This is a genomic window from Amycolatopsis sp. NPDC043889 (assembly GCF_056435645.1).
Window position 1 is genome coordinate 1 of record NZ_JBWKEC010000004.1, and the last position, 57671, is coordinate 57671.

Sequence of the window (57671 nt, forward strand, 5' to 3'; positions counted from 1 at the left end):
CTGGCTACCGGAAACCCAGGGAGTGACTCTCTGGTTTGGGGGGGGTTTGGTTCGGTTTTTCGGGGCGTCTGGTTTTTTTCCCCCCCCCACCCCCCCCCCCACGACCACCCGGACAAGAGCGCGGACTGTCCCTAAATGGGGCGCAGCAGGTCGTCCGCGTCCACGATCCGGTACGCGTACCCCTGTTCCGCCAGGAACCGCTGCCGGTGCGCCGCGTACTCCGTGTCGACGGTGTCCCGCGAGACGACCGAGTAGAAATGTGCCTGCCGCCCGTCGCCCTTGGGCCGCAACAGCCGTCCGAGCCGCTGCGCCTCCTCCTGCCGCGAGCCGAACGTCCCGGAGATCTGGATGGCGACCGACGCCTCCGGCAGGTCGATCGAGAAGTTCGCGACCTTCGAAACGACCAGCGTCCTGATCTCGCCGCGACGGAAAGCGTCGAACAGTTCTTCGCGTTCCTTGTTCCGCGTCGCGCCCTGGATCACCGGCGCGTCGAGTTCGTCGCCGATCATCTCCAGCTGGTCGAGATAGGCCCCGATGACCAGGGTCGGCTCGCCGGGATGCCGGTCGACCAGCGATTTGATCACCTTGGTCTTGGTGTCCGCGGTCGCCGCCAGCTTGTACCGCTCCTCGGCTTCGGCCGTGGCGTACGCGAGCCTCTCGGCGTCGGTCAGCGTCACCCGGACCTCGGTGCATTCCGCCGGCGCGATCCAGCCCTGCGCCTCGATGTCGCGCCACGGGACGTCGTATCGCTTCGGGCCGATCAGGGAGAACACGTCACCCTCGCGCCCGTCCTCGCGCACCAGGGTCGCGGTGAGCCCCAGCCGCCGCCGCGACTGCAGGTCCGCGGTCATCCGGAACACCGGCGCGGGCAGCAGGTGGACCTCGTCGTAGACCACCAGGCCCCAGTCCCGCGAGTCGAACAGGTCCAGATGCTTGTACTCGCCCTTGGTCTTGCGCGTGACCACCTGGTATGTCGCGATGGTGACCGGCCGGATCTCCTTCTTCTCCCCGGAGTACTCGCCGATCTCCTCCTCGGTGAGCGAGGTCCGCGCGACCAGCTCCCGCTTCCACTGCCGTCCGGCGACGGTGTTCGTCACCAGGATCAGCGTGGTCGCCTTCGCGTGCGCCATGGCCGCGGCGCCGACCAGCGTCTTGCCCGCGCCGCACGGCAGCACGACGACGCCGGACCCACCCGCCCAGAACGCCTCGGCGGCCTTGCGCTGGTAGTCCCGCAGTTCCCAGTCGACCTCGGCTAGGTCGATCGGGTGCGCCTCGCCGTCGACATAGCCGGCGAGGTCTTCCGCGGGCCAGCCGACCTTCAGCAGCGCTTGCTTGAGCCGCCCGCGCTCGGAGGGGTGCACGACGACGGTGTCCTCGTCGATCCGCGCGCCCAGCATCGGGCTGATCTTCTTGTGCCGGAGGATCTCCTCCAGCACCGCGCGGTCGATGGTCGACATCACCAGGCCGTGCGCCGGATGGTTCGCGATCTGCAACCGCCCGAACCGCCCCATCGTGTCCACGATGTCGATGAGCAGCGGCTGGGGGACGGGGAAGCGCGAGTACGTCGTCAGCGCGTCGACGACCTGTTCGGCGTCGTGGCCCGCCGCGCGGGCGTTCCACAACGCCAGTGGCGTGATCCGGTAGGTGTGGACGTGCTCGGGCGCGCGTTCCAGTTCGGCGAACGGCGCGATGGCGATCCGCGCGTCGTCGGCCTGGCTGTTGTCGACCTCGAGGAGCACGGTCTTGTCGGACTGGACGATCAGCGGGCCATCGGTCACATCGTCCTTTATACGTTCCGGCCACACCGGCTCCCGCCGCGGCACCGCTGGTGGAAGGATATGCGGCAGGTGACTGGAGGGGACCTTGACGACTACACCGACCGGCGGGACACCCGAGTACGACCCGTTCAACGCGCCCGCGCCGCTGCCCCCGATGCCGGAGGCGGCACCGCCGACGCCGTTCCCCAAGCCGCCGCCACTGAGCGTGCTGGCCAAGGCCTCGATCGTGCTGGGCGTCGTCGCCGCGCTGGGCCTGGGGAGCCTGGTCGCCTTCGGGCTCTCGCAGTCGAGCAGGTTCACCAAGGTCGAGGCGGGCAAGTGCCTGTATCTGACCGACGAGGCGGGCGGAAACCAGAGCTACACGACGGCCAGCTGCTCGTCGAATCGTGCGACCTTCCGTATCGACGAGGTGCGGACGGGCTCGTCGGACTGCCGTAGTGCCGACTACATCCAGTTCGAGCTGTACGGGGGTTCGTCGAGCAAGAGGGCGGAAAAGACACTCTGCCTCGCGCTGAACGTCGAGAGCGGGGACTGCCTGCGCGACGTCGTGCACGAGACGCGGATCGCGAAGGTTCGTTGCAGCGACATCAGCGCGGAGGCGCGCGCGGTCGTCACGCGGGGATCGTCGGAGTACGCCTGTTCGTCGGAAGACACCGCCCTGCACTACACCGGGCCGCCCGAGCGCACGGTGTGCCTCAGGCCGACCGGCGAAAATATCTAGCAGTCAGGCGAAGCCTGTCCGTTGAGGGTGGCGGCGGGGCGGGGTCCGGGTTAGGGGTGCGCCACCATCGACTGCACGTCGAGCCGCGCGCCGAGCAGGCCGGAGTTGTGCATCAGGTCGGCGACGCGTTGCAGCCGGATGCCGTTGAGGGAGACCGGGTACGTCCCGAGCGAGATCAGCGACGCCGTGGTCCGGTCGATGTCGGAGAACGACGGCAGCGCGTCGCGGACGACGGCCGGGTCGGCCGCCCGCACCTGCGCTTCGCCGAGCACCTTCCGGAACGCCGCGAGCGTGCGGGCGTTGGCCTGGCCGAAGGCTCCCGTCGAAACGTAGGACGACATCGGGAAGTCCAGTGTCGCGCCGCGGGCGCCGTCGGCGAGGATGCTCGCCCCCAGCTCCTTCTCGGCCCTGGTGATGTACGGCTCGACCATCCACGCGGCATCGACCTCGCCCGCCTGCAACGCCTGGGGCATCCGGTCGAACGGGTGCTGCTTGAACTGGATCCGGTTCACGTCGACGCCCGCGGTCCCCAGTACCGAGCGGGCCGCCAGCACGCCGACGTCGTCGAGCATGTTCACCGCGATCTTCGGTGACTTCTTGAGCGTCGGCTCGGTGTATTCGGAGCCGGGGAGTGTGACGAGCGCCATGGTGTTGCGGCCGGCGGTGTACGCCTCGCCCTGCAACTGGAGCGCGGTCCCGGCCGCGGAGGCGCGGAAGATCGACACGTCGCTCGCGAACGCCAGGTCGATCTCGCCCGCGGCGAGCTTGCCGATCGCCTGATCGGCGGGAACTTCGACGAGGGTCACGGAAAGGCCGGCCGCGGTGAATTTCCCGTCCGCGACGGCGACCCGCAAGGGGGCCGTGTCGATGGGGTTCCCGACGCCGATGCGCAGTTCCGTCCGTTCGAGTGGCGCGTCGGTGCTTGCGTCACCACTGGAAAACACTCCGCAACCTGCGGTCGCCAGCAGCGCCGCTACCAGCGGAATCGCCAAGACGCGCATCTTCGTCACCGCTCACCTACCGAGAGAATGTGCTCCTGCTTCTGGATCGTATGGTCCGCGCCCCATACGATCGCCTGGGGGAGGCGCCCCGATGGCGCGGCTTTCGATCGTTCCCGAACCTTGTTACTCTACAGTAGGTTCGGGCTTTCGTCCCCGATGTCAGCCATGGGAAAGGGTCCCGTGGTGGGAAAAGGAAACCAGGTGGCCCGTCGCGACAAGCGTCCCCGTGGGGGCGACGCGGCGGAACGGCATCCTCGTGTCGGCGGACGCTGGCGGCTGCGGAACTGGCACCTGCGTACCAAACTCTTCGTGGTACTCCTGATTCCCGCCCTCGCGGTGGTCGCCCTCGTCGGGCTCCGGGTCAACTCCGACCTGCGGGACGCGAGGCAGCTGGCCGAGTTCGCCACCCGCGGCCGCGTCGACAGCACCGTCGCCGAGGCCGTGCACCAGCTCCAGCGCGAACGAGACCTCACCGTCCGGTTCGTCGCCGGCGATCGCAAGGGCGACCTTTCCGAACTGACCGAGCAGCGCAAGCGCGTCGACGAGGCCATCGGCACGTTCGACCGCACGCTCGGCGAGAGCAAGAGCAGGCTCGGCGGCAAGACCGCGACCAGCCTGCAGCAGACCAGCGACCGGCTGCGCGTGCTGACCGGGCTCCGCTTTTCCGCGGAACACTCCGCTTTTCCCGCCGACGCGGTGCTCCGCTCCTACAGCGACCTGATCTCCGGTCTGCTCGACATCAGCGATTCCACCGCCGCCGACGTGTCCGACCCGGATCTGGGGAAGCTCCGCCTCGCGGGTAACGCGCTCGCGCGGGTCAAGGACCAGATGTCGGTCAAACGCGCGATCATGGCGGCCGCGCTCGCGCAGGGCGGCCTCAACCGGGACAGGACCCGTGCGCTGCTCGGCGCGGAGGCCGAACTCGCCGCCGCCCGCAACGACTACCGCACGTTCGCGACCCCCGAACAGCAGCGGATGTACGACGACACGGTCATCGGCCTGATCGTCGACATCGGCAACGACATGGTCGAATCGGCGCTCATCCGCGCGGAGAACGATCAGGGGCTCGGCGGGCTGGATCCGAACCAGTGGGACACCTCGGCCACCTACACGGTGAATCTGGCCCACCAGGTGCAGCAGGCGCTGCTCGTCCAGCTTCAGGAACGCACCGACTCCCTCGCGGCGCAGGCGAGGACGTCCGCGATCTGGGACGGCGGCATCGTGCTCGCCGTGCTGGTCGTCGCCGGGGTGCTCTCGGTGATCATCGCGCGTTCGCTGCTGCGGCCACTGCGGATCCTGCGCCGCAGCGCGCTGCATGTCGCCGAACACCAGCTGCCGGCGGCCGTCGAAGGACTGCTGAGCGACCCCGAACCGCAGCCGGAGAACCTGCGGCGGCGGCTGGCCGTCGCTCCGGTGCCGGTGTTCAGCCGCGAGGAACTCGGCCAGGTGGCGCGCGCGTTCGACGCGGTGCACGGCGAGGCCGTCCGGCTCGCCGGGGAACAGGCCATGCTGCGGGAGAACATCAACGCGATGTTCGTGAACCTGTCGCAGCGGAGCCAGGATCTCGTCGAACGGCAGTTGTCCGTGCTGGACCGGATGGAAGCCGACGAACAGGATCCCGACACGCTCGCCGGGCTTTTCGAACTCGACCATCTCGCGACCCGGATGCGCCGCAACAGCGAGAACCTGCTGGTGCTGTCCGGAACCGACGTCGTCCGTGAGGACGGTGGCGCCGTCGTCGCCGACGAGATCATCGGCGCCGCGCTCTCGGAGGTCGAGCACTACCAGCGGATCGAACTCGGCCCGGCGCCGAGGATCGCGGTACGCGGCGAGGCCGTCAACGATCTCGTGCACGTGGTCTCCGAGTTGCTGGAGAACGCGGCCCGCTATTCGGATCAGAGCACGATGGTGCAGGTCGAGGGTCACGAGACCGACCGCGGGGAATGGCAGATCGAGATCACCGACCACGGCGCCGGGATGCCGCAGGCGGAGATCGACCGCACCAACGCGCGGCTGGCGAACCCGCCGGACGTCGACGTCGAAGTCTCCCGGCGGATGGGCCTGTTCGTGGTCGCGACGCTGGCGATCCGGCACCATATCGACGTCCGTCTCCGGTCCGCCGACGGCGGCGGGATCACCGCGGTGGTCGTCGTGCCCGCCGAGCTCATCGTCGAAGCGCCCCGGCCCGCCCCGATGCCGGAACCCGTGCCCGTCACCGTCGTCGTCCCGGAGCCGGAACCCGAGCCGCCGCTGGAAGTCCCGCCGCTGCCCGAGCCGGAGGAGAGCGCCGAGGAGTCGCGGTTCGCGCCCGTGCTGGACCCCGGCCCGCTGCGGCGCGCTCCCGTCGTCGAGCGCGAGACCCAGCCGGAATGGCCGTCTTCGGACGACGACGCCGTCAACCATCTCGAACTGGATTCGCCGACCGAGCGGATGCCCAAGTACCAGAGCGTGCTTTCGCAGTGGTTCGACCACGGCGGCCCGCGCGAAGGGCCTTCGCCCGCGGAACCCGGCCCGCCTTCCTTGCCTTCGTTCGAGCCGGTCAAGAACGCCGTGCCCGAGGAACCCGCGCAGGATCCGGACGAGCCGACCGAACCGACCCTGAAGCCGCTGGAGCCGAAGGAAAAGGAGCCGGAACCGGCTTGGCCGACGCCCGCCGAGCTGGAACAGGAAGACGGGGCGGAGGAGACCTGGCCGGTGCTGCCCGCCGTCGTTCCCGAGGCCCGGTCGCAGGACGACAGGCCGGAGAAGCCGCGAGGGGAGAGGCCGATACTCTCACTTTCCCCCGAAGCGGTCCGCGAACGGATGACCAGCCTGCAAGGCGGATTCCGGCGCGGTCGCCACGCCAGGGGTGACGACAACCCCTCGGATTGAGCGAATGTGCGGAGCTGCGATGTACCCGGAAGGCGACCCTGAGCTTGAACCCGCCTCCGCCGAAGGCTCCGCCATCGCGGCGGCAGGGCGCCCTGCCAAGCCACCGCGACGCACCCCTCGCGACCGCGCCGTGGCGACGCGATCGCGGCCGCGGGTTCACCGACAGACACTGAGCGAATTGGAAGGTCCATGACCCCGAAAACCGGCCTGCTGGAAGTGATCGCGCTGACCGCGGTGGACGCGGAGCGCGCGCAGGAGGGCGGGGCCGATCGCCTCGAACTGGTCAGCGACATGGCCAGCGACGGTCTCACCCCGTCGGTCGAGACGGTGCGCGACGTGCTCGGCGCCACCGATCTCCCGGTGCGGGTCATGCTGCGCGACAACATGTCCTTCGCCGCCGGTGACCTCGACGGGCTGCGTGCGGACGCGGTGCGCCTGATCGACGCGGGCGCGCGGGAGTTCGTCTTCGGTTTCCTGGACCTGGAAAGCGAAATCGACGTCGAAGCCTGCGAGGCGCTGGTCAAGGAGCTCGACGGGCTGCCGTGGACCTTCCACCGCGCCATCGACCGCGCGCGGGATCCGTTGCGCGCCTACGACCAGTTGACCGGCCTCGGCTGCGACACGGTGCTCGCGGCCGGGCATCCGCACGGCGTCGCGCACGGGCTTTCGGTGCTGCAGCGGCTCGCCCGGCGTGAGGACGGGCCTCGGTTGCTGGTCGGCGGCGGCCTGCGGGCGCAGCAGGTGCATCTGCTGCGGGCGGGCGGGGTCGGCGCGTTCCACGTCGGCGGCGCGGTCCGCCCGGGCGGCTGGGAGTCCGATGTGGACGCCGCCGCCGTTCGCGAGTGGGCGGCGCTGGTCAAGGAGTAGGCCCCGAACGCCGGTACCGCGCGGCGCGCCGTCTCGCTCCGCATGCCGTGAAGGCCTCCTTCCCTACCCTCAAGGTAGGCAAGGAGGCCTTCACTCCATTCGCGACCCCCGTACCGAAGCCGTGAACACGGGGTCAGGTCCAGACCACACACGGTGATACGAGGTTGCATCTTCAACTATCCGGTACCGACCAGATAGCGTGTGGCCATGGCTACCCGCACCGTACGTGACGCGACCAGGGAACTGCTGCGCGATCTGGGCCTGACCACCGTTTTCGGCAATCCCGGTACGACCGAGATCGCCTTCCTGACGGAATGGCCCGACGACTTCACCTACGTGCTCGCGCTCCACGAGGCGTCCGTCGTCGCGATGGCCGACGGGTACGCCCGCGCGAGCAGGCAGGCGGCGCTGGTGAACCTGCATTCCGCCGGCGGGGTCGGCCACGCGCTCGGGCATATCTTCACCGCGTACCGCAACAACGCCCCGCTGATCATCCTGGCGGGCCAGCAGACCAGGTCGCTGCTGCCGGACGATCCGTTCCTCGGCGCCGTCGAGGCGGCGAACTTCCCCAAGCCGTACGTGAAGTGGAGCTGCGAGCCCGCCAGGGCCGAGGACGTCCCGGCGGCGCTGGCGCGGGCGTACCACATCGCGACGCAGGCGCCCATGGGTCCGGTGTTCGTCTCGGTGCCGGTGGACGACTGGGACGTCGAGACCTCGAAGCCGGTCGTCTCCCGGCCGCGGATCCCCGGCTTCGCGCCCGATCCGTCCGCTTTGGACGAACTGGTGTCCGCCTTGGACGCCGCCGAACGCCCGGCGATCGTGGTCGGCCCCGGTATCGACGGGGAAGGCGCCGTGCCGGACGTCGTCGAACTGGCCGAGAAGGTGGGCGCCGGGGTCTGGGCGCCGCCGATGGGAGCGCGCTGCTCGTTCCCCGAGGACCACCCGCAGTTCTTCGGATTCCTGCAGCCGGAACGGAAAGCGCTCGCGAGCGCGCTGACCGAGCACGATCTCGTGGTCGTCATCGGCGCTCCGGCGTTCACCTACCACGTGTACCGGGGCGAGTCGGAAACCGCGCTGCCGCCGCTGTTCCTGGTCAGCGACGACGAGCAGATCCTCGCCAGGGCCGCGGAAGGCACCGGCATCCGCGCGACGCCGAAGCTCGCGATCCGCGCGCTGCTGGATCGCGCCGCGCCGCGGGAAGCGCCGAAACCCCGTACCAGGCTGGAAAAGCCCGCCGCGGTCACGCCGATCACCCCGGCCTACGCCTACTCCGTGATCGCGGAAGTCTTGCCGGACGACGCGATCGTCGTCGAAGAGACCCCGAGCCACCGCAACGAACTGCACGACCACCTGCCGATCAAGGCCACCGACACCGGTTTCCTCACCGTCGCCAGCGGCACCCTCGGCTACGGCCTCCCGGCCGCCGTCGGCGCCGCGCTGGCCCGCCCGGACCGCAAGGTCGTCGCGATCCTCGGCGACGGGTCGAGCATGTACTGCGTCCAGGCACTGTGGACGGCGGCGCAGCACAACCTGCCGGTGACGTTCGTGATCTTCGACAACTCGCAGTACGCCGCCGTGCGCATCCTCGGCGAGGCGGCTGGCGGCGAGAAGGTGCCGGGCGTCGACCTCGGCGGTATCGATTTCCCCGCGCTGGCGAAGAGCCTGGGGCTGCGGACGTCGGTCGTCGAGAAGGCCGAGGACCTCAAGCCGGCGCTGGAGGCCGCGCTGCCGGACGAGCGGCCGCATCTGGTGCACGTCCGCATCGACGCGAACCCGCGCACGCTGTACTGAACCACTGGGGCCGTCTTGCCCCATCCGCGCATGCGATGAAAGGTCCTTTCCTTGCGAAATTCGCAAGGAAAGGACCTTTCATCGCATGTGTCAGGAGCTTTTCGCGCGCGCCTCGGACTCGGCGGCGGCGTCGGCCGCCTCCTGCTGCGCCAGCTCGTACTCGGCCGCGTCCGAAGCCGCGGTGACGGCTTCGGGGGCACCGCCGTGCAGCAGCCGCGCCACCTCACCGCGCAGCGTCACGAACTCCGCCGACTCGCGCGTGGTGATCTGGTCCCGTTCCGCGGGCAGCCCCACCGGCAGGTCCGCGACGATCTTCGCGGGCGACTTCGACAGCACCAGCACCCGGTCCGAGAGGTAGACGCTCTCGTCGATGTCGTGCGTGACGACGAGGACCGTGCTCCCGTTCTCGCGCTGAACGCGCCGAGTCAGGTCTTCGAGCTCGAACCGCGTCTGCGCGTCGACCGACGCGAACGGCTCGTCCATCAGCAGCAGTGCGGGACGGCTGGCCAGCGCCCGCGCGATCGACACACGCTGCTGCATACCGCCCGAGAGCTGCCACGGGAACTTCGAGCCGACCCCGGACAGACCGACCGACTCCAGCGCCTCCTGCGCCCGCGTGCGGCGCTCCGAGCGGCTCAAGTTGCGCCACCGCAAGGGGAACTCGACGTTCTTCGCGACCGAGAGCCAGGGGAACAGCGAGCGGCTGTAGTCCTGGAACACGACGGCCAGATCCTCCGGCACCCCGGAGACGTCGTCGCCGTGCAGGCTGACGCGGCCGGACGTCGGCTTGATCAGCCCGGCGATGCAGCGCAGGAGCGTCGACTTGCCGCAGCCCGACGGGCCGACGATGCTCGCGAGCTGTCCCGCTTCGACGGTGAACGACAGGTCGTTGACCGCGACGTGCGCCTTTTCTCCCGCGCCGTACCGGTGGTTCAGCCCGGAGACTTCGAGCATGGTTGACATCTTGCTGACCCTTCGAAAGAACTAGAGACGGCCGTTGCGGGTGGGCTGCCAGCGAAGCACTCTCTGCTCCACCGCGAGGAAGGCCGCGTTGAACCCGAAGCCGAGGAGCCCGAGCAGGACCAGCCACGACCACATGAGCGGGAAGTCGAACGCCTGCTGGGCGTCCATCAGGGACCGGCCGATGCCGTTGTAGGAGCCGACCAGTTCCGAGATCACCATCAGCAGCAAGGAGATGGACAGGCTCAGCCGCAGGCCCGCGAAGATCTTCGGCCCGGCGGCGGGCAGCACGATCGAGCGGACCCAGTACGACCGGGGAGTCCGGAACGACTTCGCGGTGTCGATCTTCACCTGGTCCACCGACCGGACGCCGTCCACGGTGTTGAGCAGCACCGGCCAGATCGCGCCGAAGATGATCGATCCGGTCTGCATCCCCGGCCCGAGTCCGAAAAGGACGATGAACACCGGGATCAGCGCGGGCGGCGGCACCGAGCGGAAGAACGCGAACAGCGGCCCGACGTAGTCCATCCCGGTCTTGGACCGTCCCAAGAGGACACCCAGCGCGACGCCGAGGGCGCCGGCCAGCAGCCAGCCGCCGAGCGTCCGGCCGAGGCTCGGCAGGACGTTGTCGAACACGGTGTCGGTCAGGAACAGCTGGGAGGCCGGACCGGTGAACCACAGCTTCACCGAGGCGGACAGGATCTCGGTCGGTGGCGGGAAGAACGGGCTTTCCGAGAGCCGGGTCGCGAGCTCCCAAATCCCGAGCAGGGCGAAGAACAGCAGCCAGTTGCGGACCAGGATGCCGATACCCCGGCCAACGCGCCTGCCGACGCGGCTGGTCAGCGTGAGGGTCGTCACGAGACCGCCTCCCGGTCGACCGTGCTCCAGCGGAACGCCCGCCTGCCGATCATCTCGAGCCCGCCGTTGATGAGGAAGCCGAGCGCGCCGACCACCACGGTGCCGGCGAGCACGAGGTCGAACCTGGTGGACCCGGTGCTGGCCTGCATGATGAAGTTGCCGATGCCGAGTTTGGCGCCGGCGAGGAACTCGGTACTGACCACCGCGATCAGCGCGATGTTGGCGGACAGCCGCACCCCGGTGAACACGAACGGCGCGGTATGCGGCAGCGCCACCGACGTCAGCGTCCGGAACTTGCTGGTACCGCATGCCTTCGCGGTCTCCTGCAGCACGGGGTCGATCTCGCCGAGCGCGTAGATCGTGTTGAACATGATGGGCCACAACGACGCGTACACGGCCAGCGTGATCTTCGCTTCGGGGCCGCCGCCGATCAGCAGGAGCACCAGCGGGATCAGCGCGACGGCGGGGATCGGCCGCAGGAACTCGATGACCACCGCGGTCGCGGTGCGCAGGCCGGGGATGCTGCCCAGCAGCAGACCGGCGGGCACGGCGATGGCGACCGCGATCAGCAGGGCGATCGCCCATGCGAGGAACGTGGCGATCAGATCCCGGATGAACTGGGTCTCGCCGAACTGCTCGAAGATCGTCACGAGGACGACGGACGGCGGGGGGAGGAACTCTTTACGGACCAGGCCGGCCTGGACGATCACTTCCCAGACGAGGAAGAAACCGGCCAGACCGGCCAGGGCACGGAGAAGTCGTGGCACCTTGACCTTTATCCAGCTTGAGGGGCGAGCATCGGAGCGGCGTCGAGCTTGGCCGTGATCACACCGGTCTGCAGCAGCAGGTCCGGTACGCGCTGCAGGCGACGGGCGTCCAGTGTGGACCCGAACGTCGGCAGCGTGAGCAGTGAAGCGGTTTCGGCGTCGACCTTGGCGTACTTGACGATGAGGGGTTCGATCTTGGAGCGGTCGGCCGAGTCGCGCACGGCCTTGCCCAGTGCGCGCTGGAACGCGGCCAGCGTCTTGGGGTTCTTGTCCACGAAGGAGCCGAGCGCGCCGAAGCCCGCCAGAGGGAAGTCCTGGGTGGCGCCGGTCGAGATGTCGACGACCGGCGTCGCGCCGACGACCTTGGAGGCCTGGGTCAGGAACGGCTCGGGCAGGTAGCCCGCGTCGACCTGGCCCGAGGAGAGCGCCGCGGCGATGTTCGGCAGCTGCATGGGCACCCACTGGACCTTGCTGGTGTCCACGCCGTGGTCCTTCATCACCGAGACGGTGAGCAGGTGGGAGGCGGTGTTCTTGTCGGTGATCGCGATCTTCTTGCCCGCGAGGTCGTTGATCGTCTTGACCGGCGAGGTCGGCACGGTGACGACCGCGTTGCTCTTGGGGCTGGCCGAAACGGAGTCGGCGACGAGCCGGATGTCGGCCGCGCCCTTGCTCTTCGCGACGAAGAACGGCATGTAGGTGGAGAAGGCGATGTCGACCTCGCCACCGATCATCTTGGTCATCGCCTGCTGGCCACTGGGGGCGTCGACCGCTTCGACCTCGAGACCTTCGGCCTTGAAGTAGCCGCCTTCCTGCGCCAGCCGCAGCGGCGCGAGGTCGACGACGGGCAGCAGGGCCACCTTGATCTTCGGCTTCTCCAGCCCGCCTTCGCCACCCGACGCCTTCGACGTGTCCTCGCCGCCGAGTGCGCCGCAGGCGCCCAACGTGGCCAGCATGAGCGCGCTCAGGGCGACGCCGACGGCACCCCGTCCTCTACGTGCACCGTTCCTGCTCATGGCGTTTCGAAACAAAGCCAGCTCCTCGGAAACAATGAATCACCGTTGGGTTTTTTCATCCGTGTCGTGGCTTCATTCCGCCAGGCACGCGGTCACCTTAGAGATTTGCCCACCTGCTCACAATGGGTGTCGTGAGCGGGTGATCATTTTAGGCCATTCGCCCGATCGCTTGATCACCCGCTTGGACAACATTACTTTCAGTGATCGAATTCCGCGTGGATGGGCAATTCGGAGTAACCGCGAGTCATCAACTCGTGGTCTGCGTCGCGATCATCGGGCCGACGTCGATCTTGCTCTGGATCGCGCCCATCTGCAGCAGCAGGTCCGGGACCCGCTGGATGCGGCGGGGGTCCAGGGTGGACTGGAACGTCAGCAGCGTGGTCAGCGCGGCGGTGTCCTGGTCGATCTTGGCGTACTTGACCAGCAGCGGCTCGATCTTGGAGCGGTCCGCCGCGTCCCGGGTGGCCTTCTGCATGGCGCGCTGGAAGGCGGCCACGGTCTTCGGGTTCTCCGAGACGAACTTGCCGAGCGAGCCGTAACCCGCGGTGGGGAAGTCCTGGGTGGCGCCGGTGGCGGTGTCCACGACCGGGACGGTGCCCGCCTGCTTGGCGGTCTGGGTGATGAACGGCTCGGTCAGGAAGCCGGCGTCGATGTCGCCGTTCTTCAGCGCGGTCCCGACGTTCGGCAGCGGGATCGGCACCCACTGCACCTTGCTGGCGTCGACGCCGTGGTCCTTCATGACCGACTTGGACAGCGTGTCGGACACGGTGTTCGGCGCGGTGATGCCGATCTTCTTGCCCGCCAGGTCGCTGACGCTCTTCACCGTCGACGTCGGCAGGGTGACCAGCATCGTGCTCTTCGGACCGGCGGAGGAGGCGTCCGCGACCAGCTTGATGTCGGCGGTGCCCTTGCTCATCGCGATGAAGAACGGCGTGTAGCTCGCGTACGCGATGTCGACCTCGCCGCCGATCAGCTTGGTCAGCGAGACCTGACCGGTCGCGGCTTCCACCGCCTCGACGTCGAGGCCTTCGTTCTTGAAGTAGCCGCCGTCCTGGGCGAGGCGAAGCGGAGCCAGGTCGATGGTCGACATGACGGCGACCTTGATCTTCGACTTCTCGAGGTTGCCCGAGCCGCCGGAAGAGGATGAATCGTCTCCGCCGAGGAGGCCGCAGCCGCTTACCGATACCGAAACGATGGCCGCCATCGCGAATGCGAGGGCTCCACGCCGGCCCCGGCTGACGCTCAAGGCCTTCTTCGAGCTTGCAGAGCCAAGCAAGTGGTGCTCCTGATCGAGGGGGAGGACACGTGATGACGTGGCCTGATGTGGAATTCGGAAGTGACTCTTTGTCTCAAGTCAGGGCTCACTGTAGAGAAGACGCACTGTGCTCACAATGGGTGGTCATCCCATGATCCCAAGTGGTAACGATCACCCGAACAGGTTGTTTGTCAAAAGTGAACACAACTGGGCGTGTTCGCGCCGGGGACTTGTTGACAACTGAGCGCCCACGGGTCAAGACCCGTCCGGGGCTTTCTCGGAGGTCTTGACCGAAGGGTTACATCTGGGCCGCCCGTTCGCTACCCTCATGCACCGGTAGTGAGGTGTGGACCACTGATGTAGTGAAAGAGAGTGCCTTGGATGGCCGAACGCTCTGGACCTTTCCCGAGGTGCAAGGCACTCTGTGTTGAACACGGTGAACACGTCCGTGCTTCACTGGTGCGCGCCCGCGCACTGGCGGGTTAGGCCGAACAGACCAATGGCACCGAGCAGGGTTTCGGTCAAGTGCACTTGAGAGATCGCTTCAAAGAAGACTTCCTCATTCGGATGAGTGGATACTCACGCCGTGCGTGTCCCTCCCGGGTGACGGGAGCGTGCGGGTAGTGGTCTCCGACAACCGACCCAGACAGCAGCAGTACGGCCAGCTCGAGAACGGCATGTCCAAAATGGGCTTTCCCGGCCCGAATGAAGATGATGGTGGTGCGGCGGTGCCGAACGAAGACACCGCGGGGGTGGGAGGGGCCCCTGCGCGGGAAACCGGAGACGGTCCTGGCGGGAAGGCCGGGTCGTTCCTGGGCCTGCGTAACTGGCGTCTGCGATCGAAGCTCGCGGCCGTCCTGATCATTCCGACGCTGACCGCGCTCGCGCTCGGCACGCTGCGCGTGATCGACGACAGCAGCGAGGCGGCCCGGTTCCAGGACACCGCCGATCAGGTCGCGTTCGCCGACAAGATCACCCTCGTGGTGCACGAGCTGCAGAGCGAACGCGCGCTCGCGGTCGCCAAGATCGCCTCCGGTGACCCGTCGCGCCAGAACGGTCTCGACGCGCAGATCGCCAAGGTCGACCGCGCCGTCGACGACCTTCGGGCTTCGGCGAACCAGATCAACCCGGACGATCAGGACACGAGGGACCGCTACTCGCGTGGTCTGCAGCGGCTCGACGCCCTGCGCCCGCTGCGCGGCGCGATGAACACCTCGCTGCTGGGCGACACCCCGGTCCTCATCGCGTACTCCAACATCCTCGACTCGCTGGTCCAGCTCGGTCGCGAGGTGACCACCGCGGTGGCCAACCGCGACGTGCTCCGGCTCGGCGTGACCGTGCAGGCCATCAGTGAGAGCAAGGAGTTCATCGCCCGCGGTGACGCGGCGCTGCTGATCGCCTCCTTCCGCTCCGGGTTCCCCGGCGACCTTTTCGACCAGGCCCGCTCGGCGGTCGCGAGCGGCGATGCCTCGACGGCGGCCTTCGTCGCCAACGCCAGCCCCGAACAGCGGCAGCTCTACTCGGACACCTTCTCCGGCCCGGAGGTCGACGACCGCCGCCGGATCACCACGATGGCGTTCTCGCTGCACCAGCAGAACGAACCGCCGTCGATCGACAACGTCGCGCTCGGCAACGACAGCCGGGTCGCGCTGGACAAGCTGCGCGCGGTCGAGACCAACCTGCTCGGCCAGCTGCGGGCACAGGCCGACAGTTTGGCCACCGACGCGATCAACTCGGCCTGGATCGGCGGCGCGATCGTGCTGCTGGCCCTGCTCGCGGCGCTGTTCCTGATGCTCGTCATCGCCCGCCTAATGCTGCGCCCGCTGCGGGTGCTGCGGAAGACGGCGCTCGACGTGGCCTACACACGACTGCCGGAAACCGTGCAAGCGATCCTGGACGACCCGGACCCGGTCAACGCCTCGAAGCGGTCGGTCGAACCGGTGCCCGTCACTTCGCGTGACGAGATCGGTGAAGTGGCGCGGTCGTTCGACGTCGTCCACGAACAGGCTGTCAAGATGGCCGCCGAGCAGGCCCTCCTGCGCGAGAACGTCAACGGCATCTTCGTGAACCTGTCCCGCCGGTCGCAGCGGCTGGTGGAACGCCAGCTGGGCGTCATCGACCGGCTCGAGGCCGACGAGCAGGACCCGGACCACTTGGCCAGCCTGTTCGAACTCGACCACCTCGCCACGCGGCTGCGCCGCAACGGTGAAAGCCTGCTGGTGCTCTCGGGCGCCGGTCTCGCGAAGTCGGTGCCCAAGCCGGTGCCCGCCGCCGACGTCATCGGCGCCGCGGTCTCGGAGATCGAGCAGTACGCCCGGATCGAGATCGGGATCGTCCCCGAGGTCGCCGTCCAGGGCCTGACGATCCACGACCTCGTGCACGTGCTCGCGGAACTGCTGGACAACGCCACCTACTTCTCCGAGCCGGAGACGAAGGTGACCGTCCGCGCGGTGATCACCCGCAAGAAGGCGCTCGCCATCCAGGTCACCGACCACGGTGTCGGCATGACCGAGGAGCGGCTCGCCGAGGTCAACCAGCGGCTCGCCGACCCGCCGGACCTGGACGTCTCGGTGACCCGGCGGATGGGCCTGTACGTGGTCGCGCGCCTGGCGCGCCGCCACGGCATCGAGGTCCGGCTGCGGGAGAACGAGGACATCGAGGGCGGCGTGATCGCGCGGGTCGTCGTGCCCGCCGAGCTGCTCACGCAGATGCGGCCCGGTGTGCGCAACACCCCGCCGCCGGCGAACCGCTCGGAAACGTCGATGCCTTCGATGCCGTCGGTGTCCGAGATGTCGACCTCGCTGCCGAACATCCCCGCTTCCGACCGCGGTCTGGAGATGACCCCGCCGCCGCCGTCGAAGCCCCCGGCTTCGCAACCGGTCGCGCAGCAGGGCGGGCTCGTCCCGCTCGACCAGCCGATCAGCCTCGACGACCTGGTCGCGGGCAAGAACGCGGCCGGGCCGTTCCTCAGCCCCGCGACGCCCGCCGAGGAGACCCCGGCGTGGCCGACGGCCGAAGACATCTCGCCCGCCAACGGCGACGGCGCCTCCAGTGGCACCGAGACGCAGTTCGCGTCGCTGGTGCTGCCGAAGCGGGAACCGAAGTACACCCCTGTCGAGCCGCAGAACAAGCCGGAGGACTCTTCGGACGCCGGCAAGTCGGCGCTCGAAGACGACGTGCCCACCCGGCGGCTGCCGATCTACCAGTCGGTGCTCTCGCGCTGGTTCAGCGAAGGCGACGAGGCCGGGGCTGACAGCCCGACCACCTACACCGAGCCGGTCGAGTCCGACACCGCCGCGCGGACCCGTAACGGTGACGCCGAAGTGGAGGAACCCGCCGTCGGGGACACTGGAGACGCTTCCGGAGAGGCATTGCCCACTCGGACACCGCGGAGTGTTCCGCCGGAGACGGTGCTCCAGGACAATGGCTGGCGCAGCGCGTCGGACGACGGCTGGCAGGCGGCGCAGGTCCTGTACGAAGATCGGAACGACGAGATCACCCCGGCGGGCCTGCCCAAACGGGTGCCGAACCAGTACCTCGTCCCCGGCTCGATCGGCGGGAACGAGCCGAAGAAGGAAGACTCGTTCGCCGACAAGACCTCCGGAATGCCGGGAACGGGTGCGATCGCCCGCTCGGCGACGGCGGCGCGGAGTCGGATGGCAAGCTTCCAGAAGGGCTACACGTCGGGACGGCACGCGTTGAAGGAACGCCCGCTCGATGCGCTGGATGACAACGGCGTTCCGGTGACTGGCAGGGGTGCGGGTTCCCCTGCCGATGACAGCAGTAAGGAGTGACAGTGACACGGGCGGGTGCGATGCAGCCGGGTGGTCCGGCGCAGCCTGGCGGCCAGGCGCAGGGTAAAGGACACACGAGCAGCTTTGCCTGGCTGATCACGGATTTCGTGCACCGGGTCCCGGGCGCGGCGCATGCCGTGGTGGTGTCGGCGGACGGGTTGCTGCTGGCCTCCTCGAAGGGACTTCCCAAGGACAGGGCCGATCAGCTGGCCGCCGTCGCGTCGGGGCTCACGAGCCTCGCCCGCGGTGCGGCGAAGGTGTTCGAAGGTGGCACGGTCGCGCAGACGGTGGTCGAGATGGCCAACGGCTTCCTCTTCCTGATGTCGGTGTCCGACGGGTCCTGCCTGGCGGTCCTCGGCTCGCCGGAGAGCGACATCGGCCTGGTCGTCTACGAGATGACCCTGCTGGTGGAACGGGTGGGGCAACAGCTGACACCGGAGATGCGCGCGCAGCTGCAGGGCGCGTCGGTCCGCCGCTGAGCGACCGGGAACCGAGGAGAATGCCGTGGACGACGGGCGCTTGAGGGGCGATGGCCGGCTCGGTGACGACTTCTCCGGCGGGTGGTCGGAACGTGACGACGGCCGGGAGGACTGGACGTCCTTCCGGGACCGGGTCGACCGCGAATGGCGATCGCGGCGGGCACAGGGGCCGGACAACGACCCTGTCTCCCCGGACGAGGCCTCCCGCTGGCTGACCGATTCGAACGCGGGTCAGGGACCCGCCGATTTCAGCGTTTCGGACTACCGGGAACGCCTCCTCGGCGGCCCCGGGGCGGAACTGTTCGGTGGTGGCAGCGGTCCGCTGTACGACTCGGGCGAGTTCGCCAAGTTCTCCTTCGACAAGGAGGAGGAGCGCCGGTCGGCGGCGGCCGCCGCCGACCCGCTCGCCGCGGCACTGCCGCAGCAGGCGCAGAACGAGTACGTCGACGAGCAGTACACCACCGACGTCGAATCCTCCGGCCTGGTCCGGCCGTACTTCCGCACGCGGGGCCGGACCAAGCCGACGTACGACCTTGCCATCGAGGCGTTGATCTCGACCAGCGAACAGGGACGTGTGCTCGACCGGGTACGCGTCCCCGAACACCGGTCGATCTGCGACCTTTGCCTGGACACCCGGTCCGTCGCCGAAGTCGCGGCGCTGCTGCGCCTGCCGCTCGGCGTGGTCCGGGTGCTGATCGGAGACGTGGCCGGCCTCGGTCTGGTCCTGGTGCACACCGCCAGCCAGAACGTGGGTGACCGGCCGAGTATCGAGTTCATGGAGAGGGTGCTCAGTGGGCTTCGGAGAATTTGACTCCGACGCGAATGCGCCGCAGGTGACCGGACCGACTTCGTCGGCCAAGATCGTGGTCGCTGGCGGATTCGGCTCGGGGAAGACCACGCTGGTCGGAGCGGTTTCGGAGATCGATCCGCTGACCACCGAGGCCATGATGACCGAGGCCAGTACCGGCGTCGACGACAATTCGGCCACCCCGAACAAGTCGACGACGACCGTGGCCATGGACTTCGGGCGGATTTCGCTGGACTCGGACCTGGTGCTGTACGTGTTCGGTACGCCGGGCCAGCACCGGTTCTGGTTCATGTGGGACGACCTCGCGGTCGGTGCCATCGGTGCCGTCGTGCTGGTCGACACGCGGCGGCTCGCCGACGCGTTCCCGTCGATCGACTTCTTCGAGAACCGGAAGCTGCCGTACGTCGTGGCGATCAACTGCTTCGACCGGCTGCTGCACCACCAGATCGAGGACGTCCGGCACGCGCTGACGATCTCCCCGTCCGTGCCGATCATGGCCTGTGACGCCCGGGAACGTGAGTCCGCCAAGCAGGTGTTGATCTCGGTCGTGCAGCACGCCATCGCACACGATTCGGCGTTGCGCGCCGGCTAAAAGGGACGAAAGCCCGGAGCGGATGCGGCCGTTGGAGTGAACTCGGCAGGCTTCACCCGCTTCGGGGAGTGGCGTCAGCAGCCGGATCGACCGTGGGGCGACCCCTTTCACTCGATCCGGCGCCGGCGCCACCCGTTCGAGCGACCGTAACGCCGATGACCTGCGCGGACGCCGGTTCACGCCTGGGCGCACCCGGCCACCACGGGGTGACCCACGAATGCGTGGTTCGCGATGGGTCGACGCGGTGAGCGGCTGGACGTTCACGTTCGGTTAACGCCGTTGGCCGGGTGGCGGACTCGACACGATCGACGGGACGAATACGCTGGGTGGAGGCGTCTTTCGGCTCGACGGTCCCGGGATCGGTGCAGGTCGGCGGGAGACGCCCGGACCACGCCGCCCAGGTGGTCTTGAGCAGCGAGGAGGGACTTGTGACGGCATCCGGGCAGCAAAGCTCGTTCGGCTGGCTCATCACGGATTTCGCGCGCCGGGTTCCCGGTGCGGCGCACGCCGTGCTGGTCTCAGCGGACGGGCTTCTCCTCGCGCCGTCGGACGGACTGCCGCAGGAACGGGCCGAACAGCTGTCCGCGGTCGCCTCCGGGCTGATCAGCCTCACCGCCGGCGCGGCGCGCTGCTTCGACGCGGGCGGGGTCAACCAGACCGTCGTCGAGATGGAACGCGGTTACCTCTTCCTCATGTCGGTCGCCGACGGCTCGTCACTCGCCGTGCTGGCCGCGCCGACCTGTGACATCGGCACCGTGGCCTATGAGATGACCCTGCTCGTCGAGCGGGTCGGCCAGCAGATCACGCCCGAGCTGCGCGCGCAGCTCCAGGGCGGCGTACGTGGGTGACCGATGAAGATCACCGGATTCACCGAACCGGAACCGTCCGGCTGGGACTCCCTCTACCAGGGCACCGAACGCGAAGCCTTCGATTCGCCGAGCCGCTTCGAGCTGAGCTCGATCAGCACGGTGATGCCGCGGCGCCCGGCCGTGCCGACGGAGCCGCCTCCCGCGCCTCCGTCGATGCCTTCGCCGATCCGTCAGTCGCGGCCGCGTCCCACGCCCGCTGACGTCGCACCCGCTTCGGTCTATCTGCCGACTTCGGGCTCCCGGGTCCGGCCCTACACCCGCACCGGCGGGCGCACCCGCACCGCGCACGACCTGGCGCTGGAGGCGCTGGTGTCGACCAGCGAGGACGGCCGCCGGTACCGCGGCGTGCGGACTCCCGAGCACCGCCAGATCTGCGACCTCTGCCTGGACACCCGGTCGATCGCGGAGATCGCCGCGCATCTGCGGCTGCCGCTGGGCGTGGTGAAGGTGCTCGTGGGCGACATGGCGGACGCCGGGCTGGTGCTGATCCACCAGACGGAGCTGATCCTCGGCGACTCTTCTTCGCGGGCTTTCATGGAGCGGGTACTTCAGGGCCTTCGCGCCCTCTGACCCGCAGCCAACCCGTGGTTGCATGACGTGACGTAAGATCACGCGATGTCATCAAGGGGCCGGTTCCCGATCCGTGCGTTCGGTGACGAATCCTTCAAGGAATCCGACGTCGACGGGTTCTCCGTACTTGCCGCGGCTGTCTTCGACCGAGCTGTACACGACGAGGTCCGTACTGTCATGTCGGAGCTTCGAGGCCGGCGGCGTATCCCGAAACTCCACTGGAACGAGATGGATCCGGCGGAACAAGAGGCCGCCGTCAAAGACCATCGCCGATCTCGACGGATTTCACCTCGTCGCGGTCGGCTCCCCGGTACCCCGTCGACGACAGGAACGTGCTCGTGCCCGTTGCCTTCGGCGCTTGGTGCTCGAACTCGCCGCGTTCGACGTGGAGACGCTCGTGCTCGAATCACGCACGGCCACGCTGGACGTCCGAGATGTCGAGACGGTCAAGGGTGCCAGATTCGATCTGCCCAAGGGCACCGCGTTCCGTGTCGCTCACGAGAGAGGCAAGGACGAACCGCTGCTCTGGGCTGCGGACATGGTCGCCGGAGCGATCAGGGCCAGGAAGGACGGGCGCCCCGGCTATCGGCGGTTGATCGAGGACCTCGTGTACGAGATAGCCGTCGAGACGAATTGTTGAGCGGACACGCGTAAGGCCAGGGTCCCGGTCTGCCCCGGGTGCACCTGGCCTTGCGACTCGCCTGACGTCCGCGACGTCACGCTCCGAACACAGTGTAGATCAGTCATCGCCGTAAAGCACGGCGCGGAGGCTCATGCCGCCATCCGGTCCGCGCTGCATCCGGTCGGGATCGGGACGCCGGTGCCCCCTGCCCGCATTTCGTCCTCTAAATGCGCTCTGGTGCAGCGGGTTGGGGACATCAAGCGTCCAGGACCGAAGACCAGCCGTCACGCATTCAGAGGACTAAACGCGCGGTGTGGTCAGTCTTCGACGAGGGCGGCCGACGTGATCCGGTGCAGCGGGTAGCGCTCGTTGTCGGTCCCTTCGAGGACCCCGCCGCCGACTCGCAGCGGCCGGACCACCCGCTGGCTCGCCGTCCCGCGTGAGTCGACGAACCCGATCCACACCTCACGGCGCTCGATGGTCGCCTGGGACAGCAGCGCCAGCGTCGCGGACGTGTCCCCGGCGCCGCCACCCTGCGGCGCGCGCACCGTCTCGCCCCGGCGGCGTGCCGAAGCCGCGTCGCCGGCCCGGACGTGCGCGACGATCTTGCCGACCTGCTCGTCGGTCAGCCCGGCAGGCTCGCCAGGCGCACGACGCGCGGCACGCGCCTTCGCGGGCAGGCGACGTCCAGACGGCCTGATGTCCATGACGCGTCCGTCGGGCCCTTCGGCGGCCGGGGCGAACCCGGCGGCGCGGAGCGCGTCGAGGACTTCAGCGAGCGGGTACGCGCTGATGAGCACCGTCGGCGCGATCATCCGCAAGCCGTACTCGGTCGCGACGGGGCTGCCCATCACCTCGGCGAGCAGCGACGCGTCGTCGCACCGAAGGAACGACTCGGCGGCCCCGCCGCGCAGCCGCCCGTGCCGCCGGGCGACGTCGTCGATCAGGTAGCTCAGCGATTGCGGCACCGGCGTCGCCGACCGTGTCGAGAACAGCTGGTGCAGCTCTCCCGCGGTCCGCCCGGTGTCGAGCGCGCGCCGCACGGACGTCTCGGTGATCCGGTAGACGGTCGCGTGCCCGGCCGATTCGATGTCGGCGACGGCGGTCATCTCGGCGGCGAGTTCGGCCTCCAGCGGCCCGGGCGCGACCACGGTCAGGTCGGCCTGGACGAGGACGTGGTCCACCGGACGCGGCAGCGCGTCGATCATCGCCTCGACCGCTCCGGGCCTGTCTTCGGCCAGCAGCGCCCGTGCCGCCGTGGTGAGGCCGCCGAGCCCGATCAGGCCGAGCGCCGCCCCCTCGGCCATCGTCCAGCGCACGGTCTCGTCGCGCAGCCGCCCGCCCCGCCGCGGCGCGCGCCAGGCGAGCGCGGCGACCAGTTCGTCGGTGCTCTTCACGCCCGCGCCCTCGGGAAGAGCGGCCAGGGCGAGCAGGATCCGTCGCCGCGACGTGGGTGCCAGCGGACGGCGCAGGTCCTCCGAAAGCGGCGCGATCGGCTTGTCCTTCGCGTCCCGCCCGCCGGCGAGCCCGGGCAGCCGGGGCAGTTCGAGCCAGGCCTGGGCGATCGTCATCCAGCGCTGCGCGGTCGGCGACGCGAGCCACGAATCCGTGAGCGTCGTCGGCACCCATTCCGGCGTGGTCGCTTCGCTGTCGGCCACCAGCCCGGCGCCGACCGCGATCTCCGCGAGCAGGGTCACCCGTGTCTCGTCGACGTCGAGATCCTTGGCGAGCTTCTTGAGCTCGCGGACCCCGAGACCGCCGGACTTCAACACCGGCGGTGGCGTCTCCGACCACGCGCGAAGCATGCTTTCGTTCTGGCGCAAGAACTCCATCGCCTCACCGGCCGCCGTCGTGTCCACTGTGGACGGCTGATGCGGATGTGTGGGGAGTTCCGGTTCGCGCAGTGACGCCGGGTCGAACACCGACCCGCCGCGCAGCGCGATCCCGATCTCGCGCGGCAGCTCGACGGTCTGGTCGTCCCGGCGCAGCAGAAGGCCGCGCGCGAGCAGGCGCTGGACCGGGTTCTGTGCCCGCTCCAGCGGGACGTCGGCCGCCGCGTCACGGGTCCGGCCGATCGGCGGCCCGGCCGCAAGCGTCGTCAGTAGGGCGCGTTCGTCCTCGCCGACCTCCGCGAGCGCGGCCTCGATATCCGCTCCGGCGAGCGAGGGCGACGACGACCCGAGCCCGGCGGGGAAGGGGCCGAGCGCGTCACGGGCCGACGGCGGGACGCGCAGCGCGTCGTCCTCACCCCAGACCAGTGCCCGCTTGCGCAGCAGCGCCAGTGGCTCGCCGAGCTCCTTGCCCACGAGCCGCGCGACCTCGGCCGCGGCGACCGGTTCGGTGTCCGCCCCGGCCAGCAGCAGGGCGTCGAGGACGGCGAGCGTGAAGGTGTCGAGGTCTTCGCAGGCGCGCGCGACGGAGCCCGGCGTGCCTGCCCGGGTGGCGAGCACGATGGTGTCGGACGGGGGCGGCGTCGACAGGTCGCGACGCGTGCGCAGCAGTGCCGCGAGAGCGTCGTCGGACTCCTGGCGCAGCCAGTCCGCCAGGGAGGGCGCGGGCATAGAGGACCAGGATACCGGGCGGGTGGTGGCCCGGCAGCCGCGTTCGGGCAGACTGTCCCCCGAGAACGCTTGACCATGCTCTGGAGGACGTTGTGGCGAAGGGCGATAACAAGAAGCGCGCGGGCATCGACCCCACGTGGCCCGGTGAAGACGGGGAGCACCCCGTCACCGAGCTCGCGTCCGATCGGCAGGGCGCGCTGTCCCCGTTCGGCGACGTGACCTTCCCGCTCGAGAGCGTGCCTTACGTGCACCCCGAGACCGAGATCAACCGGTAGAAAGTTACTGGTCAGTCACCCCCTGCGAGGGTTCGTGGCGGTCGTCACGGGAGTAGGTTTTCGATCGACCTATTCGAGCGTTCCTCAGCGGGGGTAGTGCCATGCCGGTTCCCGGTCCCGGATATTCGATCACCGTCCGGGTGGAGGCCCCCGCGTCGTCCACCGCGGCGGGTGATCTGACGACCGCCGTCGGCCGGGTCGGCGGCGTGCTGACCGCGTTCGACGTCGTCGAGTCGCACCCCGACTCGATCGTCGTCGACATCAGCGCCAACGCCCTGTCGGAGAACCACGCGCAGGACATCACGCAGACCCTGGACTCGTTGCCGGGTGTCCGCGTGCGCAAGGTCTCCGACCGGACGTTCCTGATCCACCTCGGCGGCAAGATCGAGGTCAGCCCCAAGGTCGCGCTCCGCAACCGTGACGACCTCTCCCGCGCGTACACGCCGGGTGTCGCCCGCGTCTGCCAGGCGATCGCGGCGAACCCCGAGGACGCGCGCCGCCTGACCATCAAGCGCAACACCGTCGCGGTGCTCACCGACGGTTCCGCGGTGCTGGGGCTGGGCAACATCGGCCCGGCCGCCGCGCTGCCGGTGATGGAGGGCAAGGCGGCGCTGTTCAAGAAGTTCGCCGACGTCGACGCGTGGCCGGTCTGCCTGGACACCCAGGACACCGAAGAGATCATCATGATCGCGAAGGCGCTCGCGCCGGTCTACGCGGGCATCAACCTCGAGGACATCGCCGCGCCGCGCTGCTTCGAGATCGAGAAGCGCCTGCGTGAGCAGCTCGACATCCCGGTGTTCCACGACGACCAGCACGGCACCGCGATCGTCGTGGTGGCCGCGCTGCGCAACGCCCTGCGCGTGGTCGGGAAGAACATCGAAGACTGCAAGATCGTCGTCAGCGGCGTCGGCGCGGCGGGCTCGGCGATCATCCGCCTGCTGTTGCGCAAGAACCCGGGCGACATCGTGGCCGCCGACATCGACGGCATCGTGCACTCCGCGCGCGGCAACCTCGACGACAACCTCACCTGGATCGCCGCGCACACGAACAAGGAGCAGCAGGCGGGCACGCTGCACGAGGCGCTCGTCGGCGCCGACGTGTTCATCGGGGTCTCCGCGCCGAACCTGTTCGGGGCCGAGCAGGTCGCGACCATGAAGTCCGACGCCGTCGTGTTCGCGCTGGCGAACCCGGACCCGGAGATCGACCCGCTGGAGGCGCAGAAGCACGCCGCCGTGGTCGCCACCGGCCGCAGCGACTTCCCGAACCAGATCAACAACGTGCTCGCGTTCCCCGGCGTCTTCCGCGGGCTGCTCGACGCGCAGGCGCACCACATCGACGACTCGATGCTCCTCGCGGCCGCCGACGCCATCGCGGACGTCGTGGACAACGGCAAGCTGAACGCTTCGTTCATCGTGCCGAGCGTGTTCGACAACGCCGTCGCCCCCGCGGTGGCGGACGCGGTGAAGAAGGCGGCGAAAGCTGCGAAGTCTGCCGAGCGCTGACGAAAACCCGCCGAAGGGGCGCCGGTTCCGCATCCACCTCACGGTGGGAGCGGAGGGCGCCCCTTCATCGTGTTTCCGTGGGCCTTCGGCCCGAATCAGGGCGCTCGGCGGTGAAGTCTCCGCGGGGCGCCCTTGGGGAGACCCGTAGCCGGAAGTGATAGCAAAGGTCCCTTGCTCCATTCGGAGTGCTCGTCATCACTGAGGCCGACCTCGTGGCCGACTTCAGGGTGACGACTCCGCGCCTGGCCCGCTCATAGGCTCGACCCCGACCAAGAAGTCGATCATGACGGGGGTTGGGGATGAATCGCTCTGTCCTGAGCAGGATCGGGGCACTCACGGCCGCGGCGGTGACCATGGCGGTACTCGTACCGGCCACGGCGTCCGCCGCGGTTTCGTCCGTGCGCTGGGGGCCGTGTCCGGAGGACGTGGCCGCGCCCGGCGTGCAGTGCGCCACCTTGAAGGTCCCGCTCGACTACCGGAACCCGGGCGGGAACACCATCGACATCGCCGTTTCGAAACTCGCCAGCACGAAGCCGGCGAAGCGGCGCGGGATCATGCTGACCAACCCGGGAGGCCCCGGCGGGCCAGGGCTGACCATGCCCGCCGGGTTGCGCGCGGCGGGCATGCCGTCGAGCGTGCTCGACGCGTACGACATCATCGGCTTCGATCCGCGCGGGATCGGTCACAGCACGCCGGTCACCTGCGATCTCAAGCCCGAGCAGCAGGTGAGCAACGTCCCGCCGTACGCGCGTGACGCGGCGGCGGTGGCGGAGCGCGCGAAGTACGTGGAGGGCATCGCGAAGCAGTGCGGGGCCTCGGCGACCGCCGCGAACCTGCCGTACATCACCACGGCCAACACCGCCCGCGACATGGACCGCATCCGGGAAGCCCTCGGCGAGGAGAAGCTCTCGTACTACGGCGTTTCGTACGGCAGCTACCTCGGCGCCGTGTATTCGACGCTGTTCCCGCGGCAGACCGATCGCGTCGTGATCGACAGCGTGACCGGCCCCGGCGGGCTCGATCCGGTCACCTCGCGCCGTTTGGCGGAGGGGTTCGAGGACCGCTTCCCGGACTTCGCGAAATGGGCGGCGGCGCGGCACGCGAGCTACGGGCTCGGCCGCACTCCGCAGCAGGTGACGGCGAAGTTCTACGAACTCGTCGCCAAACTCGACGGCGGCGCCGTCCCCGGTGTCGACGGCGCGGCGTTCCGCATGGGCACTTTCGGCGCGCTCTACGCGACCAGTTCCTTTCCGGTGCTGGCGCAGCAGTGGCAGGCGCTCGACACCGAAGGCACCGTGGAGCAGACCGCTCAGGCCCAGCAGATCGATCCGGCGCAGCTGCTGGCCGGGCAGTTGCACGTGGTCTGCAACGACGCGGACTGGCCCGAGGACGTCGCGACCTACCAGCGCAACGTCGCGAAGGACCGGGTGAAGTACCCGATGTTCGGCGCCGCCGGGGCGAACATCTGGGCCTGCGCGTACTGGCCGTCCGAGCCGATCGAGCCGCCGGTACGGATCGGCGACCGGGGTCCGTCGAACATCCTGATGGTGCAGAACCTGCGTGACCCGGCGACGCCGCTGAGCGGTGCCAAGGAGATGCGCCGTGCCCTCGGTGACCGGGCGCGGATCGTGACCGTGGACGAGGGCGGGCACGGAGTCTGGCTGAGCGACGAGAACGCTTGCGGCAACAACGCCGTCAACCGGTTCTTCGTGGAAGGCAAGCGCCCCGCGCGCGACACGGCCTGCGCCGCGGACAAGGGCGGGCTCTTCGCTTCGATGACGCCGGAGCAGCGGCGGGAACGGGAGAAGGCGCTCGACGAGGTTCGCTCGAAGCAGCGGATGTTCTGAGGACTAGCCTGCTGGGCGTGAGTGAACTCAGCCACGTCGACCATACGGGTGCCGCCCGTATGGTCGACGTTTCCGGCAAGACGCCCACCGCCCGCACCGCGCTGGCGGGCGGCACCGTGCACACCACGGCCGAGGTGCTCGGCCTGCTGGCGACGGACGGGCTACCCAAGGGCGACGCGCTCGCGACCGCCCGGATCGCGGGCATCATGGGCGCGAAGAAGGTGCCCGAGCTGATCCCGCTCTGCCACCAGATCGCGTTGTCCGGGGTGAAGGTCGAGTTCGTCCTCGACGAGACCGCCGTGCACATCACCGCGACCGCGAAGACGAACGACCGGACCGGCGTCGAGATGGAGGCGCTGACCGCCGTCGCCGTCGCCGGGCTGACCCTGCACGACATGATCAAGGCCGTCGATCCCGCGGCGACCCTCGACGACGTCCGCCTGATCCGCAAGGACGGCGGCAAGACCGGGACCTGGGAGCGGCCGTGAACCGGGCCGCGAGGGTGATCGTGGCGTCGAACCGCGCCGCGAAGGGCGTCTACGAGGACACCACGGGCCCGGTCATCACGGACTGGCTGTCCGCACGGGGCTGGGACGTGCCGGAGCCTGTGGTCGTCGAGGACGGGGAACCCGTCGGCGAAGCCCTGCGGGACGCCGTCGCGGCCGGGGTGCAGGTGATCGTGACGACCGGCGGCACCGGCATCTCGCCGACGGACCGCACCCCGGACGTCACGCGCGCCGTCCTCGACTACGAACTCCCCGGCGTCGCGGACGCGATCCGCGCCGCCGGACTGCCCAAGGTGCCCACGGCCGTTCTCTCGCGCGGCGTCGCCGGCGTCGCGGGCCGGACCCTGGTGGTGAACCTCCCCGGCTCGCGTGGCGGGGTGAAGGACGGCCTGGGAGTACTGGACGGGATCCTCGACCACGCCGTCGACCAGCTGACGGGCGGCGACCACCCACGGGAGGCACAGCAGTGAGCGTTCGGGTCGCACGGATCGCGGTGGTCGACGAGCCGCTTTCGGTCGAAGAGCACGCCCGCCTGGTGGACGACGTGGCCGCGGGTGCCGTCGTCACCTTCGGCGGGGTCGTGCGGGACCACGACGGCGGCCGGTCGGTGGACCGGCTCGCCTACGAAGGACACCCCAGCGCCGCCGACGTGCTCGCGGAGGTCGTCGCGGATCTCTCGGGCAGATGGGAGGGCGTGCGGGCGGTCGCCGTCAGCCACCGGCTGGGCGCGCTGGCCATCGGTGACGTCGCGCTGGCGTGCGCCGTGGCGGCCGAGCACCGAGGGCAGGCGTTCGCCGCCTGCTCGGAGCTGGTCGACGAGGTCAAGGCGCGGCTGCCGGTGTGGAAACACCAGCACTTCAGCGACGGCAGCGACGAGTGGGTCAACTCGCCGTAGCGGGGTGATCCGGAGGGCACGCCCCCGGACACGACAAAGCCCCACCGCCGGGGGAATGGCGCGGTGGGGCCTTGTCAGTCGTGACGTGGCCGCGCGGGGAATCCCGCGGGCGTCACGACTTACCGGTGCTCAAGAGCTCACTTGGTGGCGAGCTTCTGGCCGACGACGATGAAGTCGGCGTTCGGCACGTATTCCTTGTTCAGCTCCTGCAGCTTCTGGTAGCCGCCCTGGACGTTGAACTTGGAAGCGATCTTCGACAGCGTGTCGCCGGCCACGACGGTGTAGTCACCCGCCGGGTTCGAGTTCGCGACATTGGCGGCGGCCGGGGCCGGGGCCTGCTGCTTGGTGACCGGAGCGGTCGACTTCTTCGGGGTCACCTTCTTGGTGGCCTTCGGGGCGCTCGACTTGGCCTTGGCGGGGCTGGCGGAGCCGCCCTTCTTGCCACAGTGCGGCCACGCGCCGATGCCCTGGCCCTGGAGGACCCGCTCGGCGACGGCGATCTGCTGCTCACGCGTGGCGTTGTGCGCGCTGCCGGTGCCACCGTAGGCACGCCAGGTGCTCTGCGAGAACTGCAGACCACCGTAGTAGCCGTTACCGGTGTTGGTGCTCCAGTTGCCGCTGCTCTCGCACTGCGCGATGGCGTCCCAGTTGGTCGCCGACGCGGGGGTCGCGGCGATTGCGAGGGGAGCGCCGACCGCGACACCCGCAATGGCGACGCGGGCGATGTGACGGGTGGCGGCGGACATCTTGCGGTGCTTGCCTCGGTAAGACATGTGAATAAATCTCGCTCCCTGCGCCTACGAGTCTGTGCTGAGGGAAGGACCCGTGGGTCCTGGCCGGCCGTCTCAGGCCGGCTGACTTCGCCTGACGCACGACGCGTCGGCTCGGTCCCCTCGTCCCTGTCCGGAAATGCTTTCGCTCGGGGTTGGGTCCGGGAATCCGTTGGACAGGGCTCGGCGCTACGGGTTCCCGGTGTTGCGTGGTCGGTCGGGGCCAACCGAAAAGCGACGGTACGTAACGAACGGCCTGATCGGAAATTATTCGAGCCGTGACCTACATCACAGTAACAGCAGGCAACCCATGGCGATTCGACTGTTTATGCAGGTCAGTGGGCCGTTATCTGGCCGTTTCCTGACCGAGATAATTCACGGATCGTGAGGCTTGCATCACGTGGATTAAGGGATGACTGGCCCATTCGTGCGCCTTCGCGCGCGAATGGGCCGCGCACTTTAGCGAGACCTCAAGAAGTTCGCCAGCCCTGGCAGGTCATCCGTATTCAGGTGGTCGACCCCGGCGGCGACCAGCTCTTTCCACAACGCGTCACGGCCGGGCCCGGCGGCGTCCGGCGTGGCCCAGAAGCGCACGCGCTGACCCGCCGCGTGGGCCCGCTTGACCAGATCGTGCAGTTTCGCCCGCTCACCGGCGGGGAAGGGGCCGTCACCGGTCCAGGTGAACAGGCCGCTCCAGGAGTCCGAGACGAGCGGCGTGACCCGCGGGTCGGAGCCGATGCCGAGGTCGTTCTCGTCCCTGATCCGGCCGTCGTAGAAGGCGAGCCGGAACCGCTGCCCGAGCATCACGTCCTTGGGGCGCCCGCCGGAGATCACCGCGGTGACGGCCCGCTTCTTCACGTGACCGAACGCGTACAGAGAGAAGAGGAAGGAGTAGCGGGGATTGTGGAGGCGCTTCTCGAGTGCCGCGTAGGTGCTGTTCGCGTCCCCCTTGACGTCGATCAGCAGCTGGAACTCCGCGCGCTGCCGGTACACGCCGACGCCGTGGTTGGCCAGCACCCGGTCGCGCAGCGGCTCCAGGTAGAGCGACTCCAGGGTGCGGTCCGGGCGGGTGTCCGCGAGGTCGTGCGCGACCAGGAGCTGCCCGTCGACCAGGAAGATGTCGGCTTCGACACTGGTGAAGCCCCGGTCGAGCGCGTCGTGCAGCGGACGGGCGTGTTCGTAGTCGTTGTGGCTGTGCGCCTGCGCCAGCGGCCGGACGCCGCGTTCGTGGGCGGACGCCGGAGCGGTCGCGAGGCTCGTGGCGGCGACCGCGGCGAGCAGTGCGGCGAGAATACGGCGGGGAGTGATCACTGGCGCATCCTCGGCTGCTTCGGCGACCGGATGGTGAACTCGAGACGGCGAGCAAGGGACCTTTGCTACCACTTTCGCCGTTCACGCAGGTCAGGGGCGATGTGGCCCCGGCGATCGTGTCGCGAAAGTGGCTTTCGCGACACACCCGGCAGGCACCGTGCGCGGGCAGCGGGGCAACGGCAGGTCAGCCGCCGGCGAACGGGGGCAGGACGTCCAGTTCGGCGCCCTCGGTCAGCGGCCGCGTGAGATCCCGCACGGCGACACCGTCCAGCAGGTACGAGACCGCGTCGAGCAGCTTCGCCAGCTTCTCCGGGTGGAACTCACGCAGGTGGGCGACGGCATCGGCGACGCGGGCGCCGTCCGGCAGCGTCACCTTCTCCTCGTCGAGGCCGGCGGCCGCGCGGGCCGAGGCGAAGTACCGCACCACGATGGTCACCATGTCAGCCGCCGATCGCGCTCATCGGCCGGATCGGCTGCGCGAACCCGGCCTCGTTGATCTCGTGCCCGGCGAGTTTGCCCCACATGGTCGCCCGCCACGCGTCCGCCACCTCTTCTTCGCGCGCGCCCGCGCGCACGAGGGCGCGTAGGTCGGTCTCGTCGTTGCTGAACAGGCACGAGCGCACCGCGCCGTCCGCGGTCAGCCGGGTCCGCTCGCAGGCGCCGCAGAAGGGACGGGTCACCGACGCGATCACGCCGACGTCGCCCGGTCCGCCGTCGACCAGCCAGCGTTCGGCGGGCGCCCCGCCCCGCGCGGCGGGGAACGGCGACAGGGTGAACTCCTCGCGGAGCATGCCGAGGATCTCCTCGGCGGTGATCATGTCGGCGCGGTTCCAGCCGTGTTGCGCGTCCAGTGGCATCTGCTCGATGAAGCGCAGGTGGTAGCCCTCGGCGAGGCAGAACTTCAGCAGCGGCACGGCCTGGTCCTCGTTCAGCCCGCGCATCAGCACCGCGTTGACCTTCACCGGGGCCAGCCCGGCCTCCCGCGCCGCGGCCATGCCGGCGAGCACGTGCGAAAGCCGGTCGCGACGCGTGATCGTCTCGAACAGCGCGCGGTCGACGGTGTCCAGTGAGACGTTGATCCGGTCCAGCCCCGCGTCGGCGAGCGACTTCGCGCGCTTCGCGAGCCCGATTCCGTTGGTGGTCATGGAAAGCCGCGGCCGCGGTTCGAGTGCCGCGACCCGCTCGACGATCTTTTCCAGGCCCTGGCGCAGCAGCGGTTCGCCGCCGGTGAGCCGGATGTCGGTGATCCCGAGCCGTTCGACGGCGATCCGGAGCAGGAGCACGAGCTCGTCGTCGGTCAGCACGTCCGCGCTCGGCATCCATTCGAGCCCTTCGGCGGGCATGCAGTAGGTGCAGCGCAGATTGCACTTGTCGGTGAGCGACACCCGCAGGTCGGTCGCCACGCGGCCGAAGGTGTCGATCAGAGCGGGGTTGTCCGGCCTGGGCACGCTGGGACGCCCTCGTGTACCGGGGACACGGGGAAACCCGAGATCGACTGCTGTCATTGACACCAGACTAACCCCGAAGCCGGCGAAAACCGACTGTCTACAATCCCTCTTCGCACAGAATCGGAAGGGTTTCCGGATGGCGAAATATCCGCTCTCGGCGGAGGAATTGGCCCGGTTCGCCCATCTCGGCAGGGAGAGCAGCACACTGACCGTTCTCCGGCACGCCAGGATCGCCGAGCGGATGGGCCTGTCGGCCACCGATCACAAGGTGCTCGAACTGGCGGGCCAGGCGCCGGGACCGTTGACAGCGGGCAGGATCGCCGAACTGACCGGACTGTCGACGGGTGCTGTGACCGGCGTCATGGACAGGCTCGAGAAGGCCGGTCTCGCCCGCCGTGTCCGTGATACCGCCGACCGCCGGAAGGTCCTGATCGAGGTCGTCCCCGGCGCCATGGAGCGGCACGCGCCGCTCTTCGAATCCGCGTACACGAACATGAAGACGGTGCTCGAACAGTTCTCTCCCGAGGAACGGAAAGTGCTGGAGCGATTCCAGAGCGCGGTGCTCGACGGCCTCCGCGACGAACTCCCCGGCGATTCTCCGCGTCCATAGCTTTTCCGCATCTGCGGAAGTAACCTTCCGGACATGCCGCAATTCCGGTTGTCCGAGGCCGCTCGTCTGCTCGGCGTCAGCGACGACACCGTCCGCCGGTGGGTACGTGCCGGCCAGTTGACCGCGTTCGACGACTCGGCGGGCCGCAAGGTCGTCGACGGCGCCGAGCTCGCCGCGTTCGCCAAGGCGCAGGCAGAACAGCCTGAAGACCCTTCGAGCGTCGGCCGCTCCGCGCGGAACCGGTTCGTCGGGCTCGTCACCGAGGTGATCACGGACAAGGTGATGGCACAGGTCGAGCTGCAGTGCGGCCGGCATCGCGTGGTCTCCCTGATGAGCGCCGAGGCCGTCCGTGAACTCGGACTGCGGCCGGGGGTGCTCGCGGTCGCAGTCGTCAAGGCGACCACCGTCGTGGTCGAAACCCCGGAAGGAAGCCGATGAGGAAGCTCGCGCCCGTCCTGCTCGCGCTGGCGCTGGCCACGACGGCCTGTGGTTCGGAGGCGGCGCCTCAAGAAGGAGGAAGGACGCTGACCGTCTTCGCCGCGGCGTCGCTGACCGAGTCGTTCGGGGCGCTGGGCAAGCGGTTCGAGGCACAGAACTCCGGGGTGACCGTGAAGTTCAGCTTCGAGGGTTCCTCGGCGCTGGTCCAGAAGCTGACCCAAGGCGCGAAGGCGGACGTCTTCGCTTCCGCCGACAAGGCTAATATGGACAAGGCCGCCAAGGCCGGGCTGATCGACGGGCAGCCGTCGGTCTTCGCCACCAATCGGCTCGCCATCGCGGTCGGCAAGGGCAACCCCCAGGGCATCAAGGGGCTGGCCGATCTCGCGCAGGACGGGCTGACCGTCGTCGTCTGCGCGCCGCAGGTGCCGTGCGGGTCGGCGGCGAAGAAGGTCCAGCAGTCGTCCGGGGTCACGCTCAAGCCCGCGAGCGAGGAACAGGACGTCAAGTCTGTGCTCGCGAAGGTGCAGTCGGGTGATGCCGACGCGGGACTCATCTACGTCACCGACGCGACCTCCGCGGCCGCGAAGGTGGACAAGGTGGACTTCCCGGAGGCGGCGGGCGCGGTCAACGACTACCCGATCGCGGTGGTGAAGGACGCTCCGCAGGCTCGGCTCGCCGGGCTGTTCAGGGACTTCGTCCTCGGCGCGGAGGGCAAGAACGAACTCGCGAAGGCCGGTTTTGGCACGCCCTGACCCCGCATTTCGTCCTCTGGACGCGGTAGATGCACGCGCAAGTACCGCATTCAGAGGACGAAATGCGGGGGCCGGGGTGCCGTGGGTGTTGTGGCCGCCGGCGATCTGCGCGCTGGCGCTGGTGGTACTGCCGGTCGTCGGCCTTCTGGTGCGTTCGGACCTGACCCGCTTCCCGAGCCTCATCACCTCGACGTCGTCGCTGAACGCGCTCAAGCTCTCGCTGATCACCGCCGGACTGTCCACTGTGGCCTGTGTGCTGCTCGGGGTCCCGCTCGCCGTGGTGCTCGCGCGCTCGGGGGCGCGCGGTGTCCGCGTGCTGCGCGCGGTGGTGCTGCTGCCGCTGGTGCTGCCGCCGGTGGTCGGCGGCCTGGCGTTGTTGTACCTGTTGGGCCGCAAGGGTTTCCTCGGGATCCTGGTGACCACCCTGACCGGTGAGCAGGTGCCGTTCACCACGGCGGCCGTGGTCATCGCGCAGACGTTCGTCGCGATGCCGTTCCTGGTGGTCAGCCTCGAAGGAGCTCTCCGGGGCGCCGGCGACCGGTACGAAAGGGTCGCATCCACACTGGGCGCCGAACCGTGGACGGTGTTCCGCCGGGTCACGCTGCCGCTGCTGCTGCCCGCGCTCGGTTCGGGCATCGTGCTGAGCTTCGCGCGGGCGCTGGGCGAGTTCGGCGCGACGATCACCTTCGCCGGCAGCCTGGAAGGGGTGACCCGGACCCTGCCGCTGGAGGTCTACACCCAGGCCGAGGTCGACGTCGACAGCGCGGTGGCGCTCGCGTTGCTGCTCATCCTGGTCGCCGTCGCGGTGATCGCGCTCGCCCGGCCGCGCGCGCTCGAAGGAGTCCGGTCGTGACCCTTTCGGCCGAGCTCGCCCTGCGGCGTGGCGAGTTCACCTTGGACGTCGGCTTCGAAGTTCCCGACGGCGGGGTGCTCGCGCTGCTCGGCCCGAACGGGTCGGGGAAGTCCAGTGTGCTCGGCTGCCTCGCCGGGCTGCTCCGGCCCGGCCGGGCGCGGATCACCCTCGACGGCCGCGACCTGGCGGGCCTGCCGCCGCACGCGCGCGGTATCGGCCTGCTCTCCCAGGACGCACTGCTGTTCCCGCATCTGTCCGCTTTGGACAACGTCGCCTTCGCGCCGCGCTCGACCGGTGCCGGCCGCGCCGAGGCGAAGAAGCGTGCGCGGGAGTGGCTGACCGAAGTGGACGCTCTCGAACTGGCCGCACGGCGGCCCGCGCAGCTCTCCGGCGGGCAGGCGCAGCGGGTCGCGATCGCGCGGGCGCTGGCCGCCGAGCCGGGACTCCTGCTGCTCGACGAGCCCTTCGCCGCCCTGGACGTCGACGCGGCGCCCGCCATCCGGGGGCTGCTCCGGCGGGTCCTGCGTTCCGGGCCGCCGACCGTGCTGGTCACCCACGACCCCCTCGACGCGCTGGCGCTGGCCGATCACGTCGCCGTCCTCGACGGCGGCCGGATCGTCGAACGCGGCGAGACCCGCAAGGTCCTCTCCGCGCCGCGCACGGCGTTCACCGCGCGGATCGCCGGGCTGAACCTGGTGCCCGGTATCGCCGTCGAGGGCGGTTTGCGCACGTCAGGCGGGCAGCTGGCCGGAATTCCGGCCGAGGACGTCGTCGAGGGCGAAGCGGCCGTCGCCGTCTTCGCACCCAGTGCCGTGGCGGTGTACCTGCGGGACGGCGAGCACCGGGGCAGCCCGCGCAACACCGTCGAGGGAATCGTCGACGCGCTCGAACCCCACGGACCGGTGATCCGCGTCCGGGCCCGCGGCGACGACTGGGCGGCGGGTCTCGCCGCGGACCTCACCCCGGCCGCGGTCGCCGAGCTGGCGCTCGAACCCGGCACACCGGTCAATCTTTCGGTCAAGGCGGCGTCCGTGGCTGTTCACGCCGTCTCGGATCATTAGGGTGGGCGGTATGAACGAGCGCCGTTGGACATACCTCAGCGACATGGATGGCGTGCTGGTCCAGGAGGAGCATCTCGTACCCGGCGCGGACGAGTTCCTCAAGGAGCTGCGCGCCAACGACATCGGCTTCCTGGTGCTGACCAACAACTCGATCTACACCCCGCGCGACCTGCGGGCGAGGCTCGAGCGGACCGGTCTCGACATCCCCGAGGAGGCCATCTGGACCTCCGCGCTGGCGACCGCGAAGTTCCTCGCGTCGCAGCGGCCGAACGGCTCGGCGTTCGTGATCGGCGAAGCCGGGCTCACCACGGCCCTGCACGAGGTCGGCTACGTGCTGACCGAACGCGACCCGGACTACGTGGTACTCGGCGAGACCCGCACGTACAGCTTCAGCGCAATAACCCGCGCGATCAGGCTCATCGAGGGCGGCGCCAAGTTCATCGCGACCAACCCGGACGCCACCGGCCCGAGCATGGAGGGCTCGATGCCCGCCACCGGTTCGGTCGCGGCGCTGATCGAGAAGGCGACCGGCCGCTCGCCGTACTACGTCGGCAAGCCGAACCCGCTGATGATGCGCTCCGCGCTGCGGCGGCTCGGCGCGCATTCGGAGTCGACGCTGATGATCGGCGACCGGATGGACACCGACGTCCACTCGGGAATCGAGGCCGGATTGCAGACGATCCTGGTGCTCACCGGCATCTCCACGCGGGAGAGCGCCGAGCACTACCCGTACCGGCCGACCAAGATCATCGACTCCATCGCCGATCTGGTCGGGCGCACCGGCGACCCCTTCGGCGAAGGCTGAGTCCGTGGTGAACCCGCGTCCGAGATCGACGTCGGCAGGGCGCGGCGCCGTCACCTCTCACTTCTCCACGGGTGGGACCGGCCAGGTGCTGTCCGTACGCGGCGTGTCGCGAAAGCCACAACCTCGGTGTGGAGAGGCGAGCGACCGAGCCCCGTAGCGGGGCCTTCGGCCGGTTTCGCGGGCCGTCATCAGCTCCGCCAACAGGCTGAGCGACACAGCCGCATGCGGAGGGCTTATCGTCAGACGATGCACGACGATCAGCCCGCGTCCTCGACCTACGTGGTCGGTGACGTGCACGGACACCGGGACGAGCTGGCCGAAGCGCTCCGGGCGAAGGGGCTGATCGACTCCGACGACGACTGGTCCGGTGGGGAGACGACCCTCTGGTTCCTCGGTGACTTCGTCGACCGGGGGCCCGACGGCGTCGGCGTCATCGACCTGGTGATGCGGCTGGAACGGCAGGCCGCGACGGCGGGCGGCCACTGCGGGACGCTGCTGGGCAACCACGAGATCCTGCTGCTCGGGATGTACCACTTCGGCGACACCGAGGTGCCGTCCGACTTCGGTCCGCGCAGCTTCGCCCGCAGCTGGGAGATCAACGGCGGGCTGCTCGAAGACCAGGACAGGCTCACCCCGCAACATATCGAATGGCTGACTTCCCGTCCGATGCTGACGCTGGCCGCGGACCATCTGCTGATGCATTCGGACACGCTCGAGTACCTCGACTGGGGCGAGGACATCGACGGCATCAACGCGCGCGGCCGCGAAATCCTCGAAGGCAGCGACATCCAGGCCTGGTGGGACGTCTGGCGGCGGATGACCACGCGCTACGCCTTCCGCGGCCCGGACGGCGCGGACGTCGCGCAGCAGGTCATGGACCGGCTCGGCGGCGAGCGGATCGTGCACGGGCACAGCGTCATCGCCGACCAGCTCGGGATCCACCCCGCGCAGATCGAGGGACCGTACCTCTACGCGGGCGGGAAGGCGCTGGGGATCGACGGCGGGTTGTTCGTCGGCGGCCCGTGCCTCATCGTGCCGCTGCCCTGGGAACCCGAGGACTGATCGTCAGGGGAGCTCCACGATCTCCTTGCCCAGCGGCATCAGCGAGACCGGGATCATCTTGAAGTTCGCCACGCCGAGCGGGATCCCGATGATCGTGACGCAGAGCGCCACCCCGGTCAGCACGTGCCCGATCGCGAGCCAAAGCCCGGCGAAGAGGAACCAGATGACATTGCCGATCGTCGACGCGGCCCCGGCGTCGCGCCGGTCCACCACGGTGCGGCCGAACGGCCAGAGCGCGTAGGCCGCGATCCGGAACGACGCCAGCCCGAACGGGATGGTGACGATCAGGATGCAGCAGATGACGCCGGCGACGACGTAGCCGAGCGCCATCCACAGGCCGCACAGCACGAGCCAGATGACGTTCAGGATCAGGCGCATCAGACGTGCAACTCCCCGCTGGCCACGGTGACCGCCTGCCCAGAAAGCAGGACGCGGTCGCCTTCGAGACTCATCCGGACGATGCCGCCGCGGGACGAGGCCTGTTCGCCGACGAGCTTCTCCCGGCCGAGGCGAGCGGCCCAGTACGGCGCGAGGACGCAATGCGCGGAGCCGGTGACCGGGTCTTCGTCGATGCCGACGCCCGGCGCGAAGAACCGGGTGACGAAGTCGATCCCGTCCACGTCACCCGGTGCGGTGACCATCAGCCGCCCGTTCCAGTGCGCGCGCAGCGCGGCGAGGTCCGGGGCGAGCGAGCGCACCACGGAAGCGTCGTCCACCACCGCGAACAGGTTGTGCTTACTGCGCCCGACGTACTCGAAGGAGACACCCGGCAGGATCGACGACAGATCGTCGTCCGACTCGCGGGGCGGGTCCGACGGGAAGTCCATCGACACCCAGCCGTCTTCGGCGCGGCAGCGCAACTCGCCGCTTTTCGTCGTGAAGGTCTGTTCGCCGCCGAGGACGTGCGTGGTCGCCAGCGTCGCGTGCCCGCACAGGTCGACCTCGGTCTCCGGCGTGAACCAGCGAAGCGACTTCGGGCCTTCGCCACCGACCTCGACGAAGGCCGTCTCGGCGTGCCTCAACTCGGCGGCGACGGACTGCATCCAGCCCGCGTCACCCGGCGAGTCCAGCAGCACGACGCCGGCGGAGTTACCGGCGAAGGCCTCGGAGGTGAAGGCGTCGACGATGTAGAGGCGCATGTCTCCGACGATATCCGCCACGGCCGGACCCGGCCTCCGGGTTTCCCCTGAGGTGGTCTCCACTTGCAGGTGGCCGCCGTCACGCCGCGTTCCTAGACTCGACGCGTCGATGCCGCCGAACGCAGGAGTCTCCATGCCCGACGCCCCCGCCTTGCCGAGCTACGCATCGGGAATCTCGGACACCCCGCTGCTGGGGGACACCATCGGGGACGACTTCGACCGCACCGTCGCCGCCTTCGGCGACCGGGACGCGCTCGTCGACCGCGCCGCCGGGAAACGCTGGACCTACACCGAACTCGCCGCCGAGGTGGACGCGCTCGCACTGGGCCTGCTGGACCTCGGGATCGCCAAGGGCGACCGCGTCGGCATCTGGTCGCCGAACCGGTGGGAGTGGACCTGTGTCCAGTACGGATGCGCGAAGATCGGCGCGATCCTGGTCAACATCAACCCGGCGTACCGCTCGCACGAACTCGAGTACGTGCTGAACCAGGCCGGGATCAAGCTCATCGTGGCCGCGGCGTCGTTCAAGACGTCGGACTACGCGGGCATGATCGCCGAAGCGGGCCCGAAATGCCCGGCGCTGGAACACGTCGTGCTGCTCGAAAGCGAGGAGTGGACGTCGCTGCTGGAGAACGGACGCGGCGCGGATCCGTCGAGGCTCGCCAAGCGCCAAGGCGAACTGTCCGCGGACGACCCGATCAACATCCAGTACACGTCCGGCACCACGGGGTTCCCCAAGGGCGCCACGCTGAGCCACCACAACATCCTCAACAACGGCTACTTCGTCGGCGAACTCTGCAACTACACCGAAGCCGACAAGATCTGCATCCCCGTGCCCTTCTACCACTGTTTCGGCATGGTGATGGGCAATCTCGCGGCGACGACCCACGGCGCGTGCATGGTCATCCCGGCGCCCGCGTTCGAGCCGAAGGCCACCCTCGAAGCCGTCGCGGCCGAGAAATGCACTTCCCTGTACGGCGTCCCGACGATGTTCATCGCCGAACTGGCCGACCCGGACTTCGCTTCCCACGACCTGTCCTCGCTGCGCACCGGGATCATGGCGGGCTCGCCGTGCCCGGTCGAGGTGATGAAACAGGTCATCGACCGGATGGGCATGGCGGAGGTGTCGATCTGCTACGGCATGACCGAGACGTCGCCGGTGTCCACGCAGACCCGCGCGGATGATTCGGTGGAACGGCGGGTGTCGACAGTCGGGCGGGTCGGGCCGCATCTGGAGGTCAAGGTCGTCGATCCGGAGACCGGGCTGACCGTGCCGCGCGGCGAACCGGGCGAACTCTGCACCCGCGGCTACTCGGTGATGCTCGGCTATTGGGAGCAGGCCGACAAGACGGCCGAGGCGATCGACGCGGCGCGGTGGATGCACACCGGCGACCTCGCGATCATGGACGCCGACGGGTACGTCAACATCACCGGCCGGATCAAGGACATGGTCATCCGCGGCGGTGAGAACCTGTACCCGCGCGAGATCGAGGAGTTCCTCTACACCCATCCGGACATCCTCGACGCGCAGGTCATCGGCGTCCCGGACGAGAAGTACGGCGAGGAACTGATGGCGTGGGTCCGCATGCGCGAGGGCGCGGAGCCGCTGACGGCCGAAGCCGTGCGGGAGTTCTGCGAGGGGAAGCTGGCGCGCTACAAGATCCCGCGGTACGTCCATGTCGTCGAGGAGTTCCCGATGACGGTGACCGGCAAGGTGCGCAAGGTCGAGATGCGGGCGGAGTCGATCAGCATCCTCGGACTCGAAAAGGCGGCGGCTACCAAACACGCCTGACACTTCGGGGGCAACCTGTCACAGTTTTGCCGCGTGTTCCCTTCGCGGTGGATCCGAACCGCCGCGAGGGGAGAAGAATGAAACTCGAGCGAAGCAGAAGAGTTCTCGCCCTGACCGTCTCGGCGATCGTCCTGCCGCTGCCGCTGCCGCTGTCGCTGTCGCTGTCGCTGCCCGGCGCGGCGGCCGCGGCTCCCGCGACCGCCCCCATCGATCTGGGAACCCTGCCGGGAGACCAGTACAGCCAGGTCAACGCGGTCAACGACGACGGCGTCATGGTCGGCTCGTCGACGCCGCCGGACGGCCAGATCAAGTACCACGCGGCGAAATGGGACCCGCGGGGCCGCATTTCCGCGCTGCCGGGCCTCGGCGGTGAACAGAGCAAGGCGACGGACATCAACCGCGGCGGGGTCGCGGTCGGCTGGGCCCACAAGGACGCGGCCTGGAACCAGGCGGCGGTCAAATGGGCGCCGGACGGCACGGTCACCGCGTTGCCCTACCTGGCGGGCGGGGATTACGCGATCGCGAACGCGATCACCGACCGTGGCGTGATCGTCGGCGCGGCGCGGGCCGCGGACGGGAAGATCCACGCCGTGCGGTGGAATCCGGACGGGAAGGTGGTGGACCTCGGCGGCCTGCCGGGCGGGGCTTACGCCAACGCGGAATGGATCACCCCGGACGGCAGGACCGTCGCCGGGACGGCGTCCGACGCCGCCGGGAACAACCACGTCGTGCGCTGGAACCTCGCCGGCGCGATCACCGATCTTTCCCCCGGCAATCCGCGCGGCACCCCGGAGGACATGAACGATTTCGGCGTGATCGTGGGAAGTGCCGACGACGTGAACGGCAATCCGAAACCCGTGCGATGGGAGCGTGACGGGCGGATGACCTGGCTGGAGTACCCGGAGATGTGGCCGGGCTGGGCGATGGCGGTCAACAACGCCGGTGCCGCCGCCGGCGGCGGTTACCTGGTGTTCGGAACGGAGAGCCCGGTCAAGTGGAACCGGGCGGGAACCCGTACGACGCTTTCGACCGAACGCGGACTGGGTCACGACATCGACCGGGCGGGGACGGTCGTCGGCCTGGAGAACAACATCGCGACGAAGTGGGCCGCCGACGGCACCCGGACGGTGCTCGGCGCTTTGCCGGGCGGTACCTACAGCGTCGCCGACCACATCACGGCGAACGGGACGATCATCGGCCTGTCCGACAACGAGAACGGCCGCACGCACGCCGTCTACTGGCCCGCCGGGTAAGTCCGTGAAGGCCTCCTTCCCTACCCTCAGAGTAGGGAAGGAGGCCTTCACGGCACATCAGGCCGCGGTGTTGGCGGCGGCCGCGGCGATCGCCTTCGCGTCTTCTTCGCCGAAGGTCTCTTCGAGGTTCTCCGGCGAGTAGTCGAGGTCGATCTGCTCCACCGGCATCCCGCGCGCGGACTCGATCGCGCCGAGGCGCCGCCGCGCCCGGTCCGCCGCGTACTGGGTGATCTCGTCCTGGTCGAAGTCGAAGGGAGGCTCCTCGAACTGGCTCTGCACCCACTGGATCATGTCGAGCGCGTGGGGTAGCAGTTCGCCCATCCGCTGCTGCACCGCGTCCCACAGTGAGTCGTCCGCGGCGACGTGACGGCGGCAGGTGAAGGTGCCCCACGCCATGTGGCGGCGTTCGTCGTCGCCGATACGGCGTACCACCTCCTGCACACCCGGCAGGATGTTGTGCTGCGTGCAGATCAGCTGCCACGAGTAGTACCCGGTCAGCGCGAGACTGCCTTCGATGACGTGGTTGTAGGTGACGCTCGCGCGGATCTGGTTGAGCGGACTGGGATCGTCCTCCAGCGCACGCAAGGACTGCGGCAGCTCCTCGTAGAAAAGCTTGCGGTAGTGCGGATTCTCCGCGACATACGGATGCAGGTCCTCGGTGAGACCGACGGCGTCCATCCAGCGGCGGAACACCTCGGTGTGCTTGGCTTCTTCGAAGCAGAACTGCGTCAGGTACATCTCGTCGCCGAAGCGCCCGGTCGCGGACATCGCCCGCATGAACGGCTGGATGTCTTCGGTGACAGCCTCTTCACCCGCGATGAACTGCGACACCAGGTACGTCGCCGACCGCTGCTGCTCCGGGTTGAGCGTCTCCCAGCCCTCGCGCTCCCGGGAGAAGTCGATGTCGGCAGGATTCCAGAACTTCATGTTCCCCTTGACGAACAGCCGCAAGGGGAACGAGTCCCAATTCAGCCCGCCTTCGCGCAGTGAGGAAAAACCGGTCCGCAGTTCGGAGACCGTATCGGTCATGACGTACCCTTCATGTCACTCCATTGTGGACTAATCAGTGGTCAGCGCCCGGATGGCGGGCGCCAGCACGGCGACGACCGAAGCCGCCGCCTCGTCGGCCGAATGCGTCGGCATGACGAGATGGGAGAGGGAAAGCCGCACGACGGTCTCCGCCAGCAGCGCGGCGGATTCCGGGGACAGCGACGGCTCGAACTCGCGGTACTGCCCGGCCGCGACCTCGGTGGCCGCGGCCAGGATCGGTTCGCCTTTGGTGGTCAGCAGGGGAAGGAGATCCTCGCCCGCTTCGGTGCCGAGTGTCGTGGCGACGAGCCGGTTCTCGCGGGCGTGCTCGATCGTGTGGACGACCGCCACCCGGATCCCGTCGCGCAGGTTCCGCGCGTCCTGGACGCGCAGGCGGATGCCTTCCAGGAACTCCGACGTCGTCCGGAGGATCACGGCCTCGGCGAGCGTGCCCTTGTTGCCGAACTCGTTGTAGACGGTCTGCCTGCTCACTCCGGCGCGGGCGGCGACGTCCGCCATCCGCAGGGCCGTGTAGCCGCGTTCGGTGAGCAGGTCGGTCGCCGCGTCGAGCAGAGCCTCCCGCAGAGAGGCCTTGGTTCGATCGGAGAAGCTCGTGATGTCGCCCACATTTCCAGCTTGACACAGATCGCGTCCATGTCAAAGAAGTTGACGGGCACCCATTCGGTGTAAATCAGTCGGTGGTGGCGGCTACCGTGGCCGGGTGGGCATCACTGTGGGGTTCGACCTCGACATGACATTGATCGATCCGCGGCCGGGCATGGTCGCGGTGATGAACGCGCTCGGCGTGGAATCCGGCCTGCCGCTGGACGGCGAGTTCTTCGCGGCCAACCTCGGCCCGCCCCTCGACGCCAGCCTGCGGGGCTTCGGCGCTCCGGAGGAGCGCATCCCGGAGCTGGTGACGCGCTTCCGCGCGATGTACCCGGAGACGGTCGTGCCGGTGACGGTCGCGATGCCCGGCGCGGCCGAGGCACTGCACGCGGTCCACGAGGCGGGTGGGCGCACCGTCGTCGTCACCGGGAAGTACGCGCCCAACGCGAAACTCCACCTGGACGCGCTCGGTCTCGAGGTCGACGTCCTGGTGGGGGAGCTGTGGTCGACGGAGAAGGCCGCCGCGCTCACCGAGCACGGCGCCCGTGTCTACGTCGGGGACCACCTCGGCGACATCCGCGGCGCACTGGCGGCCGGTGCGGTCCCCATCGGGGTCACGACCGGCCCGTGCACCAAGGAGGAGCTGCTCGCGGAGGGGGCCGACGTGGTGTTCGACTCGCTGACCGAGTTCCCCGGCTGGCTCAGCTCTTTCGGCGAGCCTCGCGGATCAGGGCGATCAGGCCGAGGGCCAGCCCCAGCGGAGTGATCACACCCGCCGCGGCGGACAGCCACACCGGCAGGTTCTCCAGTCCGGCGGCGAACAGCACGAACACCGCTGTGACGGCGATCATGCCGAGCGCGAACAGGCCGATGCCGACGCGCATGAGGATCGGTTTGCCGGGCTTCTCGGGGACGGCCACAGCGGCCTCCTTTACTGCGGTCTCCATGAAGCAGAGGGTATCCGCCGGTATCCGCTTCTCCACAGGGCGTGTGGCGAGATACGCTTATGGGACGCGCGCCCTGGGTACGCCCCGGGCGCGTTCGTTGTGAGCAGGACAGCAAAGGACTGGTGAGGGAAGTGCCGACCGGCAAGGTCAAGTGGTACGACGCGGAGAAGGGTTTCGGTTTCGTCACCCAGGATGGGGGCGCCGACGTCTACATCCGCAAAGCCGCGCTGCCGCAGGGCGTCGAAGGGCTCAAGGCGGGCCAGCGCCTCGAGTTCGGTGTCGCCGACGGCCGCCGCGGCCCGCAAGCGCTCTCCGTCCGGCTGCTGGACCCGCCGCCGTCGGTCGCCGAGGCGCGCCGCCGTCCCGCCGAGGAGCTGCACGGGCTCATCGAGGACATGATCAAGCTGCTCGAGCTCAAGGTGCAGCCGGACCTGCGGCGCAATCGCTACCCGGACCGGAAGAACACGAAGCAGATCGCCGAGATCATGCGCGCCGTCGCCCGGGACCTCGATCCCTGATCGGCGCCCCTGCGGGTGGCTCGGGGGCCTGCAGCTGGTCCGTGAAGGCCTCCTTGCCTACCTTCAGGGTAGGCAAGGAGGCCTTCACGGACCGATGGGCCGCGCGTGGTAGCAAAGGTCCCTTGCTCCCCTCAGGCGGCCGGCGGCTCGACCTGCAGCGACCAGATCGCCGTGGTGACCGCCTCCGCGTCCTCCGGACGCCCGGTCTGGCTGATCACCGAAGCCTGCGCGACCTCGACGACGAGGATCTGGTCGTCGGGCCGGGGCGTCGTCACGGTGTAGGCGAACCGGTCCAGCGACGTGATGATGTCCTGCTTGAGCTCCTGCGGCTCGCCCTTGCCGTTCACGTACTGCACCGTGACCTTCCACGGTGTCTCCGCGATCGCGCTCGGCACCGAGATCTGCACCGGCTTCCCCGGCCGGATACGCAGCTTGCCGGCGGCGTCGGGCTTGGTGGTGCACTGCGCGCTCTTGATGTCGCAGGACGCCAGCGGGGCGACGTTCACCGTCTTGCCGTCGGCGAAGAAGGTCACCTCTTCGGGGCCGGGGGCCGCACAACCGGCCACCACGAAACCACCCGCCGCGAGTAGGGCCAAAATACGAAGTCGCCGCATACGGTGAAGATTACGAGCCCGGCCGCCACCGGGAGTCACCGGGCTGCGAGGGGATCGGCGATTCGCTCGTCGGCTCCGGGCGCAGCGGCCGGTCGCCGCCGAGCCCCGGGATCAGCGAAGTGCCGCGCCGGACCATGAACGTCTGCGTGAACCCGACGGCCAGCAGGATCGACAGCACCAGGAAGCCGATCCAGTACGTCGGCGGCAGCAGCAGGCCGACGGCACCGCCGAAGCACCAGGACATCTGCAGCACGGTCTCCGACCGCCCGAACGCCGACGCGCGCGACTCTTCCGGCAGGTCTTCCTGGATGACTGCGTCGAGGCTGATCTTCGCCAGCGCGCTCGCGGTCGCGCCGACGAGCGCCACGATCGCCGCCGTCGCCAGTCCCGCCGCCACGGTGGCGATGATCGCGATGCCGAGACAGGCTCCGACACAGGCCAGGATCACCTGATCCGGTTTGCCGAAGTGCAGCCGCGAGCCCAGCGCGTTGCCGAGGAAACCGCCGACACCGGCCGCGGCGCCGATGATCCCGAGCAGCAGCAGCTGGTCGAACGGGCTCTGCCCGCTGCCTTCCGCCTGCGCCTTCACCGCGAACGCGGAGAACATCATCAGGAACCCGGTCAGCACGCGGACGGTGCCGTTGCCCCACAACGAGACGACGATCTGCCGCCCCATCGGCTGCCGCTGCTTCCTGACCCGCCGCTCGGGATGCGCGGACAGCGACGCCGGCACCTCGCCCTCGGTCTTCTCGACCCAGGACGGGATGCGCATCGACTGCACCGCGGCGGCGACACAGATCAGCATGGTGAACCACAGCGCGCCCTGAGAGCCCCAGATCGCGTTGACCCCGCTCGCCAGCGCGCCGAACGCGCCGGCGGCGACCAGGCCGAACACGGTCAGCCGCGCGTTGGTCTTGGACAGCGTGATCTCCGGTGGCAGCACCCGTGGGGTCACGGCGGCCTTGAGCACGGTGAACGACTTCGAGAGCACCATCATGCCCAGCGCCGCCGGGTACAGGAGCCAGTCGTCGAAGTGCAGCGCCATCACGATCGCCATCAGCGCCTGCCCCGCCGAGGACACGCACATCGCGAGCCTGCGGCCGCGCTGGATCTTGTCCAGCGCCGGGCCGATCACCGGCGCGACCAGCGCGAACGGGGCGATCGTGATGAGCAGGTAGAGCGCGACCTTGCCCTTGCTCTCCCCGCTGGTGGCGGCGAAGAACAAGGTGTTGGCCAGCGCGATCGCCATGGCGGCGTCGCTGGCGTAGTTCAGCATCACCGCGTACGTCAGCGAAGTCAGGCCCGATTTGTCGGCGCCGTCCGCCTTCGTCGCGCGCTGGAAGGCTCCGACGGCCTGCCCGGTGAGCTGACGGCTGCGCATCGCCGCGACCCGGGTGACCGTGATCTTCTTCGGCATCTTCGGCAGGGAGCCCGCGCGTGGCGGGACCGCGGTCGTCGGATGCTCGTGCGGCTGCTCTTGGGCGACACGCGGCTCACCCGCGTAGCCACCGGTGTCGTAGTGCTCGTACTCGCCGCTGCCCGGCGGGTGCTCGTCGTAGAACCCGCCCGGACGACGCCGGACGGGTTCGGTCTGCCGCTGCGAAGGATCCGGATACGGCCGCGCGCCGCGGGGAGGGGTCCTCGGCGGGGGCGGCTGGTGGTGCCCCATCGGGATCGCGCTGGTGCGTGCCTCGTCGGCGGTCGGCCCGGCCGGATGCGGCTGGTAGTGGGGCTGGTGCTGCGGACGGGCCGCGGGCGGCACCGGCTGCTGGTCGACGCGGGTGGGCGGTGGCGCGGACCAGTTGCGCGCCTGGGCGGCTCCCGGCTCCGGCGTCCACTTCCGCTTGCTCTTGCGGCCACGCTCCTTGCCCGGCCTGCCGGAAGGCGTGCCGTCGGGTCCAGAGTTCGAGCCGAAGATTCCCACGCTTCAATCCTGCCTTACGCGGGTCTCGCTTCGCGCGTTCACCACTGCTTTCTAGGTGGTCGCGACGAATTTCACGCGGAACATCCTGGGCCAGAGCTTGCCGGTGATCAGGAATTCGTCGGTCCCCGGCACCGCCGCGATGCCGTTGAGGACGTCGGCGGAGCTCCGCTCCTCGGGAGTGAGGAGCCCGGACGCGTCGATCTCGCCGGTCACCCGCCCGGTCGCGGCGTCGATCCGCAGGATCCGGTCGGTCTGCCAGACGTTCGCGTACACGGAGCCCCCGACGCATTCCAGCTCGTTCAGCTGGTCACGGCCGACATCGACACCGCCTGTCGGCGCGAAGGTCACGGGGTCACGGAAGGTCAGCTTCGACGACCCATCGCTCATCACCAGCTGCCCGTCGCGGTGACACAGCCCCCAGCCCTCGCCGGTGTAGTTCACGCGCCTCAGCTCGGCCAGCGTCTTGGCGTCGCGTTCGATCGCGACGCCGTCCTGCCAGGTGATCTGCCAGGCCGTCGGCCCCAGCACGGTGATGCCCTCGCCGAACAGGCCGGGCAGGTCCTGCCGGACCGACGGCGCCGCGCCCGGGGGCCCGGCCCGCATCGACGACTTCCCGACCAGGCCGGTCCCCTCGTACAGCGTCTCGCCGGAGAACTCGAGGCCCTGGGTGAAGGCGGCCGGGTCGTGGGGCAGGGTCGAGAGCACCCGCACCTTGAATTTCTCGGGCGCGGGCGGGGCGGCGTCGCTCACCGGCGCGGCGGCGCAGCCACCGAGGACGGCGGCCAGCAGGAGTGACATGGTCATCAGCGTGCGCACGCGGACAGCCTGACACGGACCGCGATATCGCGTGCGGCAGAATGGGGGCATGACCCTGCTGTTGACCCTGGACGACGGCTCCATCCAGCGCAAACTCGCCGAGGCGGTCGATCTCGCCCGTGCGGCGGTGCTGGAGGACGCCGGTGCCGAACAGGTCGGCGCGCACGTCGGCGTCGACCGGGAGGACGCGGTCTCCGCGAGCCACCTGTTCGAGGCGACCGTGTCGGGTTATCGAGGCTGGCGCTGGTCGGTCACGGTCGCGCTCGCCGGCGAGGAAGAGCCGATCACGGTCAGCGAGGTCGTGCTGATCCCCGGTCCGGAAGCGCGCGTCGCCCCGGCGTGGGTGCCGTGGGACCGCCGTGTCCAGGCGGGCGATCTCGGCGTCGGCGACATCTTCCCGGTGGAGAAGGACGACCCGCGGCTCGTCCCGGCGTACTTGGAGTCCGACGACCCCGCGGTCGAAGCGGTCGCCAAGGAGACCGGCCTCGGCCGGGTCCACGTGCTGTCCCGGTACGGCAGGCTCGACGCCGCCGCCCGCTGGCACGGCGGCGAGTTCGGCCCGCGGTCGGACATGGCGCGCAGCGCGCCGGACGTCTGCGGGAGCTGCGGCTTCTTCGTGCCGCTCGCCGGGTCGCTCAGCGCGGCCTTCGGCGCGTGCACCAACGACATCTCCCCGGCGGACGGCCACGTCGTCGACGTCGAGTACGGCTGCGGCGCGCACTCCGAGATCGAGGTCGAGGTGACCTCGTCGGTGCCGGTGGCGGAGCTGGTCTACGACGACTCGCTGATCGACTTCGAGCCCGCACCGGAGACCTCCGCCGAGGTCCAGCCGGAGGTCGAGCCGGAGACCGTCTCCCCGGCCGAGGAGACCGCCGACGAAGCTCAGGTCGAGGCCGAAAGCGCCAGTGAGCACTGACCCGTTCGGCACCGAGCGGCTCCGCGCCGCCGTCCTGCGGGCGTGGGCCGATTCGCCGACGCGGTTCACCGAGGACACGAACACCGAGAACGACCTGCGGGTCGGCGGCTACCGTGACCGGCTGTTCGTCGAGCTGGCGCAGAACGCCGCCGACGCCGCCCTGGCCGCCGGTGAACGCGGCAGGCTCCGGGTGTCCGTCGTGGACGGTGAGCTGAGATTCGCCAACACCGGTGCGCCCTTGGACGCCCGCGGGGTCGAATCCCTTGCCTCCCTTCGCGCTTCCGGCAAGGGGGAGGAGACCGTCGGCCGCTTCGGCGTCGGGTTCGCCGCCGTGCTCACGGTTTCCGCCGAGCCGAGGATCGTTTCGGTGACCGGTGGGGTCGCCTTCTCCGCGGAACGCACGCGCGCCGAAGCCGGCCGCGCCGGCGACGTTCCCGTGCTCCGGCTTCCGTGGCCGGTCGCCGAAGCCGAACCTCCCGTGCCCGAAGGCTTCACCACCGAGGTCCGGCTTCCGCTGATTGAGGGCGTCGACAGCCAGGCCCTGCTGGAGAACCTGAAGAACGACATCGGCGATCTCCTGCTCACCCTGTCCTGGCTCGAAAGCATCGAGATCGAGGGCGGTGTCTGGCGCCGGTCCGATCTCGGTGACGGCGTCGTCGAGCTCGCGTCACCGGCGGGTGCCGAGCACTGGCAGGTCCATCGCGGCGACGTCGTCTGGGCCGTCCCGCTGGACGGGGCCGGTTCGCCCCGGCCGCTCGGTGACGACGTCCTGCACGCGCCGACCCCCACCGACGACGAGCTTTCCCTGCCTGCCAGGCTGATCGCGACGTTGCCGATCGAGCCGTCCCGCCGCCGCGCGCTGCCGGGTCCGGAGCTGACGTCGGCACTGAAGAACGCCGCGCGGGAGTACGTCGAACTCGTCCGTTCCTTGCCCGGCAAGGAACGTCTGGCGCTCGTGCCCGGCGCGGACTTCCCGCGTTCCACTGTGGACGGAACGCTGCGGGAGGCCATCCTCGAAAATCTCGCCGACTCGGCCTGGCTTCCCGCGCAATCAGGTGACGACTTGCCGGGGCGTCAGGCGCGTGTCCTGCCGGTGGACGTGCCGGGGCTGGCGCCGCTGCTGGCGGACCTCGTGCCTGGGCTCATTTCACTGTCCGGTGTGGACCTTCGCGCCGTCGGTGCGCAGTCGCTCTCACCCGCCGAGGCCATCGAGCTGCTGACCGGGGCGCAGCGCGAGCCCTCGTGGTGGCGTTCGCTCTACGACGTGCTGCTGCCGGCACTCGAAGCGCACGACCTCACCAAGGACGACCTCGGCGCGTTGCCGGTACCGATGTCGGACGGTCGTACCTTGCCAGGCGTACGCGACGCATTGCTCGTCGGCGGCTCGGCGGAACTGCTCGAACTTCTGTCCGATGTGGACATCATCGGCCTGCGGCTCGTGCATCCGGCCGCCGCGCATCCGTTGCTGGAACGCTTGGGAGCCAAGCGCGCCGAGGCGAGCGACCTGCTCGAAGCCGACGCGCTGAGCGCCGCCGTCGAACGCAGCGTCGAAGACGTCCGGTCCGGTTTGGACGGTATGGCCCTCGCGGGTGCGGTGCTCCGCCTGATCGCCGAGGTCGGTGACGAGGCCCCCGATTGGGCGGGCGCCTTGGCCTTGCCGAGTGAGGACGGCTGGCGTCGTGCGGACGAACTCGTCCTGCCCACGTCGCCACTGGGCGACATCTTCGATCCCGAGGTGTTCGAAGAAGACGGCGCTTTGTCCGTGCTGGACGAGGAATTCGCCGAGGACTGGCCGGCGGCCACGCTCGTCGCGGTCGGCGTGCTGGATTCCTTCGCGATCATCACCGACGACGAACCGCTGGAACCCGAGCACGGCCTGCCCGACGAGCACGACTGGTGGGATTCGCTGGAGCGCCCGCCGTCACGGGTGCTCGCCGTGCGCGATCTCGATCTCGTCGGTGATGACGCCTGGCCGGAGGCGCTGCGGTTGCTCGCGTCCCGTCCCGAAACCTGGCGTGCCCTCACCGAACCCGGCGGGCATACCGGCTGGTGGCTCGCGCGGTACGCGCTCCTGGACGGGCACGCGCCGCTCGATTGGCGGATGCCGGAAGCGTCCGCGCTGGCCGGGCTCTACGACGTCGTCCCGGATTCGGGGTTGAGCAAGGAGATCCTGCTCGCCATCGGGGTAAGGACAGAGCTGGGTTCCGACGCCGAAGACGTCGAAGATCTCTTGGAGCGGCTGGGCGACCCCGAGCGCAAGGTGAGCTCCGGACTCGCTTCCCTGGCACACGCGGCACTCGCCGAGTACACAGTGGACGTCGCGCCGCCGGATCGCGTCCGCGCCGCAGATGGTTCGGCCGTCGATGCCCAGAACGCCGTCGTGCTCGACGTGCCGTGGTTCGCCGCCGTGCTGGCGCCGGAGCGCATGGTCGTCGCGGCGAGCGGCGCCGCCGCGCTGGCGGAACTGCTGGACCTGCCGGTGGCGAGCGGTCTCGACGCCAAGGTCATCGAAGACGGCGAATACGTGCCGTGGACGGAGCTGCCCGCGCTTCGGCTGGCCGCCGATCAGCTGGGCGTCGAACCGCCCGAGGGCGGGGTGCTGCTGCACGAGGCGCTGACGGTGACCTTCGAGGACGCGGAGCATGACGTCGCCTGGTGGTCCGACGGCAGGCTGCACGCCGCCGACACCCCCGAAGGGCTCGGCCGGGCCTTCGCCTGGGCGACGGACCGCTGGGCCGACCGGCACGTCCTCACGGCCCTGCTCGAAGACCCCTCGCCTTCGGCCCTCCTGAACTGACGCATTTCGTCCTCTGAATGCGGTAGTTGCACACGCAAGGACCGCATTCAGAGGACGAAATGCGCGGCTAGAAGCGTTGGGCGCTCTTCGAGCCCCGGCGGGCGGCGGCGCGCTGCCAGGCGATGATCGCGAGACCGATGAAGCCGAGCACGAGGCCGGAGAACGCCGTCTGCACCCAGATGCCGTCGGTCACAAAGAACAGGACCACGGTCGCGACCGCCCAGAGCGAGGTACCTACGATCACGACCGGCGTCAGGTCGGTCAGCCGCTTCGGCAGCTCCGGCGTTGGCCGCAATGAACCGTTTACTTCCCCGGAATTGATCGATTCGCCCACGTGGGGAAGGGTACCCGGCAACGGGCGAAGGGTGGTACGCGATGGCGGAGCAGCGCACCCGGTCCACACTGGACCGGTTCTTCAAGATCAGCGAGCGCGGCTCGACACCGGGGCGTGAGATCCGCGGCGGGGTCGTCACCTTCTTCACGATGGCCTACATCGTGGTCCTGAACCCGCTGATCCTCGGCAGTTTCTCCGCCGACGACGCGGGCGCGCACAAGGACGTCCTCGGCGACATCCTCCCCGTGCCGCAGGTCGCCGCGGTGACCGCGCTGGTCGCCGGGGTGCTGACGATCATCATGGGCCTGGTCGCGAACTACCCGTTCGCCATCGCCACCGGTCTCGGCATCAACAGCCTGATCGCGGTCACCTTCGCCTCCCAGATGACCTGGCCGGAGGCGATGGGCCTGGTGGTGATCGAGGGTCTGGTCATCGTCCTGCTGGTGTTCGCCGGTATCCGGACGGCGGTGTTCAATGCCGTGCCGCCGCCGCTGAAATCCGCGATCGCGGTCGGCATCGGCCTGTTCATCTGCCTCATCGGCCTGGTCGACGCCGGATTCGTGCGCCGCGTCCCGGACGACGCGAAGACGACTGTGCCGGTCGGGCTCGGCATCAACGGTTCGATCGCGTCGTGGCCGACGCTGGTGTTCGTCGTCGGCCTGCTGGTGACCGGAATCCTGGTGGCGAAGCGGGTCAAGGGCGCGATCCTGATCGGTGTCCTCGCCTCGACCGTGCTGGCGATCGTCATCGAGGCGATCACCAAGGTCGGCCCGTCGAAGGGCGTCAACCCGCAGGGCTGGAACCTCGGCTACCCGGCGCTGCCCGATCAGGTCCTTGGCGTGCCGGACCTCTCGCTGGTCGGCGACATCTCCTTCGGCGCCTGGACGCGGCTGCCGATCATCACCGTCGTGCTGCTGGTGTTCACCCTGGTGCTGGCGGACTTCTTCGACACCATGGGCTCGATGACCGGCCTGGCGAAGGAGGGCGGTCTCCTCCCGCCGGACGGCAAACTCCCGAACGTCGGCAAGGCCCTGTTCGTCGACGGTCTCGCCGGCGCCGCGGGCGGGTTCGCGTCTTCGAGTTCGAACACCGTGTACGTCGAATCCGCGTCCGGCATCGCCGAGGGCGCCAGGACCGGGCTCGCGAACGTCGTCACCGGGGTGCTCTTCATCGCGGCCATGTTCCTGACCCCGCTCTATCAGGTCGTCCCGGTCGAAGCCGCCGCTCCGGCGCTGGTCGTCGTCGGCGCGCTGATGATGAGCCAGGTCAAGGAGATCGACTTCGCCGACTTCACCGTCGCGCTGCCCGCGTTCCTGACGATCGTGGTCATGCCGTTCACCTACTCGATCGCCAACGGTATCGGCGCCGGCTTCGTCAGCTACGTCGTCATCCGCGCGGTCACCGGCAAGGCCAAGGGTGTGCATCCGCTCATGTGGGGTATCGCGGTGATGTTCGTGGCCTACTTCGCGGTCGGTCCCATCCAAGCCGCGTTCAACTGACCAGCGGTTATGTCATCCGTGGGCGATCTCACGGGCCGATGATCCGATCGTGAGGTATGCTAACTATATGTCCGGAGACACGCACGAGCGCTCACTGGCGAGCCGCCTGCGTCTCGCGGTGGTGCGGCTGAATCGACGGCTGCGGGCCCAGCGCGCCGGTGACGGCATCTCGCTGACCCAGGTGTCCGCGTTGTCGACGCTGCACAAATGCGGTGCGCTGACTCCCGGTCAGCTCGCCGCGAAGGAAGGCGTCCAGCCGCCCTCGATGACGAGGGTGATCGCCGCGCTCGAGGAGATGGGTTACGTCGAGCGCAGGCCGCATCCGACGGACGGCCGCCAGGCGATCGTCGAGTTGTCCGACCGCGGCCGGGCCTACGTGATCGAGCAGATCACCGCGCGGGAGATCTGGCTGGACAAGCAATTGGCGGAGTTGAGCGCCGAGGAACGTGAAGTGCTCTCTCGCGCCTCCGAGATCATCGACAGGATGGCGGGGAACTAACAGCGGTGACGACCACGGGTAACGAAACACAGTGTCCTTCCAAGACCACCGTTACCCGGGAACCCACTCCACCGCCACCGCCCGCGCCCGAGAAGTCGCGCGGGAGCATGTTCTCCTCGCTGAAGGTCCGTAACTACCGGCTCTTCTTCACCGGCCAGGTCATCTCGAACATCGGCACCTGGATGCAGCGCATCGCGCAGGACTGGCTGGTGTTCACCCTCAGCGGCAACGACCCGATCGCGCTCGGCATCGCGGTCGCGCTGCAGTTCGCGCCGACGCTGTTCCTCTCGTTGTGGGCCGGGGTGCTGGCCGACCGCGTCGACAAGCGGCGGCTGCTGATCGGCATCCAGATCGCCGTGCTGGCGCAGGCGGTCGTCCTCGGCGCGCTCGATCTGAGCGGGATCGCGGCGCTCTGGCACGTGTACCTCCTCTGCTTCACCCTCGGCGTGACGGCCTCGCTGGAGGTGCCCGCGCGGCAGTCGTTCGTAGCCGAGATGGTGGGCAGGGACAAGGTCACCAACGCAGTCGCGCTCAACTCCTCGATCTTCAACATGGCCCGTATCGTCGGCCCGGCCATCGCGGGTTTCGCGATCACCTGGGTCGGCACCGGCTGGCTGTTCATGGCGAACGCGGTGAGCACGGGCGCCGTCATCGCCGCGCTGGTGATGATGAACCCGGACAAGCTCTTCCGCGGCCCGGCCATCCCGCGCGAGAAGGGGCAGCTCGTCGAGGGGCTGCGATACGTGCGGCGGCGCAGCGACCTGATGACCGTGATGGTGCTGGTGTTCTTCGTGAGCACGTTCGGCATCACGTACTTCACGTCGCTGCCGATCGTCGCCGCGAACGTCTTCCACACCAACGCCGACGGCTACGGCCTGCTGTCGACATTGGTCGCCGTCGGCACCTTCACCGGCGCACTGATGTCGGCCCGCCGCAACACCCGCGGCGGTCCGCGCGTGCGGCTGCTGCTGATCTCGGCGTTCCTGCTCGGCGCGTTCGAGGTGATCACCGCGTTCATGCCGACCTACCTGACCTTCGGCCTCGCGCTGATCCCGCTCGGCTTCGCCACGATCACCTTCCTGAACACGGCGAACGCGCTGGTGCAGACCGCGGTCAGCCCGGAGATGCGCGGCCGCGTGATGGGCCTGTACGTGCTGGTGCTGATCGGCGGCAACCCCATCGGCGGCCCGATGACCGGTTGGATGGCCGACGCTTTCGGCGGCCGCTCGCCGTTCTACATCGGTGGCGCGGTCTCGGCGCTCGCCGCGATAGCCTGCGCTGTCGTGCTGATCCGGCGCGGCGGGGTGAGCCTGCCGGTGCGGCGGTTCGGGAACGGTCTGCGGGTGCTGAAGCGGGAGCGGGTGTGAACGAACTCGGCGTCGAACCGTCGGTGACCGGCGAGTCCCGGTTCCTCGACTGGACGATCGACGGCGTCGCGCTGCGCACGCTGGTTCCCGCTCAGCAGCAGACGCCGTTGTCCCTGGACGACGAAGGATGGCGTGATTCGGCGGTCGAGACGCTTTCGCGGTTGCTCGGCCGCTTGCCCGGCGATTTTGACGACGGCCGGGTCGCGCTGCTGGTGTGCCCCTTGTGCGGTGATCTCGGCTGCGGCGGGTACAGCGTCGAGATTGTCTTCGGCGACCACGCGGTCGAGTGGCGGGCCTTCGGCTGGCAAACCGACTACGAGCCGTTCGACGACCCGGAGGAGTACCGGTTCACCGGTGCCCGTTTCGACCGGAAGGCGTACGAGACGCTGCTCGGCGATCTTCTGGCGGACTACCGGGCTTAACGGCCGAGCAGCGGCGGCACCATCTTTTCGGCGAGCGCCTGGAGGTCGCCGGTGCCTTTGAACTTCAGCGTCTGCCCGGCCGGATCGTCGGTGAGCTGCACGACGACACCTCGTCCGTCGATCTGGGCGGGCAACCCGGCGATCGTCGTGGTCGGGGTGACGGCGGTGGACAGTTCGCTGTAGTCGGCGGTCACGCCGTTCAGTTCGCACGCGGCGAAGAAGGTCGGCTTCGCGTTGTCGACGGGCACGCCGAGGGCGCGGCCGAGTTCTCCGCACAGCAGCCACGAGATCACCGGGAGCGGCCTGTCCTTGATCGGGCCGGGTTCGATCTTCTCCACGGCGATCTCACCGTCCTTGCCGATTTTCGGCAACTTCGGCCCTGGTGGTGTCACGCCTGCGATCAACGCTTCGGCGAGTGCCCTCGCCGTCTTTTCGGTTTCGGGGCTCTTGACGATCCTGCCGCGGAGCGAGACATGCAGCACCGGCGAGGCGCCGTTGTGCGGCGCGACCTCGACGAGTTCGACGCTCAGGCTGGTGCCGTCCTTGTCGGTGGCGATGACCGCGAGCTTGCCGGCGACCGAGGTCTTCGTGGGCATGCCCCGGCTCGTGTCCTCGGGCAGCGCGGGAATCATCTGCACGCTGACGTCGAGTTTCGCGGTGATCGCGTGACAGGAGCTTCCTGCCTCCCGCAGCGTGCGGTCGCCGAGGATCTCCTCCCAGCGCTGCTCCGGGATCGCCTGGCACAGCACCTGCGCGCCGGTTTCGTCCGTCAGCGCGGCCACCATCTCGCCCGTCGGCATCGTGACCGGGCGGAGCGCCTGCGCCCGTTCGGACGGCCAGACTTCGGGGAGCTCGGCGCCGGTATCTGTGTCGTCCCGGCTCAG

Annotated in this window: 54 protein-coding genes and 1 pseudogene (1 of these 55 running past the window's edge); 33 read left to right on the top strand and 22 right to left on the bottom strand. The window is 69.2% G+C overall.

All coding sequences use genetic code 11. The features are described 5' to 3' along the window. Positions 1–131: 131 nt before the first annotated feature. Positions 132–1778 (bottom strand): DNA repair helicase XPB, encoded by a 1647-nt coding sequence (locus tag AC0685_RS10210; protein WP_478225242.1) that lies wholly within the window; start codon positions 1776–1778, stop codon positions 132–134. Between the two features lie 85 nt (positions 1779–1863). On the opposite strand from AC0685_RS10210, the gene AC0685_RS10215 reads away from it, so the two are divergent. Next, the gene (locus tag AC0685_RS10215) at positions 1864–2499 is read left to right on the top strand and encodes an LppU/SCO3897 family protein (RefSeq protein ID WP_478225243.1); all 636 of its coding nucleotides are present in this window, start codon (positions 1864–1866) and stop codon (positions 2497–2499) included. A gap of 50 nt (positions 2500–2549) precedes the next feature. Here the strand turns inward: AC0685_RS10215 and AC0685_RS10220 are convergent, their stop codons facing one another. Continuing rightward, positions 2550–3509 carry an ABC transporter substrate-binding protein gene (locus tag AC0685_RS10220; RefSeq protein WP_478225244.1) on the bottom strand — a complete coding sequence of 320 codons (960 nt, stop codon included), beginning with the start codon at positions 3507–3509 and terminating at the stop codon, positions 2550–2552. 192 nt (positions 3510–3701) lie between these two features. On the opposite strand from AC0685_RS10220, the gene AC0685_RS10225 reads away from it, so the two are divergent. The 3 genes from AC0685_RS10225 (at position 3702) to mdlC (ending at position 9029) form a co-directional block, all read left to right on the top strand. Further along, positions 3702–6371, top strand: a complete 2670-nt coding sequence (locus AC0685_RS10225; RefSeq protein WP_478225245.1) for a sensor histidine kinase — start codon at positions 3702–3704, stop codon at positions 6369–6371. Positions 6372–6560: 189 nt separating this feature from the next. Further along, positions 6561–7238 carry a copper homeostasis protein CutC gene (locus AC0685_RS10230; protein WP_478225246.1) on the top strand — a complete coding sequence of 226 codons (678 nt, stop codon included), beginning with the start codon at positions 6561–6563 and terminating at the stop codon, positions 7236–7238. Between the two features lie 207 nt (positions 7239–7445). Beyond that, positions 7446–9029 carry a benzoylformate decarboxylase gene (gene mdlC, locus AC0685_RS10235; protein WP_478225247.1) on the top strand — a complete coding sequence of 528 codons (1584 nt, stop codon included), beginning with the start codon at positions 7446–7448 and terminating at the stop codon, positions 9027–9029. A gap of 90 nt (positions 9030–9119) precedes the next feature. Here the strand turns inward: mdlC and AC0685_RS10240 are convergent, their stop codons facing one another. From AC0685_RS10240 to AC0685_RS10260, 5 genes are all read right to left on the bottom strand, one after another. Then, on the bottom strand, positions 9120–9992 hold the full coding sequence (locus AC0685_RS10240; protein WP_478225248.1) for an ABC transporter ATP-binding protein: 873 nt from the start codon (positions 9990–9992) through the stop codon (positions 9120–9122). A 21-nt stretch (positions 9993–10013) separates the two neighbouring features. Then, positions 10014–10847 carry an ABC transporter permease gene (locus AC0685_RS10245; protein ID WP_478225249.1) on the bottom strand — a complete coding sequence of 278 codons (834 nt, stop codon included), beginning with the start codon at positions 10845–10847 and terminating at the stop codon, positions 10014–10016. Continuing rightward, positions 10844–11614, bottom strand: a complete 771-nt coding sequence (locus tag AC0685_RS10250; RefSeq protein WP_465431799.1) for an ABC transporter permease — start codon at positions 11612–11614, stop codon at positions 10844–10846. Before AC0685_RS10250 ends, AC0685_RS10245 begins: the two co-directional genes overlap by 4 nt. Positions 11615–11622: 8 nt before the next feature. Continuing rightward, positions 11623–12627: an ABC transporter substrate-binding protein gene (locus tag AC0685_RS10255; RefSeq protein WP_478225250.1), complete on the bottom strand. Its 1005-nt coding sequence runs from the start codon at positions 12625–12627 to the stop codon at positions 11623–11625. 247 nt (positions 12628–12874) lie between these two features. Continuing rightward, positions 12875–13831, bottom strand: coding sequence for an ABC transporter substrate-binding protein (locus tag AC0685_RS10260; RefSeq protein ID WP_478225251.1), 957 nt, complete (start codon positions 13829–13831; stop codon positions 12875–12877). 728 nt (positions 13832–14559) lie between these two features. Here AC0685_RS10260 and AC0685_RS10265 point away from each other — a divergent pair. The 7 genes from AC0685_RS10265 to AC0685_RS10295 all read left to right on the top strand — a co-directional run bounded on the left by AC0685_RS10265 (position 14560) and on the right by AC0685_RS10295 (position 21634). Then, positions 14560–17676, top strand: a complete 3117-nt coding sequence (locus AC0685_RS10265; RefSeq protein ID WP_478225537.1) for a sensor histidine kinase — start codon at positions 14560–14562, stop codon at positions 17674–17676. A 20-nt stretch (positions 17677–17696) separates the two neighbouring features. After that, entirely contained in the window at positions 17697–18155 is a 459-nt protein-coding gene (locus tag AC0685_RS10270; RefSeq protein WP_085939650.1) for a roadblock/LC7 domain-containing protein, read from the top strand. Between the two features lie 25 nt (positions 18156–18180). Further along, positions 18181–18966 carry a DUF742 domain-containing protein gene (locus AC0685_RS10275; RefSeq protein ID WP_478225252.1) on the top strand — a complete coding sequence of 262 codons (786 nt, stop codon included), beginning with the start codon at positions 18181–18183 and terminating at the stop codon, positions 18964–18966. Continuing rightward, a complete protein-coding gene (locus tag AC0685_RS10280) occupies positions 18947–19555 on the top strand; it encodes a GTP-binding protein (protein ID WP_007033392.1) in 609 nt (202 codons plus the stop codon). The genes AC0685_RS10275 and AC0685_RS10280 overlap by 20 nt, the downstream gene beginning before the upstream one ends. Before the next feature lie 428 nt (positions 19556–19983). Then, a complete protein-coding gene (locus AC0685_RS10285) occupies positions 19984–20403 on the top strand; it encodes a roadblock/LC7 domain-containing protein (RefSeq protein ID WP_005156190.1) in 420 nt (139 codons plus the stop codon). Positions 20404–20406: 3 nt separating this feature from the next. After that, positions 20407–20994 carry a DUF742 domain-containing protein gene (locus AC0685_RS10290; protein ID WP_478225253.1) on the top strand — a complete coding sequence of 196 codons (588 nt, stop codon included), beginning with the start codon at positions 20407–20409 and terminating at the stop codon, positions 20992–20994. 358 nt (positions 20995–21352) lie between these two features. Continuing rightward, complete coding sequence (locus AC0685_RS10295; RefSeq protein ID WP_478225254.1) at positions 21353–21634, top strand: hypothetical protein; 282 nt, start codon at positions 21353–21355, stop codon at positions 21632–21634. Positions 21635–21933: 299 nt separating this feature from the next. On the opposite strand, the gene AC0685_RS10300 is transcribed toward AC0685_RS10295, so the two are convergent. After that, positions 21934–24177 carry a helicase-associated domain-containing protein gene (locus tag AC0685_RS10300; RefSeq protein ID WP_478225255.1) on the bottom strand — a complete coding sequence of 748 codons (2244 nt, stop codon included), beginning with the start codon at positions 24175–24177 and terminating at the stop codon, positions 21934–21936. A 92-nt stretch (positions 24178–24269) separates the two neighbouring features. Here AC0685_RS10300 and AC0685_RS10305 point away from each other — a divergent pair, with 92 nt between their 5' ends. The 5 genes and pseudogenes from AC0685_RS10305 to AC0685_RS10325 all read left to right on the top strand — a co-directional run bounded on the left by AC0685_RS10305 (position 24270) and on the right by AC0685_RS10325 (position 29202). Next, positions 24270–24452 (top strand): hypothetical protein, encoded by a 183-nt coding sequence (locus AC0685_RS10305; protein WP_007033389.1) that lies wholly within the window; start codon positions 24270–24272, stop codon positions 24450–24452. A gap of 101 nt (positions 24453–24553) precedes the next feature. Continuing rightward, positions 24554–25954 (top strand): NAD-dependent malic enzyme, encoded by a 1401-nt coding sequence (locus AC0685_RS10310; protein WP_340686551.1) that lies wholly within the window; start codon positions 24554–24556, stop codon positions 25952–25954. A gap of 299 nt (positions 25955–26253) precedes the next feature. Next, positions 26254–27801 carry an alpha/beta hydrolase gene (locus tag AC0685_RS10315; RefSeq protein WP_478225256.1) on the top strand — a complete coding sequence of 516 codons (1548 nt, stop codon included), beginning with the start codon at positions 26254–26256 and terminating at the stop codon, positions 27799–27801. 17 nt (positions 27802–27818) lie between these two features. Beyond that, the gene (gene moaC / locus AC0685_RS10320) at positions 27819–28289 is read left to right on the top strand and encodes a cyclic pyranopterin monophosphate synthase MoaC (protein ID WP_016337573.1); all 471 of its coding nucleotides are present in this window, start codon (positions 27819–27821) and stop codon (positions 28287–28289) included. Next, positions 28286–29202 (top strand): annotated as a pseudogene (locus tag AC0685_RS10325) (molybdenum cofactor biosynthesis protein MoaE). The gene moaC and the pseudogene AC0685_RS10325 overlap by 4 nt, the downstream one beginning before the upstream one ends. Positions 29203–29339: 137 nt before the next feature. Here AC0685_RS10325 and AC0685_RS10330 read toward each other — a convergent pair. The 4 genes from AC0685_RS10330 to moaA all read right to left on the bottom strand — a co-directional run bounded on the left by AC0685_RS10330 (position 29340) and on the right by moaA (position 32788). After that, positions 29340–29975, bottom strand: a complete 636-nt coding sequence (locus AC0685_RS10330) for a transglycosylase family protein (RefSeq protein ID WP_340686553.1) — start codon at positions 29973–29975, stop codon at positions 29340–29342. Positions 29976–30431: 456 nt separating this feature from the next. Then, a complete protein-coding gene (locus AC0685_RS10335; RefSeq protein WP_478225257.1) occupies positions 30432–31283 on the bottom strand; it encodes a phosphatidylinositol-specific phospholipase C/glycerophosphodiester phosphodiesterase family protein in 852 nt (283 codons plus the stop codon). A gap of 184 nt (positions 31284–31467) precedes the next feature. Next, positions 31468–31722 carry a MoaD/ThiS family protein gene (locus AC0685_RS10340; protein WP_478225258.1) on the bottom strand — a complete coding sequence of 85 codons (255 nt, stop codon included), beginning with the start codon at positions 31720–31722 and terminating at the stop codon, positions 31468–31470. A 1-nt stretch (position 31723) separates the two neighbouring features. After that, positions 31724–32788 carry a GTP 3',8-cyclase MoaA gene (moaA, locus tag AC0685_RS10345; RefSeq protein WP_478225259.1) on the bottom strand — a complete coding sequence of 355 codons (1065 nt, stop codon included), beginning with the start codon at positions 32786–32788 and terminating at the stop codon, positions 31724–31726. Between the two features lie 79 nt (positions 32789–32867). Between moaA and AC0685_RS10350 the strand changes: the two genes are divergently transcribed. The 7 genes from AC0685_RS10350 (at position 32868) to AC0685_RS10380 (ending at position 38312) form a co-directional block, all read left to right on the top strand. Then, positions 32868–33341, top strand: a complete 474-nt coding sequence (locus AC0685_RS10350) for a MarR family transcriptional regulator (protein WP_478225260.1) — start codon at positions 32868–32870, stop codon at positions 33339–33341. A gap of 33 nt (positions 33342–33374) precedes the next feature. Beyond that, on the top strand, positions 33375–33779 hold the full coding sequence (locus AC0685_RS10355; protein WP_478225261.1) for a TOBE domain-containing protein: 405 nt from the start codon (positions 33375–33377) through the stop codon (positions 33777–33779). Then, a complete protein-coding gene (modA, locus tag AC0685_RS10360) occupies positions 33776–34531 on the top strand; it encodes a molybdate ABC transporter substrate-binding protein (protein ID WP_478225262.1) in 756 nt (251 codons plus the stop codon). Before AC0685_RS10355 ends, modA begins: the two co-directional genes overlap by 4 nt. Before the next feature lie 76 nt (positions 34532–34607). Beyond that, positions 34608–35384 (top strand): ABC transporter permease, encoded by a 777-nt coding sequence (locus AC0685_RS10365; RefSeq protein ID WP_478225263.1) that lies wholly within the window; start codon positions 34608–34610, stop codon positions 35382–35384. After that, positions 35381–36445, top strand: coding sequence for a sulfate/molybdate ABC transporter ATP-binding protein (locus tag AC0685_RS10370; RefSeq protein ID WP_478225264.1), 1065 nt, complete (start codon positions 35381–35383; stop codon positions 36443–36445). The genes AC0685_RS10365 and AC0685_RS10370 overlap by 4 nt, the downstream gene beginning before the upstream one ends. Before the next feature lie 10 nt (positions 36446–36455). Then, a complete protein-coding gene (locus AC0685_RS10375; RefSeq protein ID WP_034308369.1) occupies positions 36456–37250 on the top strand; it encodes an HAD-IIA family hydrolase in 795 nt (264 codons plus the stop codon). 246 nt (positions 37251–37496) lie between these two features. Further along, positions 37497–38312 (top strand): metallophosphoesterase, encoded by an 816-nt coding sequence (locus tag AC0685_RS10380; RefSeq protein ID WP_478225265.1) that lies wholly within the window; start codon positions 37497–37499, stop codon positions 38310–38312. A gap of 3 nt (positions 38313–38315) precedes the next feature. Here AC0685_RS10380 and AC0685_RS10385 read toward each other — a convergent pair whose 3' ends face one another. Both AC0685_RS10385 and AC0685_RS10390 read right to left on the bottom strand, forming a co-directional pair. Further along, the gene (locus tag AC0685_RS10385) at positions 38316–38690 is read right to left on the bottom strand and encodes a YccF domain-containing protein (protein ID WP_034308373.1); all 375 of its coding nucleotides are present in this window, start codon (positions 38688–38690) and stop codon (positions 38316–38318) included. Next, on the bottom strand, positions 38690–39451 hold the full coding sequence (locus tag AC0685_RS10390; RefSeq protein WP_478225266.1) for a PhzF family phenazine biosynthesis protein: 762 nt from the start codon (positions 39449–39451) through the stop codon (positions 38690–38692). Before AC0685_RS10390 ends, AC0685_RS10385 begins: the two co-directional genes overlap by 1 nt. A 133-nt stretch (positions 39452–39584) precedes the next feature. Here AC0685_RS10390 and AC0685_RS10395 point away from each other — a divergent pair, with 133 nt between their 5' ends. Beyond that, entirely contained in the window at positions 39585–41243 is a 1659-nt protein-coding gene (locus tag AC0685_RS10395; RefSeq protein ID WP_478225267.1) for an AMP-binding protein, read from the top strand. Positions 41244–41320: 77 nt separating this feature from the next. Beyond that, on the top strand, positions 41321–42496 hold the full coding sequence (locus AC0685_RS10400; RefSeq protein WP_478225268.1) for a hypothetical protein: 1176 nt from the start codon (positions 41321–41323) through the stop codon (positions 42494–42496). Between the two features lie 57 nt (positions 42497–42553). On the opposite strand, the gene AC0685_RS10405 is transcribed toward AC0685_RS10400, so the two are convergent. Together AC0685_RS10405 and AC0685_RS10410 are read right to left on the bottom strand one after the other, a co-directional pair. Beyond that, the gene (locus AC0685_RS10405; protein WP_478225269.1) at positions 42554–43525 is read right to left on the bottom strand and encodes a R2-like ligand-binding oxidase; all 972 of its coding nucleotides are present in this window, start codon (positions 43523–43525) and stop codon (positions 42554–42556) included. 30 nt (positions 43526–43555) lie between these two features. Then, a complete protein-coding gene (locus AC0685_RS10410) occupies positions 43556–44152 on the bottom strand; it encodes a TetR/AcrR family transcriptional regulator (protein WP_478225270.1) in 597 nt (198 codons plus the stop codon). Positions 44153–44246: 94 nt separating this feature from the next. Here AC0685_RS10410 and AC0685_RS10415 point away from each other — a divergent pair, with 94 nt between their 5' ends. Beyond that, positions 44247–44900, top strand: a complete 654-nt coding sequence (locus AC0685_RS10415; protein ID WP_478225271.1) for an HAD family hydrolase — start codon at positions 44247–44249, stop codon at positions 44898–44900. On the opposite strand, the gene AC0685_RS10420 is transcribed toward AC0685_RS10415, so the two are convergent. Then, positions 44836–45081, bottom strand: a complete 246-nt coding sequence (locus tag AC0685_RS10420) for a hypothetical protein (RefSeq protein WP_125683903.1) — start codon at positions 45079–45081, stop codon at positions 44836–44838. The genes AC0685_RS10415 and AC0685_RS10420 overlap by 65 nt on opposite strands. 131 nt (positions 45082–45212) lie before the next feature. On the opposite strand from AC0685_RS10420, the gene AC0685_RS10425 reads away from it, so the two are divergent. Next, entirely contained in the window at positions 45213–45599 is a 387-nt protein-coding gene (locus AC0685_RS10425; protein WP_016337551.1) for a cold-shock protein, read from the top strand. 131 nt (positions 45600–45730) lie between these two features. Here the strand turns inward: AC0685_RS10425 and AC0685_RS10430 are convergent, their stop codons facing one another. The 3 genes from AC0685_RS10430 to AC0685_RS10440 are packed head-to-tail and all read right to left on the bottom strand — an operon-like array spanning position 45731 to position 48953. Next, positions 45731–46195, bottom strand: coding sequence for a DUF2771 family protein (locus AC0685_RS10430; protein ID WP_478225538.1), 465 nt, complete (start codon positions 46193–46195; stop codon positions 45731–45733). A gap of 28 nt (positions 46196–46223) precedes the next feature. After that, complete coding sequence (locus tag AC0685_RS10435; RefSeq protein WP_478225272.1) at positions 46224–48137, bottom strand: MFS transporter; 1914 nt, start codon at positions 48135–48137, stop codon at positions 46224–46226. Between the two features lie 51 nt (positions 48138–48188). After that, the gene (locus AC0685_RS10440) at positions 48189–48953 is read right to left on the bottom strand and encodes a glutaminyl-peptide cyclotransferase (protein WP_478225273.1); all 765 of its coding nucleotides are present in this window, start codon (positions 48951–48953) and stop codon (positions 48189–48191) included. 49 nt (positions 48954–49002) lie between these two features. Here AC0685_RS10440 and AC0685_RS10445 point away from each other — a divergent pair, with 49 nt between their 5' ends. Further along, a complete protein-coding gene (locus AC0685_RS10445; protein ID WP_478225274.1) occupies positions 49003–49869 on the top strand; it encodes a DUF3027 domain-containing protein in 867 nt (288 codons plus the stop codon). Further along, positions 49859–52666 (top strand): sacsin N-terminal ATP-binding-like domain-containing protein, encoded by a 2808-nt coding sequence (locus AC0685_RS10450; RefSeq protein WP_478225275.1) that lies wholly within the window; start codon positions 49859–49861, stop codon positions 52664–52666. The genes AC0685_RS10445 and AC0685_RS10450 overlap by 11 nt, the downstream gene beginning before the upstream one ends. Before the next feature lie 67 nt (positions 52667–52733). Here the strand turns inward: AC0685_RS10450 and AC0685_RS10455 are convergent, their stop codons facing one another. Continuing rightward, the gene (locus tag AC0685_RS10455; RefSeq protein ID WP_125801418.1) at positions 52734–52961 is read right to left on the bottom strand and encodes a DUF2530 domain-containing protein; all 228 of its coding nucleotides are present in this window, start codon (positions 52959–52961) and stop codon (positions 52734–52736) included. A gap of 80 nt (positions 52962–53041) precedes the next feature. Here AC0685_RS10455 and AC0685_RS10460 point away from each other — a divergent pair, with 80 nt between their 5' ends. The 4 genes from AC0685_RS10460 to AC0685_RS10475 all read left to right on the top strand — a co-directional run bounded on the left by AC0685_RS10460 (position 53042) and on the right by AC0685_RS10475 (position 56787). Then, positions 53042–54499: an NCS2 family permease gene (locus AC0685_RS10460; RefSeq protein WP_478225276.1), complete on the top strand. Its 1458-nt coding sequence runs from the start codon at positions 53042–53044 to the stop codon at positions 54497–54499. Positions 54500–54566: 67 nt separating this feature from the next. Next, complete coding sequence (locus tag AC0685_RS10465) at positions 54567–54998, top strand: MarR family winged helix-turn-helix transcriptional regulator (protein WP_016337543.1); 432 nt, start codon at positions 54567–54569, stop codon at positions 54996–54998. A 107-nt stretch (positions 54999–55105) separates the two neighbouring features. Continuing rightward, positions 55106–56365: an MFS transporter gene (locus AC0685_RS10470; RefSeq protein ID WP_340686574.1), complete on the top strand. Its 1260-nt coding sequence runs from the start codon at positions 55106–55108 to the stop codon at positions 56363–56365. After that, positions 56362–56787 carry a hypothetical protein gene (locus AC0685_RS10475; protein ID WP_478225277.1) on the top strand — a complete coding sequence of 142 codons (426 nt, stop codon included), beginning with the start codon at positions 56362–56364 and terminating at the stop codon, positions 56785–56787. The genes AC0685_RS10470 and AC0685_RS10475 overlap by 4 nt, the downstream gene beginning before the upstream one ends. Here AC0685_RS10475 and AC0685_RS10480 read toward each other — a convergent pair. Next, on the bottom strand, positions 56784–57671 hold the 3' portion of the coding sequence (locus AC0685_RS10480) for a hypothetical protein (RefSeq protein ID WP_478225278.1). The gene runs 129 nt beyond the window's last position; 888 of the gene's 1017 nt are visible here — the last part of the coding sequence; its start codon lies off the right edge, out of view — the gene reads right to left on this strand; the stop codon is at positions 56784–56786. The two genes, AC0685_RS10475 and AC0685_RS10480, sit on opposite strands and share 4 nt — an antisense overlap.

Bases quoted from the DNA above. Each gene is read 5' to 3' on its own strand.
- AC0685_RS10340 (WP_478225258.1), bottom strand. From the start codon at position 31,722: ATGGTGACCATCGTGGTGCGGTACTTCGCCTCGGCCCGCGCGGCCGCC.
- AC0685_RS10385 (WP_034308373.1), bottom strand. From the start codon at position 38,690: ATGCGCCTGATCCTGAACGTCATCTGGCTCGTGCTGTGCGGCCTGTGG.
- AC0685_RS10260 (WP_478225251.1), bottom strand. From the start codon at position 13,831: ATGGCGGCCATCGTTTCGGTATCGGTAAGCGGCTGCGGCCTCCTCGGC.
- AC0685_RS10290 (WP_478225253.1), top strand. From the start codon at position 20,407: ATGAAGATCACCGGATTCACCGAACCGGAACCGTCCGGCTGGGACTCC.
- AC0685_RS10270 (WP_085939650.1), top strand. From the start codon at position 17,697: ATGCAGCCGGGTGGTCCGGCGCAGCCTGGCGGCCAGGCGCAGGGTAAA.
- AC0685_RS10330 (WP_340686553.1), bottom strand. From the start codon at position 29,975: ATGTCTTACCGAGGCAAGCACCGCAAGATGTCCGCCGCCACCCGTCAC.
- AC0685_RS10380 (WP_478225265.1), top strand. From the start codon at position 37,497: ATGCACGACGATCAGCCCGCGTCCTCGACCTACGTGGTCGGTGACGTG.
- AC0685_RS10465 (WP_016337543.1), top strand. From the start codon at position 54,567: ATGTCCGGAGACACGCACGAGCGCTCACTGGCGAGCCGCCTGCGTCTC.
- AC0685_RS10350 (WP_478225260.1), top strand. From the start codon at position 32,868: ATGGCGAAATATCCGCTCTCGGCGGAGGAATTGGCCCGGTTCGCCCAT.
- AC0685_RS10460 (WP_478225276.1), top strand. From the start codon at position 53,042: ATGGCGGAGCAGCGCACCCGGTCCACACTGGACCGGTTCTTCAAGATC.
- AC0685_RS10315 (WP_478225256.1), top strand. From the start codon at position 26,254: ATGAATCGCTCTGTCCTGAGCAGGATCGGGGCACTCACGGCCGCGGCG.
- AC0685_RS10390 (WP_478225266.1), bottom strand. From the start codon at position 39,451: ATGCGCCTCTACATCGTCGACGCCTTCACCTCCGAGGCCTTCGCCGGT.
- AC0685_RS10230 (WP_478225246.1), top strand. From the start codon at position 6,561: ATGACCCCGAAAACCGGCCTGCTGGAAGTGATCGCGCTGACCGCGGTG.
- AC0685_RS10470 (WP_340686574.1), top strand. From the start codon at position 55,106: ATGTTCTCCTCGCTGAAGGTCCGTAACTACCGGCTCTTCTTCACCGGC.
- AC0685_RS10395 (WP_478225267.1), top strand. From the start codon at position 39,585: ATGCCCGACGCCCCCGCCTTGCCGAGCTACGCATCGGGAATCTCGGAC.
- AC0685_RS10400 (WP_478225268.1), top strand. From the start codon at position 41,321: ATGAAACTCGAGCGAAGCAGAAGAGTTCTCGCCCTGACCGTCTCGGCG.
- AC0685_RS10420 (WP_125683903.1), bottom strand. From the start codon at position 45,081: ATGGAGACCGCAGTAAAGGAGGCCGCTGTGGCCGTCCCCGAGAAGCCC.
- AC0685_RS10255 (WP_478225250.1), bottom strand. From the start codon at position 12,627: ATGAGCAGGAACGGTGCACGTAGAGGACGGGGTGCCGTCGGCGTCGCC.
- AC0685_RS10355 (WP_478225261.1), top strand. From the start codon at position 33,375: ATGCCGCAATTCCGGTTGTCCGAGGCCGCTCGTCTGCTCGGCGTCAGC.
- moaA (WP_478225259.1), bottom strand. From the start codon at position 32,788: ATGACAGCAGTCGATCTCGGGTTTCCCCGTGTCCCCGGTACACGAGGG.
- AC0685_RS10405 (WP_478225269.1), bottom strand. From the start codon at position 43,525: ATGACCGATACGGTCTCCGAACTGCGGACCGGTTTTTCCTCACTGCGC.
- mdlC (WP_478225247.1), top strand. From the start codon at position 7,446: ATGGCTACCCGCACCGTACGTGACGCGACCAGGGAACTGCTGCGCGAT.
- AC0685_RS10375 (WP_034308369.1), top strand. From the start codon at position 36,456: ATGAACGAGCGCCGTTGGACATACCTCAGCGACATGGATGGCGTGCTG.
- AC0685_RS10240 (WP_478225248.1), bottom strand. From the start codon at position 9,992: ATGTCAACCATGCTCGAAGTCTCCGGGCTGAACCACCGGTACGGCGCG.
- AC0685_RS10300 (WP_478225255.1), bottom strand. From the start codon at position 24,177: ATGCCCGCGCCCTCCCTGGCGGACTGGCTGCGCCAGGAGTCCGACGAC.
- modA (WP_478225262.1), top strand. From the start codon at position 33,776: ATGAGGAAGCTCGCGCCCGTCCTGCTCGCGCTGGCGCTGGCCACGACG.
- AC0685_RS10445 (WP_478225274.1), top strand. From the start codon at position 49,003: ATGACCCTGCTGTTGACCCTGGACGACGGCTCCATCCAGCGCAAACTC.
- AC0685_RS10265 (WP_478225537.1), top strand. From the start codon at position 14,560: ATGTCCAAAATGGGCTTTCCCGGCCCGAATGAAGATGATGGTGGTGCG.
- AC0685_RS10310 (WP_340686551.1), top strand. From the start codon at position 24,554: ATGCCGGTTCCCGGTCCCGGATATTCGATCACCGTCCGGGTGGAGGCC.